This window comes from Amycolatopsis sp. NPDC006131 (assembly GCF_040614175.1).
In the GTDB taxonomy this organism is placed as follows: Bacteria; Actinomycetota; Actinomycetes; order Mycobacteriales; family Pseudonocardiaceae; genus Amycolatopsis_E; species Amycolatopsis_E tucumanensis.
The window spans coordinates 1-55,151 of sequence record NZ_JBEXTX010000042.1; the positions used below are offsets into that span (position 1 = coordinate 1).

60 protein-coding genes, 2 tRNA genes and 1 pseudogene (1 of these 63 running past the window's edge) are annotated in these 55,151 nt (G+C 69.2%); 36 read left to right on the top strand and 27 right to left on the bottom strand.

Translation table 11 applies throughout. From position 1 onward, the window contains the following. The first annotated feature begins 1,025 nt into the window (after positions 1 to 1,025). From ABZ215_RS21770 to ABZ215_RS21875, 22 genes are all read left to right on the top strand, one after another. Positions 1,026 to 1,547, top strand: coding sequence for a hypothetical protein (locus ABZ215_RS21770; RefSeq protein ID WP_354951137.1), 522 nt, complete (start codon positions 1,026 to 1,028; stop codon positions 1,545 to 1,547). Between the two features lie 231 nt (positions 1,548 to 1,778). Further along, positions 1,779 to 2,552, top strand: coding sequence for a hypothetical protein (locus ABZ215_RS21775; RefSeq protein WP_354951139.1), 774 nt, complete (start codon positions 1,779 to 1,781; stop codon positions 2,550 to 2,552). A 23-nt stretch (positions 2,553 to 2,575) separates the two neighbouring features. Continuing rightward, on the top strand, positions 2,576 to 2,875 hold the full coding sequence (locus ABZ215_RS21780) for a hypothetical protein (protein WP_354951141.1): 300 nt from the start codon (positions 2,576 to 2,578) through the stop codon (positions 2,873 to 2,875). A gap of 50 nt (positions 2,876 to 2,925) precedes the next feature. After that, positions 2,926 to 3,234, top strand: coding sequence for a hypothetical protein (locus ABZ215_RS21785; RefSeq protein ID WP_354951143.1), 309 nt, complete (start codon positions 2,926 to 2,928; stop codon positions 3,232 to 3,234). Positions 3,235 to 3,427: 193 nt separating this feature from the next. After that, positions 3,428 to 3,997: a hypothetical protein gene (locus tag ABZ215_RS21790; RefSeq protein ID WP_354951145.1), complete on the top strand. Its 570-nt coding sequence runs from the start codon at positions 3,428 to 3,430 to the stop codon at positions 3,995 to 3,997. Positions 3,998 to 4,057: 60 nt separating this feature from the next. After that, complete coding sequence (locus tag ABZ215_RS21795) at positions 4,058 to 4,933, top strand: hypothetical protein (protein WP_354951147.1); 876 nt, start codon at positions 4,058 to 4,060, stop codon at positions 4,931 to 4,933. 143 nt (positions 4,934 to 5,076) lie between these two features. After that, positions 5,077 to 5,661 (top strand): hypothetical protein, encoded by a 585-nt coding sequence (locus ABZ215_RS21800; RefSeq protein ID WP_354951149.1) that lies wholly within the window; start codon positions 5,077 to 5,079, stop codon positions 5,659 to 5,661. A 97-nt stretch (positions 5,662 to 5,758) separates the two neighbouring features. Next, complete coding sequence (locus ABZ215_RS21805) at positions 5,759 to 6,349, top strand: hypothetical protein (RefSeq protein WP_354951151.1); 591 nt, start codon at positions 5,759 to 5,761, stop codon at positions 6,347 to 6,349. A gap of 31 nt (positions 6,350 to 6,380) precedes the next feature. After that, positions 6,381 to 6,938 carry a hypothetical protein gene (locus tag ABZ215_RS21810; protein ID WP_354951153.1) on the top strand — a complete coding sequence of 186 codons (558 nt, stop codon included), beginning with the start codon at positions 6,381 to 6,383 and terminating at the stop codon, positions 6,936 to 6,938. A gap of 5 nt (positions 6,939 to 6,943) precedes the next feature. Then, on the top strand, positions 6,944 to 7,750 hold the full coding sequence (locus tag ABZ215_RS21815) for a hypothetical protein (protein ID WP_354951155.1): 807 nt from the start codon (positions 6,944 to 6,946) through the stop codon (positions 7,748 to 7,750). A gap of 81 nt (positions 7,751 to 7,831) precedes the next feature. Then, entirely contained in the window at positions 7,832 to 8,215 is a 384-nt protein-coding gene (locus ABZ215_RS21820) for a hypothetical protein (RefSeq protein WP_354951157.1), read from the top strand. 115 nt (positions 8,216 to 8,330) lie between these two features. Next, positions 8,331 to 8,762 carry a hypothetical protein gene (locus ABZ215_RS21825; protein ID WP_354951159.1) on the top strand — a complete coding sequence of 144 codons (432 nt, stop codon included), beginning with the start codon at positions 8,331 to 8,333 and terminating at the stop codon, positions 8,760 to 8,762. Between the two features lie 121 nt (positions 8,763 to 8,883). Continuing rightward, positions 8,884 to 9,150, top strand: coding sequence for a hypothetical protein (locus tag ABZ215_RS21830; protein WP_354951161.1), 267 nt, complete (start codon positions 8,884 to 8,886; stop codon positions 9,148 to 9,150). 116 nt (positions 9,151 to 9,266) lie between these two features. Then, positions 9,267 to 10,517: a phosphoadenosine phosphosulfate reductase family protein gene (locus ABZ215_RS21835; protein WP_354951163.1), complete on the top strand. Its 1,251-nt coding sequence runs from the start codon at positions 9,267 to 9,269 to the stop codon at positions 10,515 to 10,517. 122 nt (positions 10,518 to 10,639) lie between these two features. Next, positions 10,640 to 11,167, top strand: a complete 528-nt coding sequence (locus ABZ215_RS21840; RefSeq protein WP_354951165.1) for a hypothetical protein — start codon at positions 10,640 to 10,642, stop codon at positions 11,165 to 11,167. A 160-nt stretch (positions 11,168 to 11,327) separates the two neighbouring features. After that, positions 11,328 to 12,536, top strand: coding sequence for a hypothetical protein (locus tag ABZ215_RS21845; RefSeq protein ID WP_354951167.1), 1,209 nt, complete (start codon positions 11,328 to 11,330; stop codon positions 12,534 to 12,536). 41 nt (positions 12,537 to 12,577) lie between these two features. Next, positions 12,578 to 13,378: a hypothetical protein gene (locus ABZ215_RS21850; RefSeq protein ID WP_354951169.1), complete on the top strand. Its 801-nt coding sequence runs from the start codon at positions 12,578 to 12,580 to the stop codon at positions 13,376 to 13,378. A 52-nt stretch (positions 13,379 to 13,430) separates the two neighbouring features. Further along, a complete protein-coding gene (gene dprA, locus ABZ215_RS21855) occupies positions 13,431 to 14,309 on the top strand; it encodes a DNA-processing protein DprA (RefSeq protein WP_354951171.1) in 879 nt (292 codons plus the stop codon). Then, complete coding sequence (locus tag ABZ215_RS21860; RefSeq protein ID WP_354951173.1) at positions 14,306 to 15,091, top strand: YgjP-like metallopeptidase domain-containing protein; 786 nt, start codon at positions 14,306 to 14,308, stop codon at positions 15,089 to 15,091. Before dprA ends, ABZ215_RS21860 begins: the two co-directional genes overlap by 4 nt. 180 nt (positions 15,092 to 15,271) lie before the next feature. Further along, entirely contained in the window at positions 15,272 to 15,550 is a 279-nt protein-coding gene (locus tag ABZ215_RS21865; protein ID WP_354951175.1) for a hypothetical protein, read from the top strand. A gap of 631 nt (positions 15,551 to 16,181) precedes the next feature. After that, positions 16,182 to 16,580, top strand: a complete 399-nt coding sequence (locus ABZ215_RS21870; RefSeq protein ID WP_354951178.1) for an SLATT domain-containing protein — start codon at positions 16,182 to 16,184, stop codon at positions 16,578 to 16,580. Positions 16,581 to 16,582: 2 nt separating this feature from the next. Beyond that, entirely contained in the window at positions 16,583 to 17,212 is a 630-nt protein-coding gene (locus tag ABZ215_RS21875) for a hypothetical protein (RefSeq protein WP_354951180.1), read from the top strand. 16 nt (positions 17,213 to 17,228) lie between these two features. Here the strand turns inward: ABZ215_RS21875 and ABZ215_RS21880 are convergent, their stop codons facing one another. The 9 genes from ABZ215_RS21880 to ABZ215_RS21920 all read right to left on the bottom strand — a co-directional run bounded on the left by ABZ215_RS21880 (position 17,229) and on the right by ABZ215_RS21920 (position 29,365). Then, a complete protein-coding gene (locus ABZ215_RS21880; RefSeq protein WP_354951182.1) occupies positions 17,229 to 18,185 on the bottom strand; it encodes a bifunctional lytic transglycosylase/C40 family peptidase in 957 nt (318 codons plus the stop codon). Between the two features lie 3 nt (positions 18,186 to 18,188). Continuing rightward, on the bottom strand, positions 18,189 to 19,232 hold the full coding sequence (locus ABZ215_RS21885; protein ID WP_354951184.1) for a replication-relaxation family protein: 1,044 nt from the start codon (positions 19,230 to 19,232) through the stop codon (positions 18,189 to 18,191). A 127-nt stretch (positions 19,233 to 19,359) separates the two neighbouring features. Continuing rightward, on the bottom strand, positions 19,360 to 21,903 hold the full coding sequence (locus ABZ215_RS21890; protein ID WP_354951186.1) for a DUF87 domain-containing protein: 2,544 nt from the start codon (positions 21,901 to 21,903) through the stop codon (positions 19,360 to 19,362). Positions 21,904 to 21,951: 48 nt separating this feature from the next. Continuing rightward, on the bottom strand, positions 21,952 to 22,797 hold the full coding sequence (locus ABZ215_RS21895; protein WP_354951188.1) for a hypothetical protein: 846 nt from the start codon (positions 22,795 to 22,797) through the stop codon (positions 21,952 to 21,954). 55 nt (positions 22,798 to 22,852) lie between these two features. Next, on the bottom strand, positions 22,853 to 24,763 hold the full coding sequence (locus tag ABZ215_RS21900) for a DUF87 domain-containing protein (protein ID WP_354951190.1): 1,911 nt from the start codon (positions 24,761 to 24,763) through the stop codon (positions 22,853 to 22,855). Beyond that, positions 24,763 to 25,986 (bottom strand): PrgI family protein, encoded by a 1,224-nt coding sequence (locus ABZ215_RS21905; RefSeq protein WP_354951192.1) that lies wholly within the window; start codon positions 25,984 to 25,986, stop codon positions 24,763 to 24,765. Before ABZ215_RS21905 ends, ABZ215_RS21900 begins: the two co-directional genes overlap by 1 nt. Next, a complete protein-coding gene (locus ABZ215_RS21910) occupies positions 25,983 to 27,875 on the bottom strand; it encodes a hypothetical protein (protein ID WP_354951194.1) in 1,893 nt (630 codons plus the stop codon). The genes ABZ215_RS21905 and ABZ215_RS21910 overlap by 4 nt, the downstream gene beginning before the upstream one ends. A 99-nt stretch (positions 27,876 to 27,974) precedes the next feature. After that, on the bottom strand, positions 27,975 to 28,292 hold the full coding sequence (locus ABZ215_RS21915; protein WP_354951234.1) for a pilin: 318 nt from the start codon (positions 28,290 to 28,292) through the stop codon (positions 27,975 to 27,977). A 182-nt stretch (positions 28,293 to 28,474) separates the two neighbouring features. Continuing rightward, complete coding sequence (locus ABZ215_RS21920) at positions 28,475 to 29,365, bottom strand: hypothetical protein (RefSeq protein ID WP_354951196.1); 891 nt, start codon at positions 29,363 to 29,365, stop codon at positions 28,475 to 28,477. A 630-nt stretch (positions 29,366 to 29,995) separates the two neighbouring features. Between ABZ215_RS21920 and ABZ215_RS21925 the strand changes: the two genes are divergently transcribed. From ABZ215_RS21925 to ABZ215_RS21945, 5 genes are read left to right on the top strand one after another with little or no spacing between them, the layout of a single operon-like run. Further along, a complete protein-coding gene (locus ABZ215_RS21925) occupies positions 29,996 to 30,988 on the top strand; it encodes a hypothetical protein (protein ID WP_354951198.1) in 993 nt (330 codons plus the stop codon). Continuing rightward, positions 30,981 to 31,934, top strand: coding sequence for a DNA methyltransferase (locus ABZ215_RS21930; RefSeq protein ID WP_354951200.1), 954 nt, complete (start codon positions 30,981 to 30,983; stop codon positions 31,932 to 31,934). The genes ABZ215_RS21925 and ABZ215_RS21930 overlap by 8 nt, the downstream gene beginning before the upstream one ends. Further along, positions 31,931 to 32,725, top strand: coding sequence for a recombinase family protein (locus ABZ215_RS21935; RefSeq protein ID WP_354951202.1), 795 nt, complete (start codon positions 31,931 to 31,933; stop codon positions 32,723 to 32,725). The genes ABZ215_RS21930 and ABZ215_RS21935 overlap by 4 nt, the downstream gene beginning before the upstream one ends. After that, complete coding sequence (locus tag ABZ215_RS21940; protein WP_354951204.1) at positions 32,722 to 33,243, top strand: VUT family protein; 522 nt, start codon at positions 32,722 to 32,724, stop codon at positions 33,241 to 33,243. The genes ABZ215_RS21935 and ABZ215_RS21940 overlap by 4 nt, the downstream gene beginning before the upstream one ends. Further along, positions 33,240 to 34,025 carry a hypothetical protein gene (locus ABZ215_RS21945; protein WP_354951206.1) on the top strand — a complete coding sequence of 262 codons (786 nt, stop codon included), beginning with the start codon at positions 33,240 to 33,242 and terminating at the stop codon, positions 34,023 to 34,025. The genes ABZ215_RS21940 and ABZ215_RS21945 overlap by 4 nt, the downstream gene beginning before the upstream one ends. 26 nt (positions 34,026 to 34,051) lie before the next feature. Here ABZ215_RS21945 and ABZ215_RS21950 read toward each other — a convergent pair whose 3' ends face one another. Continuing rightward, a complete protein-coding gene (locus ABZ215_RS21950; RefSeq protein WP_354951208.1) occupies positions 34,052 to 34,354 on the bottom strand; it encodes a helix-turn-helix transcriptional regulator in 303 nt (100 codons plus the stop codon). A gap of 774 nt (positions 34,355 to 35,128) precedes the next feature. Between ABZ215_RS21950 and ABZ215_RS21955 the strand changes: the two genes are divergently transcribed. From ABZ215_RS21955 to ABZ215_RS21970, 4 genes and pseudogenes are all read left to right on the top strand, one after another. Continuing rightward, a complete protein-coding gene (locus ABZ215_RS21955; protein ID WP_354951210.1) occupies positions 35,129 to 35,299 on the top strand; it encodes a hypothetical protein in 171 nt (56 codons plus the stop codon). Continuing rightward, positions 35,268 to 35,885: a recombinase family protein gene (locus tag ABZ215_RS21960; RefSeq protein ID WP_354951212.1), complete on the top strand. Its 618-nt coding sequence runs from the start codon at positions 35,268 to 35,270 to the stop codon at positions 35,883 to 35,885. Before ABZ215_RS21955 ends, ABZ215_RS21960 begins: the two co-directional genes overlap by 32 nt. A gap of 70 nt (positions 35,886 to 35,955) precedes the next feature. Then, positions 35,956 to 36,228 (top strand): hypothetical protein, encoded by a 273-nt coding sequence (locus ABZ215_RS21965; protein ID WP_354951214.1) that lies wholly within the window; start codon positions 35,956 to 35,958, stop codon positions 36,226 to 36,228. Positions 36,229 to 36,412: 184 nt separating this feature from the next. Next, a pseudogene (locus ABZ215_RS21970) lies at positions 36,413 to 37,204 on the top strand (recombinase family protein); the annotation flags it as partial. An 883-nt stretch (positions 37,205 to 38,087) separates the two neighbouring features. Here ABZ215_RS21970 and ABZ215_RS21975 read toward each other — a convergent pair. The 5 genes from ABZ215_RS21975 to ABZ215_RS21995 form a co-directional block, all read right to left on the bottom strand. Further along, positions 38,088 to 38,160, bottom strand: a tRNA-Ala gene (locus ABZ215_RS21975). Between the two features lie 66 nt (positions 38,161 to 38,226). Next, positions 38,227 to 38,985 (bottom strand): gephyrin-like molybdotransferase receptor GlpR, encoded by a 759-nt coding sequence (glpR, locus tag ABZ215_RS21980; RefSeq protein ID WP_020421601.1) that lies wholly within the window; start codon positions 38,983 to 38,985, stop codon positions 38,227 to 38,229. Between the two features lie 142 nt (positions 38,986 to 39,127). Further along, positions 39,128 to 39,787, bottom strand: a complete 660-nt coding sequence (locus tag ABZ215_RS21985; protein WP_027936383.1) for a GNAT family protein — start codon at positions 39,785 to 39,787, stop codon at positions 39,128 to 39,130. Between the two features lie 9 nt (positions 39,788 to 39,796). Beyond that, positions 39,797 to 41,062: a gephyrin-like molybdotransferase Glp gene (glp, locus tag ABZ215_RS21990; protein WP_017984982.1), complete on the bottom strand. Its 1,266-nt coding sequence runs from the start codon at positions 41,060 to 41,062 to the stop codon at positions 39,797 to 39,799. Beyond that, on the bottom strand, positions 41,062 to 41,964 hold the full coding sequence (locus ABZ215_RS21995) for a UTP--glucose-1-phosphate uridylyltransferase (RefSeq protein ID WP_020421603.1): 903 nt from the start codon (positions 41,962 to 41,964) through the stop codon (positions 41,062 to 41,064). Before ABZ215_RS21995 ends, glp begins: the two co-directional genes overlap by 1 nt. A 24-nt stretch (positions 41,965 to 41,988) precedes the next feature. Here ABZ215_RS21995 and ABZ215_RS22000 point away from each other — a divergent pair, with 24 nt between their 5' ends. From ABZ215_RS22000 to mscL, 4 genes are all read left to right on the top strand, one after another. Then, positions 41,989 to 42,582 carry a 5-formyltetrahydrofolate cyclo-ligase gene (locus ABZ215_RS22000; RefSeq protein ID WP_027936384.1) on the top strand — a complete coding sequence of 198 codons (594 nt, stop codon included), beginning with the start codon at positions 41,989 to 41,991 and terminating at the stop codon, positions 42,580 to 42,582. 89 nt (positions 42,583 to 42,671) lie between these two features. Beyond that, positions 42,672 to 42,980, top strand: coding sequence for an FmdB family zinc ribbon protein (locus tag ABZ215_RS22005; protein WP_354951216.1), 309 nt, complete (start codon positions 42,672 to 42,674; stop codon positions 42,978 to 42,980). A 136-nt stretch (positions 42,981 to 43,116) separates the two neighbouring features. Beyond that, on the top strand, positions 43,117 to 43,593 hold the full coding sequence (locus ABZ215_RS22010; protein ID WP_354951218.1) for a hypothetical protein: 477 nt from the start codon (positions 43,117 to 43,119) through the stop codon (positions 43,591 to 43,593). A gap of 25 nt (positions 43,594 to 43,618) precedes the next feature. Next, the gene (mscL, locus tag ABZ215_RS22015; protein ID WP_017984987.1) at positions 43,619 to 44,053 is read left to right on the top strand and encodes a large-conductance mechanosensitive channel protein MscL; all 435 of its coding nucleotides are present in this window, start codon (positions 43,619 to 43,621) and stop codon (positions 44,051 to 44,053) included. Between the two features lie 346 nt (positions 44,054 to 44,399). On the opposite strand, the gene ABZ215_RS22020 is transcribed toward mscL, so the two are convergent. From ABZ215_RS22020 to ABZ215_RS22055, 8 genes are all read right to left on the bottom strand, one after another. Next, positions 44,400 to 44,570 (bottom strand): hypothetical protein, encoded by a 171-nt coding sequence (locus tag ABZ215_RS22020; protein ID WP_020421608.1) that lies wholly within the window; start codon positions 44,568 to 44,570, stop codon positions 44,400 to 44,402. After that, a complete protein-coding gene (locus ABZ215_RS22025; protein ID WP_017984989.1) occupies positions 44,570 to 45,070 on the bottom strand; it encodes a molybdenum cofactor biosynthesis protein B in 501 nt (166 codons plus the stop codon). Before ABZ215_RS22025 ends, ABZ215_RS22020 begins: the two co-directional genes overlap by 1 nt. Before the next feature lie 616 nt (positions 45,071 to 45,686). Then, positions 45,687 to 47,141, bottom strand: a complete 1,455-nt coding sequence (locus tag ABZ215_RS22030; RefSeq protein ID WP_020421609.1) for a trypsin-like peptidase domain-containing protein — start codon at positions 47,139 to 47,141, stop codon at positions 45,687 to 45,689. A 75-nt stretch (positions 47,142 to 47,216) separates the two neighbouring features. After that, complete coding sequence (gene galT / locus ABZ215_RS22035; RefSeq protein ID WP_354951221.1) at positions 47,217 to 48,302, bottom strand: galactose-1-phosphate uridylyltransferase; 1,086 nt, start codon at positions 48,300 to 48,302, stop codon at positions 47,217 to 47,219. Next, positions 48,299 to 49,096 (bottom strand): DeoR/GlpR family DNA-binding transcription regulator, encoded by a 798-nt coding sequence (locus ABZ215_RS22040; protein ID WP_020421611.1) that lies wholly within the window; start codon positions 49,094 to 49,096, stop codon positions 48,299 to 48,301. Before ABZ215_RS22040 ends, galT begins: the two co-directional genes overlap by 4 nt. Before the next feature lie 64 nt (positions 49,097 to 49,160). Then, complete coding sequence (locus tag ABZ215_RS22045; protein WP_354951236.1) at positions 49,161 to 50,579, bottom strand: HAMP domain-containing sensor histidine kinase; 1,419 nt, start codon at positions 50,577 to 50,579, stop codon at positions 49,161 to 49,163. Positions 50,580 to 50,587: 8 nt separating this feature from the next. After that, positions 50,588 to 51,280, bottom strand: coding sequence for a response regulator transcription factor (locus tag ABZ215_RS22050; RefSeq protein ID WP_020421613.1), 693 nt, complete (start codon positions 51,278 to 51,280; stop codon positions 50,588 to 50,590). A 41-nt stretch (positions 51,281 to 51,321) separates the two neighbouring features. Further along, positions 51,322 to 51,975: a response regulator transcription factor gene (locus tag ABZ215_RS22055; protein ID WP_017984995.1), complete on the bottom strand. Its 654-nt coding sequence runs from the start codon at positions 51,973 to 51,975 to the stop codon at positions 51,322 to 51,324. A gap of 197 nt (positions 51,976 to 52,172) precedes the next feature. On the opposite strand from ABZ215_RS22055, the gene ABZ215_RS22060 reads away from it, so the two are divergent. After that, positions 52,173 to 52,245, top strand: a tRNA-Arg gene (locus tag ABZ215_RS22060). Positions 52,246 to 52,299: 54 nt separating this feature from the next. On the opposite strand, the gene ABZ215_RS22065 is transcribed toward ABZ215_RS22060, so the two are convergent. The 4 genes from ABZ215_RS22065 to ABZ215_RS22080 form a co-directional block, all read right to left on the bottom strand. Further along, a complete protein-coding gene (locus ABZ215_RS22065) occupies positions 52,300 to 53,460 on the bottom strand; it encodes a tyrosine-type recombinase/integrase (RefSeq protein WP_354951223.1) in 1,161 nt (386 codons plus the stop codon). Next, the gene (locus ABZ215_RS22070; protein ID WP_020416502.1) at positions 53,460 to 53,636 is read right to left on the bottom strand and encodes a helix-turn-helix domain-containing protein; all 177 of its coding nucleotides are present in this window, start codon (positions 53,634 to 53,636) and stop codon (positions 53,460 to 53,462) included. The genes ABZ215_RS22065 and ABZ215_RS22070 overlap by 1 nt, the downstream gene beginning before the upstream one ends. Further along, on the bottom strand, positions 53,633 to 54,979 hold the full coding sequence (locus ABZ215_RS22075) for a replication initiator (protein WP_354951225.1): 1,347 nt from the start codon (positions 54,977 to 54,979) through the stop codon (positions 53,633 to 53,635). The genes ABZ215_RS22070 and ABZ215_RS22075 overlap by 4 nt, the downstream gene beginning before the upstream one ends. Positions 54,980 to 55,145: 166 nt before the next feature. Then, a protein-coding gene (locus ABZ215_RS22080) for a DUF2637 domain-containing protein (RefSeq protein ID WP_354951227.1) crosses the window boundary here: on the bottom strand, positions 55,146 to 55,151 show its final stretch. Its footprint extends 666 nt past the window's final position; only the last 6 of its 672 coding nucleotides appear in the window; the start codon falls outside the window, past its right edge — the gene reads right to left on this strand; the stop codon is at positions 55,146 to 55,148.

A 55,151-nucleotide genomic window follows, 5' to 3' on the forward strand; every position in this document is an offset into this window, starting at 1 on the left:
CTGTCGACCAGCTTCCACGCGGTCACGCCGAGCGGGATGCCCAGCGCCGCCGCGGTCACCGCGACGGCGAGCAGGATGGCGAGCAGGATCCGGCGCTCCGCCATGCCGGCCGCCGGTCGCGTCCGCTGGGCTCCGCCATGCCGGCCGCCGGTCGCGTCCGCTGGGCTCCGCCATGCCGGTTGTTGGCTTCCTATGCAGTCCCTCCCTGGACCAAGGGATGCAGGTGTTGCCCACGCGTGCGCACACGCTTGACCTGGACAATTCCAAGATCATGTAACGGCAAGGTCACGACAAGGGGCCACCCTCTTGCAGAGTGTCCTACTTGGGTGTCTAATAGACATGTCAGCAGGACAGTCACTCAGGAGGCGACGAGGACCAGGGCACGGCGTCCCTGCGAGTCGATCACCAAGGTGACTTTCCCAACGACAACAACCTTAAGTCCCGTATAGCGCGGGCAGCGGCTTGGGCCGTGCGGTCAGCAGCGAATCCGTGCAGAGCGGAATGGTGAACGACGCGTAGCCAAACGCTCATTTCCAAGAGGGAATGTGTAGTAACTGCGCTTGCAGCACCATTTGTATAGCTCTTGCTATAGAGCGGAGTAGCGCGCATAAATGGCATGCCTGCCACAGGTGTGTCCCCAAGATAAGTCAATGGTGGTCTAGCACCGAAAAACGTCGCAATGTGTAGGCGTTCGGGGTTGTTTTAGGCGGTTGCCGACATTGGGTTTCTCTGGCTTGAGAGCGTCGCTCTCGCCTGCCCATAGCACGCCAAACCCTTACGAGCATGGTTCCTTGCATTGCGCGCTAGTCATAACGGCTTATCCCAACAGTGTTTTAGAGATTCAGGGAATGTGCCATCGAAACGCGCAACCCTCACCAGTGAGCAGTGCCGTATTGCCCGGATACGGGATGTGTCCCCTTTGCGAAGATCTCACAGCGGCGAGCGTTGCGCGTTTCGGTGCCAGTTCACAACTGGCCTGAATCGCTGCCAGTCAACCACTTTCGTACACGAAATGGAGTACCGCCATGACTATGTCCCTGATCGATTGGTCCGCCCGGATTAGCGCCATGGCGGACGCTCTGTCCGTTCCGGACGGCGGATTTTCGGTCAACCCGAGCGACGGTTCCGACGTCGGCACGGGCTATGCGGTTGCCGTACACCCGGAACACGAACGCGTTTTCGACGGTCCCGTGACCAGCCATGATCTTCATGAATACATCACCCAAGCGAAAGACGCTCTTTCGCTGCCCGGTCGCGTTCTCGGCGGGTGGCGCGACCCTGCGACCGGTCGCGTCTACCTCGACGTGTCCGTCGTGACAGCGAACCTGTCCGAGGCAATGACACTCGCGCGGGAAACCGCCCAGCTCGCCATTTTTGATTTTCCGTTATGGAATCCATTCCGGTCACGGTCGCGGCATGAATCAGGGGCAAACCATGAGTGTAGTCATCGTCATGATCAGCGACGGACAAGCGCGACGTATCGCGTCCGATTGGCACGGCGGTATGTCGTCCGCTCTGTATTCCCTCGCGTCATCGGGTGCAATTGACCTTGACCATGTGCGGGATGAGATCTTCCGTGAACTGTGGCAATTGGACGTCGGAGAAGTGCGACGCGAATTGCTCGCGTTGGACAAATACGTACGAACGGCCGGCGCGCGTCTCGCGCAATCGGGATGGTCCCGCTTGTGGGACGACTCGCCGGTAAGCGTGAATCACACCTAGAGGACTGAATTGTCATGCCTGTCCCCAGCGATCACCCATGGTTCCGGGCGCACCCTGTGAGCCACGAAAACATCGTGTGGCACTGGGAACAGGCCACACCCGACGAAATCACGCAAGGAATGCGCTGGTATGCCGATGCTCACCACGTCGCAACCGCCATCGCGAACGGTGACGCTCATCTCGGCGCCGGAATGCTCGCAATTTACTCACCACAGCAAGGATGGATCGGCAACGTCCTTAATGCCGCTCGCGTACTGCGCGAGGGTAAGGGAATCGGTGGGCCCGGTTCCGGAATGTTCGCCACGGCCGGTCAGAAACGCGCTGCTGACCGGTTGCTCGCTGGTGAGAGGTATGAGGACATCCTGAACGGTCCCAAGATTCGCGACTTTGCCCACCTGATCGAGTTCGGCGGAGATCAAGACCCGGATGACCCGCATGTGGTGATCGATCGACACGCGCTCTCGGTGGCGCACGGTCGCGCGCTCACCTCCGAGGAGTACGACTCCGCGCCGGTCAACGGGTTCCGCCGCAAGGACGGAACGGTTTCCCGTCGGCAGTACGACCACGTGGTCAGCCTGTACCGCCGTGCCGCGGAGCTGATCTCCACACGCACGGGAGAAGGGATCTCGGCGCACCAGGTTCAGGCCGTGACCTGGTTGGTCCGTCAACGGCTCAACCAGGAAGCCGAACAACGGCGCGGCCCCAACCGGCTGGACAAGGGACGCAACCACGCTCGCGCGAATTCCGAACGCGCATGGAACGAATTCCGAACTGTCTACCTGCCCCATCTGGCCAATTGCCCCGGTACGGGCTACCAGTCAGCCGCCTAAAGCATCCCGAGTGAGGTCTCACGATGACTGACACACAACACCGTTCGATTCCGACAACCGTGATTCGGATCGGTGATCTCATATTCCTGGACAGTTTCGCCGGACTCGTACCGGCCAAAGTGACCGGGTACACCGCGCGCGGCGAAATCGCCGTTTTGGTCACCGCCACGCGCGGCGCCTACCGCCGTGGCGAACACACCACATTCACCCCGAGTGGCTGCGTCCCCCGCGCACACGTCCGCGTGCGTTGCGGACAGTTCCGCGTCTTCGGTGCGTGGACCTTTGACGGACTGCGCGACGAATTTCAACCGCGCTGGGCCTGAAACCCAGGCACGTAACCGACCCGATCGGCCAACGCCAAAGGGGAGATCACATGTCCACCGACACAGACAACGTCGTAGAGCTTCACTTTCAGTACGCCCAAAACGGTTACCTCATGACAGACGACACGTACGGCGAACAGGACGCCGATAGCGCGGTCGCGTTCACGCGCGATGGGTGCGCGTTTGTCGCCTGCGAGCGCGCACCGCGCGGACGTTGGCGTATCGAGTCCACCGATGGCGCGGCTGGTCCGGTGCCGCTGTCCGCCTACCGGTACCGATTTTCGGACCTGTCGGACGCTGCGGAGTACGTCGCCAAGAAGTGCGGCGCCACGGTCCGCCGAGTCGATTCCTGGATCTAGCGCAATTGTCCGGCGCATCCCCGGAAATTCACTGATTGTCAGCCGCGTGTCTCGGCGCCCGTTCATTCGGGTGCCGCGCAGCTCTCACCCGCGCGCAACGGTTGCAACGGCTCGGCTTTCCGTTGCGGATTGTTCGACTCATCCGCGCGCACGTCATCACCACCGTTTCCCGAATCAGCAAAGGAGTTCAACCATGTTCGTGTACGGCGTGTCCCTCTCCGATATTCACAGCGTCGTACGCGACGTGTCCGGCGCGCTTTACGACGGAAACATCACCGTGCGCACGGGCGAGGATCGCAACAACCGCGCCGGTCCCCGCGCCACGTTCACCCTTCGCGCCACCGACACAGCGGGTTCCGGCGCCAAGGGAAGCGCGTCCGCGTTCGGCAAGGGCACCGGACCGAACGGTAGGCGCCGCACCATTTCCGCGTGCTGGCACGCCCACTACGACGTGTTGGCCGAGTTGTTCGCCCGGTTCCCGGCCGCCCGCGTGGTCACCGCGATCGCCACCTACACCGCGCCCACGTTCCGTGACCGCGCGCTGGCTACCGCGTCCCGGAACGTCGGAAGCCAGTTGTACCCGGTCACCGCGCCGGACTGCTGCGAATGCGACCACACCGACTACGCCAACACCTTCGACCACGCCGACCGCGCCGGCTACGTCGACGACTTCGACTGGATGCCCTCCGGCGACGCGATGCGCCCGAACACCGACGTCGACTACTTCCTTGATCAGCTCGACCGCGTGCTCGCCGAACAGTGACCCCCTTTCCCAGCACCTCAGCACATTCACGCAATTCGACCGACGAAAGCGAGCACCACGATGACCGCTGACCACCCGACCACGCTGGACGCACTACACGCGGAACTCGACCGGGAACGCGCACGGGCCGAGTCTCTGGAGACGGTGAACCGTGTGCAGGCCGCGAGCCTCACCAGCCTGGCCAGGCTCGCGGAGGAACTCCGCTGCCAGGTGGCCGACCTGCACGACGACGCGCTGAGCTCGCGCCCAATGCCAGTGCAGGGCCTGCGCAACGTCACCGGCCGCATGGACGGCTTGGCGACGACCTTGAGCCGAGCGGCACGCGGCTACTCCGGCGCCCGAACCACGGACATGATCTACCCGACCGTGGACGACGACCTCCGCGCACACGGATGGACGCCCCGACCGGACCGGGGCCTGGACGGCGTGTTGCCGCCGATCCCGATCACCGAGCTGGGCGACCGGCGCGGCTATGCGCGCGGCTGGCACCGGGGCCCGCAGTGGATCACATTGTGGTTCACCGGGCCGTGCGCACTGGCCTACGCGAACAGCAGCGACCACGGCCGGCTCACCGACGTCGACGCCGTACGCGCTGTGATCACCTCCCGCCGGCCGTTGTCCGCGGGCGCACTGGCCGAGTGGGTCGCGACCCGGCAGAGGGCGCACACGGTGCCGTTCGATGCCTCGTACGTCCGGGTGTTCGCGCACCTGCGGTCGTCCTGGGGAGGTGGCCTGGTCGTCGATGATCGGTGCGACGAACACGGCGCCCCTGCGCCCGACGGGCCCGGTAAGCGCTCCGTGTGGGCCTGCCCGAGCGACCCAGATTTCCGGCTCTACGTCTGGGGCATCGGCGACCAACCGGCCCATGTCCGCTACTGGGCCGGGCCTGTGGTCGACATGGCCCATCTCGTCCAGATCACCGGCCACGGCCGCTGACCTCAGCACGCCACCGCCGGTCGGCCGTCCCCGTTGACGGTCGGCCGGCGCCTCGCCGTGCGCCGGTTACCGCCACACCTCACCACCAGGTCGGCCGGCTCCGGTCGGGCTGGCCGTTGACCAGCAACCACGGGAGAAACCCCATGACCATCCTCGACTTCGCGCACGCTGTCGCCGAGCACCTCGGGACCGGGTGGCGTGCCTACACCGGTAAGGCCGCTGACAGCTCGGAAGCCCATCTCGCCGGACCGAACGATCAGGTCCTCGACCTGTTCGACGGCACCACCACCGGCCGCAAGTCCGACCAGGGCCGGTTGATCATCGCCGGTCACCTTGGCTTCCTGCGCAACCACGTCCCGCAGAACCACGAGCAGGACCACAAGATCACCGTGGACCAGCGCAAACCGCCCGACGTGATCGCCCACGAGATCCGGCGCCGACTGCTGCCGAACTATGAGGCCGCGCTGCACGCGGCCTGGGACGAGAAGCACGCCCGCGACGGCATCGCCGCCGCCCGTGAGCAACTCGCGGCGACCGTCGCGGCCCGCATGGGCGTGCAGCGCCAAGACCAGGCGACCGACTTCCACTTCGGCACGGTCGACGCAGGAGTCCACGGACGCGTCTGCGTGCGGCCTGGCGCTTCCGACTCGGTGTTCACCGTCCGCGTCCCGCACGACCGGGTGACCGAGTTCGCCCGGCTGCTGGCCACGTTCGGACACCTTCCTTGATCACCTTCGGCCGTTCGGTCCACCCCCGGTGGCCGAACGGCCGGCCTGCGCCCTTGCCGACTCCGCTCACTTCCGGCCCGAAGGGACCGATACCGCCATGACCACCTCCTCCACCACCGCCCCCGTGGCGGACGTTCTCGACTGCGGCCACCCGCCCACTCCGGACCCCACCGGGATCGGCACCGGCCGAGCGATCGACCCGACCACCGGCGCCACGAGCTGCTACCCGTGCTCGGACGAACGCGAACGCGAGGCGATGACCCGCGCGAACACGTTCGTCGGCTACGTGTCCTCGGCCGGTGACGCGCTGACCACCTGGCCCGGCGGACACCTCGCCACGATCGACCCCACCGACGCCCACCAGGTCGGCCGGCGCACCTACACCCCCTCCGGCGGACGGTGGACCCGCTACGTCTGGCACGCCACCGACGTCGACGGAGGCCGCTGGGCAGGCGTCAACGGCGGCCCGGGCCTCGTCATCCGCGTCCACCGGCTGCGCGTGTGCACCTGGCAAACCGAGTTCGGCAACGGCCGCGCCCCGCGCTACTGCCACCGCCGCGCCACCCACGCCGGCCAGGGCGGCGCCTTCGACCTCTACTGCCGCACCCACGCCCGCCAGGTCTTCGACCTCTACGGCTGGACCACCACCGCCCTGCCACCCCGCGCGCTCGCCCAGACCGGCGCGTGACACCGCGCCACCACAAGGAAAGGAGCCCCTCGTGTTCGTGAAGTTCTACGACCGCCTCGACCTGTCACGGGCGCGGCTGGACGACGTGCTCACCGTGCCCGCGAACCGCGCCAAAGCGCTCGACGCGGCGCGAGACCGCCACCTACCGCGCCAGTCGCTCACCCGCGCGACCACCCGCATGGGCTTCTGGGTCTACGTCTTCCAACTCGGCGCCGACGTCCAGCTCGGCACGGTCACCCTGGCCGGCGCCGAGCCCGGACCCGAGAACGTGGTCACGCTGCCGGTCCGCCAGCTCGACCACTACACCACTCCTGGCATGCCGTTGACCGAGATGGCCGGCCTGCTGGCCGCGGTCGCCGAGGACTACCCGCCCACCGCGCTGACCGCGCTGCTGGCCGACAGCCTCACGAAGGTCCTCGACCTGTGGGCCGACGCCCGCCGCCACGGCCGGTCCACGATCGACATCCGCGACCTCGACCGCGCCATCACCAGCGAATTCGCTCCCGCCGTCCGCGCCTGGCGCACCGGCGACGCCTTCCCACGCCCCCGCCTGGCCGACACGGCCTGGCCCGAACTCGTTCCGAGGTGAACACCATGCCTATCGACGACCCCACGACCGCAACCCCGTCCGAGATCGACGAAGAGCTCGCCCGGCTCGGTATCGAGCATGCCAAGGCCACCGACACCGTCAACGGGCTCACCGCCCGCGTCAGGCGCCTGGTGAACGACGGCATGGCTGAGTACGCGACCGAGTTGCGGCCCCGGATCGAGCAGGCTCGCCAGACCATCGCCGAGTGCGAGGCCACCGCGCGCCCCCTCGATGCGGAGTTCGAGCGTCGGGGCGGCTGGACCCGCGCCTGGCTGGTCCTCAACACCGGTGGCCACGTGCACCGCACCATGGCGTGCCGCACCTGCTTCCCCTCCACCCGGTTCGCCTGGCTCACCCAGCTCTCCGGGCACGACGAGACCGAGATCGTCGAGCAGGCCGGCAAGGCCGCGTGCACCGAGTGCTACCCCAGCGCGCCGGTCGACGTCCGCAACCGGCCCAGCCGGATCAAGACCCCCGAGCAACTCGCGAGGGAAGCGGAGAAAGTCGAACGCGCGAAGGCCAAAGCCGCCAAAGCGATCACCGCACCGGATGGAACACCCTTGCGCACCAAGGGGTATGGGCAGATCGACACCGAGTTCACCGCCCGTCGCTCCTACGCGGACGCCTTGGCCTACGCCCGGTATCTGACCAGGGCAAGCATCGCTCACCACCGAGACACCATCGCCGAGTACCAGGAGGACGCTCGGCTCATCCTCGCTGCGCTGGCCGCGAAGCACGGCCGCACTGAGGACGACCTGCGCGCCGAACTGGCGCCCAAGGTCGAAGCCAGGTGGAAGCGCGAATACAAGTAGCGGCGCCAACTGTCGCCTGTGTCTGGCTGGCACGCGTCCCTGCCTACGCACCTATCCGCGTCCCACGAGAGGACCCTCCCGATGATTCTGGTCGAAACGCTGGAAGACCTGGTTTACAACTACCTCGAAGATCCCGTCCGGCCCGGCTCGGCCGTCGGCAAGGTCAACGCGCAAGACCTCGTCAGCCACGTCGTGCAGCACCTCGCCGAGCGCGGGGTCGACGTGGGTTTTCAGGACGGCTCGCGCCTCACCACATCAGGCAGCACGCCCCGGCGGCCCGAGCCCGAGCGGCACCGTCTTCCCTTGGTACTCCAGGAAAACGACGACGGGCACGTCCGCATCTACTGCGACGGCCGCGACTGCGTCTGGTCCTGGCCGCTCTACCAGCACGCGAGCGCGCAGACCAACGGCGACACGATCACCAACGCCGTCGAGCATGCCATCCGGCGGCACCGCCACGCCTGACCACTCCGGCGACCAGCTACGCACATCGGCGCGATGCCCTCCCCAGCACCAACTCGCCACGGGGAGGGCATCGCGCTGCATGGACTGCTAAACATCCGAAGGAGCTCGAACCGCCATGACTACCAACGACATTTGCGATGCCCGGCAACTGATCGCCGAGATCAACGTCCCCGCGGAACGGCCGCGCTGGGCTTGGTGGGCCCCCGGTGACGCCACCCGCTACCACGCCACGCTGATCAACGCAGCACCCAGCGCCACCATAGTCGGCACCGCGTCCGGCGGCACCTTCCGCGCTCTCGTGATCACGATCGACATGTTCACCTTACGTCCCACCTCGATCGTGATCCCGCGGCCCACTGCCGACCTAGACCGTTACACCGCCGAGGAATGGCTCTTCCGGCGGTTTCCTGGTGGCTGGTGGGCCGGTATCCGGCCGCTGCTGGCCGCACTGGGCTGGACGCCCACGACCGACCGCGACACCAGCTACCGCAACAACGACCACCGCGACATCACCACGGCACAGCGCAACCCAGACGCCGACCGCTAGCACCAGGCGCCGCAGTTGCCACCGGCCACACGGCCGGACCACCCCACCCGCACCCACGTCACACCGGCCCGCGTCCGCGCGGGCCGGCGATGACGGCCGCCCGCCGTCCGAGGAGATCATCATGAACAGCACCGGCAACACCGATCTGTCCACCGTCGCCGATACGGCCAACCGTGCCGCCACCTTCGAACCGATGACGAACGAGGACGAACGGCCGACGATCACCGTCGCCGGAGTCCACGTCGCGCTCTACGTCGACCCGACCAGCCGTCAGGTCCGAGTTTCGATCGATCTCGACGACACCGAGTCGTGGCTGCTGCGCAACGACAAGGACAGCACGGTTCCACTGCGCATCTGCGTCCAGGGCGACCTCACGTTCGAGGGCTGACAAAACCGATCGCGCGAGCGTCGGCCCGCGCTCGCGCCATTCGCGCATCGCCGAACGACTCCACTGATCGTCCACTCAGGACATCTCATCGCGTCACGTTGATGAAGAGGTGACTCATGCACGCGTCAACCACCGACATGCCGGACCTCGCCGCCTATGACGTCATCCTCGTCAACAGCAGCGGCGGAAAGGACTCACAAGCAATGCTCGACGAGGTCTGTACCCTCGCCGAGGCCGCGGGAGTCCTCGATCACATCACGGTCCTGCACTGCGCGCTCGGCCACGTCGAGTGGCCCGGCACCAGCGAACTCGCCCGCAAACAGGCCGAGCACTACGGGGTGCGCTACGAACAACGCCACCGCGAGCAAGGACTACTCCTCGACCAAGTTCGCCGCCGCGGTCGCTGGCCTTCGGCCTCGGCTCGCTACTGCACTTCGGATCAGAAGCGAGGCCCAGCAAGGAAACTCATCACGCAACTGGTCACCGAGCTCGGCGATCTAGGCCGTCCGGCCCGCGTGCTGAACTGCATGGGCCTGCGCGCCGAGGAGTCCCGCGCTCGGCTGAAGAAGGCACGCCTGAGCCGTGACGAGGCCGCCAGCAGCGGCCGGCGCACTGTAGACACCTGGCTTCCAATCCACGACTGGACCGAAAGTCAAGTGTGGCAACGCATCCGGGCGTCCGGCGTGCCGTACCACCCGGCCTACGACCAGGGCATGACCCGCCTGTCGTGCTCGCTCTGTGTGCTCGGCAGCCGCGCGGATCTCGTGCGCGCAGCACAACACCGTCCGTCACTGGCCGCCGAGTATGCCGAACTGGAAGCCGAGATCGGGCACCGATTCCGCAACGACCTGTCCATGGCCGAGATCATCACCGCCGCCGAGCAAGCCACAACCGCGGAACACAGCGAGGAGACAGCCACGATCGAGCTCGGCCAGGGCCAACTGTGGTGGCCGAGGTTCGAGCGCCAGTCCGACCGTTACGGCACCGTGTTCCTGCTCACCGGCCCGGACGCCGAGGACTACGTCTCCTTCGAGAACGCACCCGTCGGCCAATCTGGGCAACTGGTCGCCGTCGTGGTCGAGACCCGTCGCTCTGGCCACTGTGGCGACATCGCGCGGGCCTTGGCGCCCACCACGCCGACGGTTGGCGAGGAGATCACGCTCGGCGTCGGCACGTTGTTCACCGACACCGATGCCGATCTCGGCGTTCCCACTGCGGTCGGCCTCGCGCCGGCCGACCACCGGGACATCGACTGGCTCGACCCGCGCGCCTTGTACCGCTGCCACAACCAAACCGTGCGGCTCGAATTCCGCACCGGCAGCCACGCCAACAGGCACGCACGCGAAACCAGGCCACGCGCAGCCTGACAGCCCGCAGTCGGGCCCGACGCGGGCATCCGCCTCACCGCCATTCCCCACCTTCAGCGTCGCGCACGGCCTTCGCGTGCGTGCGCGACGCGACCACCCCCATGGAGACAGGAGAAAGGATCATGACCGACGTCACCGTGCCCCCGATTCCGTTGTCGCTACAGCACCTCCCGACCGTGGGCGGATTGGTCGTGCCCTGGATCACGCCTCGCACGGCCGACGGTCGCTACCTCTACGGCTCGGTCGACCGCGATCGAGTGGGCCGCGCCTTGGTCAACCGGTGGTGCGGAGTGTGCGGCCGTCCGCTGGAGCACCGCGCCGTGCTGATGATGCGGCTGTCCGACCTGCCACGGCAGTGCACGAGCGAGCCAGCGCTACACCCCTGGTGCGCCGCGTACACCAGAGAGTCCTGCCCGATGATCGGCGGACGACTGGAGCACTACCGCTCGTCCCTGCCGCGGCTGGACACGAACATGCTGCCGGCGCCGGATGCGGCGGCTCGCCAAGGCGCTGCTGCCGAACCGTGGTTCGCCGTGTGGCTCGCCGGCTATCGAGTCATCACCGACCACGGCAATCTCGCCGCCTCCTACGCCGGTACGCGGCCCCTGCGTATCCGGCCCATCACCTGGCGCCTGCCGAACATCTTCTAACCACCGCAGCCGACCCCGCGCGGATCGACTGCACCGCAACGACATCAGCACGGAGGACGAAATGCAAAGGAGGACACGAACAACCGCCGAACCTCGCGACTTGATGCCCTACGTTTGGTCGTACGGCATGGGCGCGGAATCAACAGCCGGAATTCTCCGCATGCTCACCGACCCGACCGCCCGACCCGACACGATCGCGCCGGACTTCTCCAACCTGGTCATCGTCATCGCCCAGACCGGAGACGAGTGGAGCACCACCGGAAGGCTCGTCCAGCACTACATTCTTCCCTTGCTCCGCAAGCACAACGTCAGACTGGTCGAAGTCGCCCGGAGGGGTCTGACCAAAAAGGACGGTGTCGCCGTACTCCAGGACACCCGGCAACCGTACCGGCTGCACCTCGACGGCGTGTACAAGCTCTCCCGCGAGAACCGCGTCACCGGCACCATGCCGCAGCTCGGCGGAGTCCGGAAGTGCAGCCAGAAAGCCAAGGGAGCGCCACAGGATTCCTGGCGTGCCAACGAGTTCGGCGACCAACCCTATATCCACGCGCTCGGGTTCAACGTCCACGAGTACACCAGGATCACGCGCGATGCCGCGTATTCCATGGGCGGACAACGCATCCCAACGTACCCGATTTACGAATGGGGATGGAGCCGACAGGACTGCCTCGACTACCTCTACCGCAAACTCGGCGTGGCGTGGCCGAAAAGTTGCTGCCGACACTGTCCCTACGCTGGCAACAAGTCCGGCTGGCCTGAGCAACTCGCACGGTTCGCCGCGCTGCCAACCGAAGCGGCACAGCACATCATCGACGAGTACGTCTGCCTGGCGCTCAACCCTCGATCAGGGCTGTTCGGGCCCGGCAAGTCGCTCATCACGCGACTGCACCGTGACCAGGTGACCGAGCCCATCACGCTCGCCGTCGCCCGCATGAAGACGATGCCGTGGGCGATCTACCGCGTGCGCCGGCTCTACTACGCGCCGGCCAACGCGATCCGATCCGTGGACAGCGTCCTGCTCGGTGGACACCGCACCGTCCACACCGCACTGACCGAACTCAGCCGCCTCGTCGACATCCCGCTGACGAAGAACGAGGAGATCGCCGGAGCACCCGCCCGCGACGGTGACCGAGATACCCACCGCCGGCTGTGGCTCCGCAAGCGCAGCGAAGGGACCTATCCGACCCAGGAGGAGTTCTACACGGTCGCGCCCGCCCAGGCACAGGACAAGGAACTCGACAGCTTCGCCGGTGCCTGGGCCGACCACACCGACGAGGCGCTGGTCCGGCTGGAGTGCCGCGTCGACACGGCCATCACCGTCGTGCAGCAAGCCCTCATCGACAGCCAAGGCCCTAGCAACGCGGCCTGAACCACTCACCGAAATCTCTGTTCTCTTGAAGGGATACCGCCATGTCTCGGTTCGACCTGCACCCCGCGCACATCGACGGACTCGTCAACGCCGGACTGCAATTCGGCCTGATCGGCATCTTCGACGATCTCACCCCGGTCGGCCAGATGCTGCTTCAGCAGCACCGACCCCACCGCGACGTCGAGCAGGAGGATGGCAAACCGCCGGACTACGTCGCGACGGTGACCGACCGCGCGTTGCATCCGATCGCCGTGCTGTGCCTGCTGGAGTGCTACGAGTACCAGACCAGCGGCACCATCGGCTGGCACACCAGCGAGGCGCACGACTGGACACGTCGCTTGCGCGAGACGGTGCTGACCCGGCTGCCCGCCGAGGCCACAGCGACCGTGCGCCATGGAGCGAACTACGTCCCGGCCTACCGGCTTCTGGCTGCCTACGCCGAAACACCGTGGGGCATCACGGAACTCGACCAGATCCCCGAAGTAGTGGACGGCGTCATCAAGGTTCCGGTCGTCCGGAAAGGACTGCGCGCGGAGATCCTGACCGGCCCGATCCACTGCCCCAACAAGGGCCTGTCCTCCCGCGTGCGCTACGTGACGATCCTCGGCGTCGGGGAAGACCGGACGCTGCCGGCCTTCGCCCGGATCTCCGAACCCTCCAACGACGCGCCGGGTGTCTACCTGCTGTTCCAGTACGGACGCTACGTCGCACGCCCAGCCGACGCTCCGCCCGGCAAGTGGTTCATGGCCTCCGGCGCGCACCTCCACACCAGTGATGGGCGCTGGCGCGAGCTGATCGGGCACAGCCTGCCCATCCCGCTGCACGACCGCACCGAGCCCTAGGCGTGCCCCGTCAACCGCACCTGCGAAGCCCTACCCATCGAGGAGTTGCACCATGCCTTCACACGACGAATTGCACGCCCGGCTGTTTCTCCTGCGCGCGGCCGAACCACCGGCGCCCGCCATTCACCACTACGTCGCCGTCCACGGGCCGGTTGACGCCGTCGCGCAGATCCGGCACGGCACCGCCCCCGCCGCTGTGCTCAGCGAGGTCACCCGGCCTGATCCCCGGATCGACGACGACCTGCGGGCCCTCGACAGCGGCACGGCGCGCCTGCTCACGCCCGAAGACCACGACTGGCCGCTCGGCCGGCTGACCGCCCTGGCCGGCCTCGGCGCCCCGCTCGCGCTGTGGGTGCGCGGAAGCGGCTCGATGGCCGAGCTCACCAACCTCGCCGCCACCGTCACGGGCGCCCGCGCGTCGACGGAGCACGGAAACACAGTCGCGGGGGACGTCAGTTACGAGCTCGCCCGTGCCGGGGTGACCGTGCTCAGCGGCGGCAGCCTCGGCGTGGACGAAGCAGCGCACCGCGGCGCACTGGCCGCAGACGGCAGGACGATCGTCGTGCTCGCCAACGGGGTCGACCGTACCCATCCGCACCAGCACGCCCAGCTCTACCAGGCGGTGATCGAGCAGGGCGGGTTGCTGGTCAGCGAGTACCCGATCGGCACACGACCGACCCGCATCCGGTTCCACGCGCGGTGCCGGCTGCTGGCTGCTCTCGCCGCGGCGACCCTGATCGTCGAGGCCGGGCAGCGCAGCGGCGCCCTCGCCGTCGCCCGAGCCGCTGCCGAGCTCGGCCGGCGGGTCTACGGCGTACCGGGACCGAGCCACTCCGTGACGTCGAAGGGCGTCAACGAGCTGCTGCGCACCGGCGCCGCCACCGTGGCCAGCTCAGTCGAGCACATCAACTACCAGGAGGGAGTGCGATGAACGGCCCCGACCGCTACCAGGCTGATCTGGCCAATCTACAGCTCCCGGACGAGTGGCAGGTCGACGTAGCGATCCGTCCGCGGCGCCGCAGCGTCGGCATCGAGGTAAAGCCCGGCGGCGCCGTAACCATCCTGGTCCCGCCCACGGCAGACCCGGACCAGGTCATGCGGTTCGTCCGCAGCCGGCGTCGCTGGATCACCGAGAAGGTCGTAACAGCCGCGCGACTGGCTCCCGACCACCCGGTCAAAGCACTGGTCGACGGCGACGAGTTCGACCTACTCGGTCAGCGCTACCGGCTCCAGCTCGTCGCTGCCCCGCCCGTGGACATCGGGCAGCTGCCGGCGGCAACGGCGGATCGGATTCTGTACGCACGTGCAGATCCACCGGAACACATTCGCCGGGCGATCATCGGCTGGTACCGGGAGGTCGGACTCTCCTGGGTGAAGCGAGAGGGCCGCCACTACGAGCTGGACGGCCGGATCGAGGGCCTACGCTACGAGGTCCGAGATCTCGGCAGACGCCGCTGGGGGCTTTACCGCGGCAAACCCAAGCACATCACAGCTCTGCACTGGGCGGTCTTCGGCCTGCCCGTGCACCTCGTCGAGTACGTGCTCGTACACGAGCAGGCCCACGCGACGAGACCAGGCGGTCGCCCCCATGGACCCGCCTGGCGACGACGCATGAACCTGTGGATGCCCGACTGGCAGCAGCGCCAGGCCGAACTCGCCGAAGTCGGCCGTCACTGCTGGCTCGGGGACCACAAGGAGCGCGCCGGTAGCTAGCCGACCGCTCCCTGATATCGAACCCAGCCGCAAGCATCGGCGAGGGCGACGTCAGCATCACCCGACGTCGCCCTCGCCGTGTCCTCACAACCGGAATGATAGACATGTGTGATAGACATCCCCAGACCACGTTGTGTCGGCGCGTACGACCCAACGACGCCACGCGAGAGAGGCTCCCTGATGAGCGACCCCGCGGAAGTCCTTCAGCTTCGGGCCAGCCGGGCCGAGGTCGAGGGGATCAAAAAGGAACTGGAAGCCGCCCGTACTCAGCAGGCCGAACTCGAAGAGAAGATCAACGGGCTGCTCGCAAAGCAGCGAGAGGCCCGTAAGAAGCGCCGCAAGGCTGTGCTCGCCGCAGACGCTGCCGGAGTGCCGCGGTTGAGGATCTCCAAGGAAGTCGGCATGCAGCGCAGCAACGTGTACAAACTCCTCGAAGGCGACGACAGCGACGAATCCTAGGCACCGTGGTAGCCGTCGAAACCCTGGGTAAGTCGAGAGAGCGGCAGCACCGTCGTCCAGCAGGAGCAACATCATGAGCAACGACCAGTGGCCGACACCCGGCCAGTGGGCGGAGCTGTTGGATCAGCCCTCCACCGATGACGAAACCCGCGGATCGGTCAGCTCCACCCGGCTACCGACGGTGTGGCTCGAAGCTCATACCCGCCGAGCCCGAGGCGGGGATGATCACGGAGCTCTACCGCCGTGTCCTGCAGGACGGCGGCCTCCCGTCCGACTGACGACGCGAATGCCGGTTCGACAACCACGATGACAATGGCCGGTCGAGATGAGGAGTGAGCACGCTGAATCCGTGGCTCCAAGCGGCACGCAGCTCGCTGACGGCTTTGGTCGCCGCGGCCGGCGCGTTCCTGGGTGTACGCCTGTCTGTGCGTGGCGGCGACCGAGCCACGGTGCAACGAGAAGGAGCCGCCCGCCGCGAGGAGTGGTGGCGCCGCTTCACTTGGGCTGCTGAGCTTGCCCTTGACGAGTCACCTACCAAGCGGGCAACCGGACTGCGAACGCTGACACAGCTCGCTCAATCGGAGCTCGCCCAGCGCGACGAGTCCTCATTCTGGATGCGTTTCCTGGGCGCGTGCTGGACGAGGCGGCGAGTAGGCCCGATGGGGAATCGACGGAGGAACAGATCGCGGCGGCGCAATTGCGACTGGTTCTTGATCGAAAGCTAGGTCACGACACGCCGGACTATGTCCGGCGCATGGCTGGCGAAAGTCGCTCTTATCGGACTGCGGCAAGGCGAAACCGGCGCATAAATACCACTCTTCAAGCGAGTGCCCTCACTGGCTCGATTATTGCAGCGAGTCTTGCCGGTGCCGGAGCGGGCGATTCAACGCTACTCCAGGTTGCTGCGGTCACGATGACACTGACTGCCGCCATCCTCGGGCTCCTGATCTATTTCAAGTTCAAAGACCGAGCAATGAATCTCGCACGCACTGCCGATGACTTGGATCCCGATGCTGCCTCTGCTGGTTGAGGATGACTATCGAACAGATGCTGCGGAACGATGTCGAGGTGCATGTGATTCTCGTTGTTGACCCGACGGTGCTTGTTACGAAGCGCGGACATGCCTGGGCCGACGACGCAGGTCGCGGTACTGACACGTCCGTATTGACCTCGAACACCTTTCTCCAGTGCGTCACCGACAACGACGAGCGAGGGCTCGGCGTGTACCGCCCGCGCGCACTCTTCGGCTACAGCTCACTCCCCCTAGCTCCGCTGTGGCTCCAGGGTGTAACTGCTGAGCAGGGCTCGCAGGTCGACGATGTCAGCACGCGCCTCGCCGAGATGGGACCAGGCGGACACATCGCAGCCGATCTCTGGTATGTCCTCAAGCTGGCGGCAGGGCGGAACGTCTGGCTCATTGCTCAACGACTGACCACGCGCGACCAATTCGTGCAAGCTGGCGTTCGACTCATCGTCGAAGGCGGCGACGGATACGTGGCCGCAACTCGCGAAATCGAACCGGGACTCGGCGCCGAGTTGACAAAGGGAATGGCTCGCAGTGCTCGCTTCTTAGCGTTGCCAGCCGATCGGCACCCGGAGTTTGCTTGGTCGCCACGTCCGACTCTAATCGTCTACGATCGCGGAGCAGCCCGTAAGACTTAAAGTGTGCATTGCAACGTCATACCCGAGAATCGACAGCCGGACGCGACGCCGCTAGGTAGTCGTCTCCGTTCCAGCGGTAGTTGCTGACCTGGACCGGCTCGCCGAAGGTCGGCGCGTGCACCATCTTTCCCGCGCCGATGTACAGGCCCACGTGGTGGACATTGCCGGGTGTTCCGTAGAAGACCAGGTCGCCAGGAAGCAGCGGTTGGCCAGCGGGTACCAGTGGTCCCGCGTTGTACTGGGTTTGCGCGGTGCGGGGCAGGTTGATGCCGGCGGCGTTGTAGGCGGCTTTGGTGAGGCCGGAGCAGTCGAAGCCGGCGTGGCCGCCGGCTGGTCCGTTGCCGCCCCAGACGTAGGGCAGGCCGAGTTGGCCGCAGGCGAAGTTGATCGCCATGATCGCGGCCGGGTTGGGTGCCTGGATCTTGTTGCAGTCGCCGGTTCCGACGGTGGCGGTGCCGTACCGTTTTGCTTGTGCCAGCACGCCATTGACGTAATCCTGGTCATGGTTGTAGGCGAACAGGGCCTTGCGGATGTCCTTCTGCGCCCCGGAATCGCACAGGTAGAACGCGGCGGCGTAGATGGCGTCGTGCGGGTTGTAGCGTGACGGCGGGTTCGAGCCACCGGGCGGGATCGTATGCCGCGCGATCACGCCGTCGAAGGTGGGCTTGAGGAACTGCATGGGTCCGCCAGCCCCCATGTAGTTCTCGCCTTCCTTGATGCCTTCGCCGGAGCCGCGGCCGTGCTTGGATTCGGCGTCGCCGATGGCGGCGAGGATTGTCCAGTCCAGTCCTGGACACACGGAGGCTGCGGCTCGGTAGAGCGACAGGTAGTCGTTGGGGATCTCGGCGATCGCGGCCTGGCTCGGCTCGGTGCCACCGGTGCCGAACAGGGCACTGACGATGGCTTTGCCGATACCTCCGATGAGGATGGGGATGGCGATGATGGCCGCGACAGCGGCAACGGCGATCTTCATGGGTCACCTCCGGAAGCGGCTGGTGGGGAGGGGTGGCGGGAGCGGGTCCGGCGCAGTGAGTTCTGCGGGCGCCTGCTGCGCCTGCGCCGATGTCGAGGACGGCGCCGCGGTGGGCGGGTCGACGTGGGGCCAGAGCCGCGCGAGGTCGACAAGGCGCAGCCGGCCCGGCCGTCGTGATGCCGGGCCGGAGATCGGCAGCCAGCGCGCGGCGGCGGGGTTGTCTTCGCCGGCCACGCCCGCGACATCTGCGGCGCTGGTGGCTACGGGCACGAGCGCGGGGCGGTCCAACTGGGACAGTGCGTCGGCGAGCGCCCTGCGCGCGGTGGTTTCGCGGCGGTTGGTGGGCAGCCACACCAGGACGGGGGTGGTGATTCCCGTTGCGGTGGCGAGTTTTTCGTAGCCGTGCAGCTTGCGGCCGAGCTTGCCGAGGTCCTCGGTGCCGAAGTCGAATTCGAGGAAGAACTCGATCTGGTGGCCGTCTTCGCGCCAGCGGCCGTAGGCGTCGGGTCGGACCATGTCGCCGAAGAGCCGGCCGCAGCGCAGCTCGGACCACCACGCGGTGAGGCGTCCGCGGGCGCCGGGCCGTCGGCTGAGTGCGACGAGGGTGGTGAAGAAGCCGTTGACGCCCACGGTGTGCGCGAGGCGCAGGGAGTGGGCGATGCCGATAGCGTCTTCGTGGCGGTAGCCGAGTTGCTTGGGGTCGAGACCGTCCTCGTACGCGAGCGCGACCGCTCCGGCAATGTCGAGCACGTAATGCATCGGGGCGGTGCCGGAGCTGACGAAGGGCTGGAAGCGGTCGACAACGCGCCACTTGAACAGGTCGAGCAGGCGGTGGTTGGCCGCGCGCATGGTCGGGTAGCAGAGTTCGACGATCTGCTGGGTGGTGAAGACCTTGTGCTCGTGTAGCATCCGGGCCAGCCAGCGGTCCCGGAGGGTGAGCCGTCCGGCGAGCTGGGCGTGGTGCTCCCCGGTGGTGGCCGCCCGTGGCGTGGGGCGTTGGGGCATGTGCCCGCGCAATGCCCTCTGAGGCGTGGGATTCGAAATCATGGGTAGGCACCTCCCAGGCGTTGGCCGGAATGGGGGAAGGTGAAGGCAACGCATGCGGGATCACCGGGGGCGGACCGTGCGCGATGGGTGAGGCCGCATGCGTTGCGGGAGAACGAGATTCGACGGGTCAGGCCGCGCGGCGTGGGTCCACAGTGGGCTGCCCGGATCCGCCTACGGCGGTGTCGGCGTCAGTGACGGGCGGGCGGGTGTTGACCCTGGCTGCTTTGCGGATTGCCTTGGCGCGTCCGGGAATCGCGGGCGGGAGCTTCTCGGTGACCGCGGTGAACGGCGGTGCTTCCTCCCCGCCCAGGACGAGCCGGGCGGCGACGTGGTACACGCCGAGATTGGACAGGTCGTGATCGCTCAGCCTCGGCATGGTGTGCCGGGCCAGCCGCTTGGCGTCCTCGGGCGAGGCGTTGAAGAAGATCTTGTTGCGGGCGTTGGTGCTGATGCCCTCTTCGAGCTCTTTCGGTAGCTGCCCGAGGTACTGGTGCGCCAACGCCATGGAGAGCCGGTAACCGCGGGCCTCGGCGAGCATGTCCTCCAACGGATAGGCCAAGTTCAAGAAGTTGTGGCACTCGTCCACGTACAGCCCGCAGTCGCGACGTTGGCGCTGCGGGACGCGGGCCCGTCGGGTGGCGGCCTGCCAGGTGCGGGCCACGACGATGGAGCCGACCAGCCGCGCGGTTTCCATCCCCAGCGCGTCGCGGGCGATGCGCACCAGGCAGATCCCGCCGGTGTTGAGCACCTCGTCCATGTCCACAGTGGACGTGCCGCCTGCGATGGCGGCACGGACGAACGGGCGCAGCAGGAAGCCGCGGATTTTGTTCATCAGCGGCGCGATCACTTGTGCGCGGCTGGCTTCGGACAGGTCGTCGTACCAGGACCAGAAGCCCTTGAGGACCTCGTCGTCGATCTGGTCGCAGGCCCGTTGCCGGAACGCCGGCACAGTCAACAGCTTGGGCAGGTCGACCAGCGTCGGGGTACCGGGCATCGCGGTCAGGGTGAGCAGCCCAGCCCGCAGGATGTCGTCGGTGCGCGGCCCCCACGAGGAGGCGTAGATCCGGGAGAAGATCGACACCAGGTTGTCGACCGCGCGGGCCTTGTCCGCTCCCTCCAGCGGGTTGAGCACCGGCGGGCGGGCGCGGGAGTCGGCGTCGAACAGCACGACCTTCTCGCCGAGCTCCTCGGGCAGGCGCATCAGGATGTCCGACACGAGGTCGCCCTTGGGATCGACCACGACCACACCGCGGCCGGCCTCGGCGTCGGCCAGGATCATCCGGGCCATCAGCTCCGACTTGCCGCTACCGGTGGCGCCGAGGATGTGCAGGTGGTGGCGGGCGTCGGCGACGTGCAGCCCGACCGGGCGGGAATGCCCGGAGTCCGACAGCCCGAGCGGCTTGATCTGCTCGCCGACCGTGGCGATACCTGGCGGGGGCGGCACGGCCTTCGCGCCGGCCCGCTGCAGGCCGGGAGTGGACTCGTCGATCGGCAGGTGCGCGATCGCGGCCAGCTCCGGGATCGAGAGCAGGTCGCCCTTGCCGAGCCGGCGTTCGGCCAACACGCCGACCGGGTCGCGGCGGATCCGAACTCGGCGGTAGTAGTTGTGCTCGGAGTAGGCAGCGAACGCCGAGGCGATCGCGTGCCCGCGGCCCCGCAGCACCTCCCGCACCGCCTGGACCTCGCCCGAGGTGGCGTCCTCGGGAACGGTGGTGGCCACGGCGTAGCGGATGCGGGTCTCGAACTGGTTCGCCCGCAGCTTCTCGACCACGGCGCGGTCCTGGGCGGCGTACTCCAGGCTGGTCTGGCGATCCAGTCCCGGCGTCCGTGTGCTGGTCGACGGCTTCGGGGTCTTGCCCGGTGTGATGGCGTCGAGCAGCCGGCCGACCAGGTGGACCGACCCGCCCGCGTGCACCCGCCGGGCGGCGCGGCGGGCTTTGGTCACGCGGTGGCCGGCGACCGGACGGGCGAGGATCTGCACGCAGGCCCGTTCGTGCGGGCCGAGCCCGACCGGTGCGCCGAGCATCGCTCGGATCGGGTCGGCCGGGTGCTCGGTGCGGATCGGCAGCGCTTCCGAGCGCGCCAGCCGCAGCTCGCCACCAACAGCCTCGACCCGCCGACCCGCCGCTGCGGTGGTCGGGATCGGGGGCTTGGCGGGGGTGGTGCGGGTGTGCGCACCGGGCCAGGCGGCCTCGATCGCGCGCTCGACCATGCCCGGCGGCACCAGGCCGGGCACCCACAGGCGGATCTGCACGCCGTCGTCGGTGAAGGTCAGCTCGAAGGCCAGGTGCGGCTGCCCGCCGAAGCGGCGCAGCCACCCCGGCCGCAGCAAGCCGACCAGGTTGGACCACACGGTGATCGCGCCGGACGGGTCGACCGTCGGTGGCGCGAGCACGGTGACCACTCGGGCATCGGTGGCCAGGCGCTGGTGGTAGCGGCGGCGCCACCGGCGGCGCGCGATGACCGCGGCGGTGACGGCGACCGCGAGCACCGGCCCGACGATCGGGCCCCACGTGAGGGCGAGGTCGCGCAGGTGCGCCAGCACGTTCTGGAACGCGCCGAGCGGGTCACGCAGGTAGTCGCCGACCGGTGAGGCAAGCACGGCTGCGGTCTGCTCGACCCGCGGAGGGACGAGGGCAGACAGGGGTGTGGCAGTGATTGGCCAGGACATCGGGAACCTCCCCACGAAAGCGGTCGACGAGACGGGCGCGAGTTGCGGTCACGCAGCGCGTGGCTGGTCGGCCTGCGCCGGGCTGGCCTCGGCCGTGGGCTGCTGGCTGTGGCCGGGGCGGGTGTTGTCGACGACGAGCCGCAGGTGCCGGCGGCCTCGGCGCGCGGCGCGTTCGGCGTCGACCTCGGCTTGCCACTCGGAGAACCGGCGCCCGGCCAGCCGCTTGAGGTAGGCGGGAATGCGGTTGGCCGGCACACCGACCAGCCGAGGGCCCAGGACCGCGAGCAGATCGCTGGCTTCCTGCGAGGCCCAGCCCGCCTCGGCGATCGCGGACTCGTCGGGAAACACATCCGCGATCCGGTCGACGGCGGGATTCAGCGCGGCATCCTGTGTCCCGCCATACGAGTAGACCCACAGGAAATTCGGCGGCGGATCAGGCTCAACAAGCGTCCGGAACCGGGACACCTCTTTGGTGTAGGCGTAGAAATTCGTGTCGGGTCGAGCCCGGCAAATATCCAGCCATGCCTGAAGGTAGGCGTCGGAAAAGAAATCACCGCTGTCGTGAATTCTGATCCAGGCGCCGCGGAACTTGGTCGCGCCGAGTTCGGCGACCATCGCGGCCTGCCAGCCGGCCAGGTCGTCGAGGACGTACATGAGGTTCGCCTGGTGCTTGGCGCGGACGACCGGCCAGGTGTAGGTGCCGTGCCGCGCGTAGCACGCCTGCGCGCAGATTCCGGCGCTGGGACAGGTGTTGTAGGTACGGCCGTCGGCCAAGCGGCCGGCCCAGGCCGGCAGCGACCAGTTCCACACGCCGATCTGGCGCATCTCGCTGTTTTGCGTCAGCAGCCGAGCGGGCCGGCGAACAGTGGCGGAAGTGGGCAGTGACGTAGACATAGGTATCCCCTTGGGGCGATTCGGTGTGAACGGATTGGCGCCTGCCGCGAGGTGGTCAGGCGGCGTCGAGCTCGATCTGCGAAGCGTCGCCGTCGTCGAACGAGTCCGCGATTCCTGCGGTGTCGTCTGCACCGAGTTCGACGAAGGAGTTCTCGATTCCCGACGAGGCGTCGGAATATTCGGCGATTTCTGCGGGGTTGGACGTGACCAACTCGTGCTCGACCGGGGAGGCGATGGACTGGAACGCCACCCGCTGCGTCCCGGTCGACAAGAGCCCCTGGCCACGGTCCGCGGAGAGCAGGAACTGGCGCTCACCCATGGACAAGTCGAAGGTGCGGGTGATCTCGTCGATCGCCTGGGAGGCTTGCCGCAGCAGGATCTGCGTCGCGGCGTTAGCTACGACGGCCTTGCCGAGGTCCGAACCCAGCACGTCCGCGGTGTCCTGGGTGGCGACCGTGAGGCCCGCCCACTGCTTGCGGCTCGCCTTGGCCATCCGGAACAGGAACTCGGCACCGGCGGGTTCCTTCATCAGCAGCCACGCCTCGTCGACCACGACCAGCCGGGGCTTGCGGATGGCCGGGTTGGAGACCTGCCGCCAGATCGCGTCGAGCGTCAGCAGCGTGCCGATCGGCTTGAGCTCGTCGGCGAGATCCCGCAGCGAGAACACCACCAGGTGCCCCTCCGGGCGGGTCGAGGTCGGACCGGAGAACAGGCCGGAGAACGCGCCGGTGACGTACGGGTGCAGCCGGGCCGCGAGCTCGACCCCGGCGGGGTCACCGGTCTCGGCGAGGACCTCGGCGAGATCGGCCAGTAGCGGCGCCGGGCGGGTCCAGGTCCGCGGATCCGACGTGATCCCCACGCGCTGGTAGGTCGCGGTGATCGCCCGGTCCAGCGCCGCCCGTTCGGTCGCTTCGAGCTCACTGCCCAGCAGCACCGAGATCACGGTGTGCAGGAACAGCGACCGCCGGATCAGCGCGTCGCGGGGCGCGGTGCGACGTCCGTCCGGGCGAGTGTGGATTGGCAAGTCCATCGGGTTGAGCCGGACCTGCTCGGCGCCCAGGTGGACGTAGGTCCCGCCGACCGCGGTGGCCAGCCGGGCGTACTCGTCCTCGGGGTCGATGACGTGGATCTCGATCCCGCGGTACAGCGACCGCAACAACTCCAGCTTGACCAAGTACGACTTGCCCGCGCCGGAGCGGCCGAGAATCACGCTGTTGTGGTTGTCCAGGGCGAACCGGTCATGGTGCACGAGGCCCTGGCTTCCGACGTTGAAGCCGTAGAGCACCCCACTCGGTGCACCGACCGAGGTCGGGTCCGGCGGTGGCAGGTCCGGTGAGGTGAACGGGAACGCCGCGGACAGCGCCGAGGTGTCGAACGTCCTCCTCATGCCCACGAGATCGAGGCCCATGGGCAGGCTGGTGATCCAGCCCTGCAGGCTGCGGTACGTGGTCGGTTTGCAGTCCAGCAGCAGCGATGCCGCCAGCGATCGGATGGCGGCGACCTCGTCGCTGAGGGCTTCCTCGGTGGGGGCGTGCACGGTCAGGTACAGCCCGAGCCGGTAGAGCTTGCCTTCGCCGCGGGCGACGCGTGCGGACAAGTCGTAGGCGTCCTCGGTAGCTGCTTCGACGTGCGGGTCGATCAACCGTCCTTTCTCGCTCGTGTGCCGCCTGCCGGACTCCAGTTTCGACAACTGCTTCTTGAGCCGGTTCGCCGCGGTGACCGGGTCGATCGGCTCGATGTGCAGCGAGACGTCGACCCTGCCGGGGTAGGTCAGCAGCGGCTGCAGCCAACCGGGATGGACCTCGCGGGGGTAGCCGACGACGGCGAAGGATGCGACCCATTCGCCGCCGACTTCCAGCGCGCGGGGGCGCACGGAGATGGCGTCGGGGGTGAACGCGCTGGCCCGCCCGAGCGGCGGCTGTACGGCCTGGGTCTTCCGACCGCGGCGCTTGGCTTTGGTCTTCATCAGCGGTACCTCCCCACGGAGTTGGCGTAGTCGTCGGGGTCCTCGGCGGTGTCGTCGAAGCCGTCGTCCCAGGCGTCCTCGGCCTCGCCGAAAGCGTCGTCGGCGGGGAACGCGGCACGGCCGAACGCGCCTGCGTCCCAGCCCTCGTCCGGAGCGGTGGTGATGACCTCGTCCGAGCCGGCGAGACCGGAGTTCGGCGGGATCACGCTGTCGGGATTGCAGGCCGCGGCGAGCACCGCGGTGGCCTGTCCGGCGTCCAGCGGGGTGACCACGATCCCCGACGGGGACAGCAGCTCGACCGCCTCGCCGAGCCGGCGCACCAACCGGGCCTCGGCGGCCCGCCGGGTGGCGTCGTCGACCAAAGCGGCCTGCTTGGCGGCCCGGCGTTTCGCCGTCAACGCCGCCAGCGGCGAGGCACCGCCGAGCCCGTCGGTCGGCCCCGTGGTGAGCAACGGCTCGCGCAGGATCAGCAGCACCTGGCGGCGCAGCAGGTCAGTGGCGCGGCCGAGCTGGTCGAGGTACTCGGCGTGCTCGCGCGCCGCCCGTTCCAGCGCCGGGTGCGGCAGACCGCCGGCCTGGTCACGGAGCTCGGCGATCTGCCCGGACAGGTCCAGTCGCTCCGCACGCACGAGCACCTGCACCGGCGCGGTCAACGAGTGCAGATACCGCCCGAACGAGGCCACGAGGGACTCCTGCTCGGCCGGAGTGCGCAGCCCGAAGTTGATCGTGGAGCAGACCGCGACCACGGCCACGCCGTCCTTGCCGAGGTCGATGACGCCGGTGTCGGTGACCGCCTCGGCGGGCAGCCGCAGCGCGGCCGGCGAGACCGCCGACGCCGCGGCAGCCGCGCCGTCCTTTCCCTTGGCGCGGCCCTTGCTGCTGGTGTTCGTGACCTGGCTGCCCAGCCACTCGGGGGCGGGGCGGATGCCTTCCGGCGCGGCCACTCGGTGCTGCGGGCTCAGCCGCTGCCGCAGCGCCGCCAACACCAACCGGTCGAGGGTGATGCCGTCGCGCTGACCCAGTGCGAGGAACGCGGCGGTCACCCCGATCGGGATGGCGACGATGAGGAACGCCACCAGCGGCACGAACTCGCGGGTGATCGTGTACGTCCCGTACAGCACGATCCCAGTGACGGCGAGGATGAGCAGCTGCCGCGCGGTCAGCGGACCGATCACCCGGTCCTCGCGGTCGACGTCGGCGGGAATCCTTACCGGCTGACTCATTTCCCTTCACCTCCTGGAGCGGGTTTCGGTGCGCGGAACACCGGCGGCGGAACGGACTGGGTGCGCCGGTAGGCGTCGCCGATGCGCGGCTCGGGCTGCGCCTGCCGGAACACCGGCGCGGCAGGAGCGGAGGCCGGCCTGGGTGGCGACGACGGCTGTGGTGCGGGCGGTGTGGCGGGCCGGAACTGCAACTGCGGCGGCACCGACGCGGTGCGGATCGGGCGAGCTGGCGGCGGGGTGGCGCCGCGTCGACGCGGCCCTCCGGCGGCTTGGAACTGCGGCGCCGATCCCGGCCGCGGCCCCCGCCGCGGCGGGGAGATCGGCGTGGCGGGCGTGGGTGCGGAACTGAACTCAGGAGGCATGGCTGGTCCCTGGTTCGCCGGGGTGACGGCGGGGTCGTGGGTGGTGTCTTGGGGTGAGGGCTGCAGGAACTGCGGCGCCTGCGAGGGCAGCCGCGACCGGCGGGCCGCGCGAGCGCGCTCGGCGTCATGGGCCGCCTTGAGCCGCTTGTTGACCATCTCCGGGGTGGGCGCGAGGCGCGGCTGAGCGGGCCACGGCGGATCCGCCGACCCGCCCCCGCGGCCACCCCCGCCTCCGCCGCCGCTCTTCGCGCCGACGGCGCCGCCGACCTTGCCGAGCGCACCGGTCTTGCCGGCGACCATGCCGAAGGTCTTCGCCGCGATGTACGCGCGGGCCAAGCCGCCGAGGAACGAGCGGCCCGAGCTGACCTTGACCGCCTTCAAGAGCCAGAACGGGATCTTGAACAGGATGAAGAACAGGGCGATCGCGGCGACCAGCGTGCCGAGCGCGGACAGCGTCGAGCCGAACAGATTCACGCCACCGGACAGGAACGTGCGCACCGCGGTGATCAGCACCAGCGCCTGAGCGACCTGGATCGACAGCGTCGCGGTGAGCGCCTTCCACCACCAGCGAGCCAGCGGGTCGGTGTGCGGCAGCGCGTGGAACATCAGGAACAAGGGGCCCGAAATGATCAGGACGAGGGTGATGACGATCCGGACCACGTAGACGACCAGCAGGCCCAGGCCGACCACGACGAGCACCAGGCCGACCAGGATGATGAACAGTCCGCCGGTCTGGATGCCGGCGACGGCGTCCTTGAGGGTGTTGCCCAGCGAGGGCGCGTTGACTCCGTCGCCGAGGATGCCCAGGGTCAGGCCGTTGGCCAGTCGGATGAGCTTGTCGGTGAAGAACAGCGACAGCGCCGAGGCCATGAACGCGATCGGGATCCGGGGCCCGATCTCCTTGATCGAGTAGCGCGCCTGGACGCTCTCGTGGCCCATCACGACGATGCCGCCGAGGAGGATGAGCAGGCCGTAGGCGGCGACCACGAGCTCCCACGAGTTGTTCCACAACTCGCCGATGCCGGGCAGGTCGCTGATCGTCGGCGTGGACAGTGCGGTGTGCCCGATCAGCTCCAGGATCGGCGAGAGCGCGGCGTCGACGATGCTGCGGAACGCGCCGTTGATGGCCTCGGTAATGCAGGCGCCGATGTCGGTGATCCCGCAGTCCGAGTCGCCATCGCCGCTGCCCGTGCCCGGCTGCTGCGGACCAGTGCCCGGTGGTGGCGTGGTCGGCTGCGGGATGCAGTCCTCGCCCGTGCACGGCGTGCTCGGTGGCGGCGTGGGCTGGCTCGGCGTGGTAGGTGCCGGCTGCGTCGGTGTGGGAGCCGGCGCGCAGGGGATCGGCCGCGGCTCGGGCCACGAGCACGGGTCGGGGTTCGGCGTGGTCGGCTGCGCCGAGGCGCTGACCGCGAGGACGCCGACCAGGAGCACGACGATGCTCAGCGCCAGCATCCAGCCCGCGCGCCAGCGCCGCGGCCGACCGGCCGGCGGCCGGTCGGCGCTGGCGTCGGAGACCGGCGAGAGCATCGCTCGGTCCCCGCCGATCAATCCGGCGGCAGCGGTCGCGACCGGGCCGCCGGACCGGCGGTACGGACGAACCGTGGGCGGGGTGCTGACGGCCATCGGTCAGGCCCCCACGATCCCTTTGAGGATCTCCACGACCAGCGGCGCGAGCGCCGCCAGGCCGTAGCCCCACCCGGCGGACTTGAAAGCCGTCTTGGCCTTCTCGACCTCACCGGGGTCGCCGCCGCCCATCACGTAGCGGACGCCGCCGATGGACAGGAACACCGTGGCCAGACCGGCCAAGATGCCCATGATCCAGTTGCGGACGTTGTTCAGAACCGTGGTCACCGAGTCCGCGAGGGCGACGACCATCGTGTCGGCGTGCGCCGCCGACGCCGACGCCAGCAGCGCGAGGATCGCCAGTTCGACGATCAGTGCCACGTGCGACCAGCGGCGGGGGCGGACCGGAGTCCAGTCCTCCGGCGTAATGATCGGAGCACTGGTCGGCTCGCTGCCGGTGACCTCGTCCGGCGTGCTCGACGCTGGGGCCTCGGCCGGCGGCTGCGGATTGCCGTCGAGGCGGGCGCTGCGCGGTCCGCTCGCGGCGGGGAAGAATCGATCGATCAGGCGCATTGGGGCACCTCCGAAGGTCGGGCTGAGCGCGGGTGTGTCCCGCAGCCCTGAACTCCGGATTTCGCGTCCGTTTTGGACACGCGACCCTGAACTTTCTGCTCCGATTCCGCGTCAACGACGGACACGGACAGTGATGACCGTGGCAAGTCGCGGACCGGTGAGGCCGGGCGCGCGAGGGCCACCGCGGTGGCCACCTGGTCGGTCAGCGGGTCGGTCGGATCGGTCTCGGCGGCACCGTCGCGCAGGTACGCGGCGAGCCGGAGCTCGGCGCGTTTGCGCGTCTTGTAGACCGCCCACTCGCCGGTCTGGTGCGCCGCGGCCCAGTCCGCGACGGGCACCTCTTCCAACCGGGTCGCACCGATCAGTGCGGCCTCGGTCTGGGTCAGGACTCCGTCCGCGACCGCGCGAGCGAGGACTAGATCCGGGTGTCCCCACGGCGTGTGCGGCGGGGTGGATCGGAAGCCCGGCGCGACCGGAGTCGGACCCGCCAGCGCCTCGGCGAGCGCGTCATAACCGGACCGGTACGCGGCCCACCGCAGTCGCAGCATGATCCGCGGCGGACGCAGATCGATGTCCGACAACGCGGTCAGGAAGCCGCGCAACACCTCGGCGTGAACATCGGCCGGATCACCCGCGAACCGATCGGACAGTGTGGCCGCGACCGAGGTCAGCGCGGGCAGCGCGACCCCGACCGCGGCGACCGTCCAGGTCGCTCCTTCAGTACGGGAGCGCAGCACCAGATGCGCCCACACCGCGTCCCGCGTCGCCTGCGGGCACCGGCGCGCCAGCAGCCGGTCGCGGACCTCGTCCAGCGGGATGTACCGGTCGGGCAGACCGGGGAAGAGCCGGCCGTTCAGCGACACCGGATGCGGCCCGGTCACCAGCCAGGTAAATGTGTCCCGCGCGATATCCAACGAGTTCGGGACAGCCTCGTCGCCACCGCGACGAAAAACAGATTGTGCTGCCATGTCGTGACTCCCACGGCGTCGATGCGAACAACAACGACGTCAGGAAGCCACGACCGATACCACGGAAATACCACGCCATTACTAGGCGCCAACTAGCGAACCGCATCAGGACTACTAGCGACCTACTATTTCGCCCCGCGAACGCGTCGAGCCAAGATCAAAAAAGCGCTTGGTCAACTACAAGTGTTGATCAACTCTAGTAGCCGCTGAGCTGCGGATATAGTTGATCGCTAGTACAGCGCTAGTAGTCACGGCGGTCTCCGATGCGGACCGGCGGCAAGATCCACATGTCGCCGCCGGAAAAATCTTGAAAAATCTGGCCGCGACTGGTCCAGGAAGCGGGTCGCGGCGGCATGGGATGACCGAACAAGCGGTTCCTTCCTCACGGCTTTGGCAGAACTGCGCGAATCGCGTCGAGCCCACGATTTGACCCGAGTTGGCGCGGTGCAAGGAAATTTGGCGGGGCGTGTCCAAAACGGGGTCGAAATACGGAGTTAAGGGGCGTCAGAACGCACGGCACCCATCCGTCGGAGGAGACCCGCGATGACCCCGACACACGGCCACGACTCACCGGGAGACGGCTCCCAGGAGCACGGCCCGACCGACCCCCCGACCGTCCCGATCCCGCTACCGCAGCGGCGGCGAACACCGCGCCTGCGCACCCTGCGACTCAACCTGCGTCACCCGCGTCCCGCCCGGCCGAGCACCGTCTGGCCGTGTGCTCAAGACGACCTCCGCGAGGGCACCGGACTGCTCGCCAACTGGCTGCTGACCGCGGTCATCAAGCTCGTCACCACCTACACCCAGCCCGGCCAGCGGGTGCTCCTGCTCGACCCCGCGCCTTACCTCGCCCCACCCTCATCGTGGTCACCAACCGGGGGCCGCAACCAGTCCCGGCCCGGCCCGTACGCCGGACTACACGAAGCGGGCTGGACCGTGGTCCGACTCGGCCGCGGCGTCCAAACCCAGACCGCCATCGCGAGCCTCGACCCGGTCGACGAACACTCCGGTGACGCGGCAGTCGAGTCCGAGTCCGGACCCCGACCGCGCACCGACAGTCCGACCACCGACCAGCCCGCCGGGCCGTCGACACACCGCCGTCCCGGACCGGACTCGACCGCGACCGGCGCCAGTCCGGACCGCTACGACCTCGTCATCACCGCGGCCGACCCACGCACTCTCGACTGGTTCCGCCCCGCCGACTGGGCCGGGCTGCTCACCCCGACCGGCACCCTCGCTGTCATCACTCACGGTGACCGCTCCCGTGATCGGCTCACCGACCCCGCCGGCTCGCTGGTGCGCGCCGCGCAGCACGCCGGGATGCGCTACCTCGATCGCATCGCCCTGCTGCGCGTCCCCATCCGGGACGGCGCGCTCGCGGTCGCGACCCCGGCCCCGCACCCCCGACCGCAGGGTCCAGCGCGCCCGCTCGCGACGGCCGCTCGGCACACCCAGGTGCATGACGACCTCTTGGTGTTCACCCGCCAGCCGGCCCTGACCGACGCCGCCGACAGGGAGGAGACCTCCGATGACTGACCATCCCACGTCGTCCTGGCCACTCCCCCTGCCGCCGGGGGAGGAGCCGCCGATGCCGCCGCTGTCGGTCTGGCCGACCGGTCAGCGTGACCCGCTCGCGCAGCTGCGCGACGCCGGCTGTGTGCCCGGCACCGAGACCGACACCGACCGGATTCCGCCCGCCGTCGCCGCCCACTCGATCGCCGCCTACACCCGTCCCGGCGACCTCGTTCTCGACCCGGATTGCGGCGCGGGTACCGCCCTTGTCGAGGCGCTGCGCGCTGGCCGACACGCGCTCGGACTGACCGCCCGCAGCCGGTGGTGGACGCTCGCTCGCGCCAACGTCACCGCCGCCAAGACCGCGGGCGCCTGGCGCGACGGATCGGTCCTCGACGCCCGGCCGAAAGTCCTCGCGACCGTCCGGGCCGCCGGGCTGATCGGGCGAGTCGGACTCGTCCTGACCGCCCTGCGCACCGCGCCAGCCGGCCCCAACAACCAGGCGAGCGGTCCGGACCGCGACCCGGTCGAGTCCGCCCTCGCCGACCTCGCCACGACACTGCTCTACTGCGAGCCGCTGCTGCGTTCCGGCGGGCACGTCGCCGTCATCGCGCGACCTCTCCGGCACCCGGACGGTTCGCTGGTTGACCTGACCAGTCCGCTCATCGCCGCCGCCACCTCGGCCGGGCTGGCGCCGGTCGAGCGGTGCATCGCGCTGACCGCCGGACTGCGCGGCAGCCGACTGGTCACCCGCGCCTCGCTGGCCGAGCGTCGCGCCGCTGCCCGAGTCCGCGCTGCCGGTGCGCCGACCGCGCTGACCGCGCACCACGAGGTGCTCGTCTTCCAACTCGCCCACGACGCCGAACTCGCTGCCGCGACGGCAGCCGGCATCCCGTGGCCGACCGAGGACGACGTCATCCGGCCCGCCGTCAACGGCGTCGAGTACCCCGGCTGGAGGCGAGCGGCATGACCACCCGCCTGTACTGCCGCGAGTGCGGCTGGCACCCCGAGTTCCGACGCAAGCGCGCCGCCCTCCGCGCCGCCGCCCGGCACCAGTGCACCGGCACACCGGTGGCCGAGATCCGTCCACCGCTGCGGTCCCGCCTGTGGACAAACCTGTGGACAACTAGGTCGGGTGCCTCCGTCGTCGACACTGAAGACGGGGCGGTCGACCAGACCGGTGACGACGTACTGGTCGACGCTCACGGCAACCGGATCCAGTGGGCCGCGCTCGCCGCGCACCACGCCGAGACCACTCGTCGCGCCCGCGCCGCGATGGTCGAACTCGTCCGGGCCGGCTACCAGATCGGGCCGCCGCCCTACGGCTACCGTGCCCTGCGCATCCGGGTCACGGACCCCAGCGGCCACAGCAAGCTGCGGGCGGTCCTCGTCCCGGACTGGCAGACCGCCGCGGTCGTCAAGCAGATCTTCATCTGGCGCGCCGACCACGGCCTGACGTTCGCCGTCATCGCCGCACGGCTCAACAGCGACCCACGCCAGTACCCGGCACCGGCGCCCAACGGTCGGTGGACCCCCAAGGCCGTCCGGCGGATCGTCACCAACGTCAAGTACACCGGGCGCCAGGTCTGGGCCCGCACCGTTGCCGGCCGCCCGGCACCGGTCGACCAGTGGGTCACCTCGGCGCCGAAGGTGCACGAGCCACTGGTTGACGAACGCACGTTCCACCGCGCCCAGCCCGGCGCCGCCGAAGGTCCGCCCGACGCGGAGGTCTCGGCCGATACCCGGCCGAGTGCGGCATGACCACCCGCCGGTGGAGCATCGCCGCCGTGGTCCTGTTCGCCGGGTACGCGGCGACGATCGCCGGGGCGAACTGGGCCACCACGCTCTGGCCGGCGGTGGCGGTCGCGGGCCTGCACATTCCCGCGGGCGCGCTCTTCGCCGGGCTCGCATTCACCGTCCGGGACCTACTGCAGGACGCTGTCGGCACCCGGACAACGCTGCTCGCGGTCGCCCTCGGCGCGGCGTTGTCCGGGCTGGTCGCCGAGCCGCGCATCGCGCTCGCCAGCGCCACGGCCTTCGCCGTCTCCGAACTGGTCGACCTCGGCATCTACACCCCGCTGCACGACCGGAGTCACCTCGCCGCCGTGAGTGCGTCGAACGCGGTTGGGCTGCTCGTCGACAGCCTGCTGTTCCTGCCGCTGGCCTTCGGCTCGTTGACCTACCTCGCCGGCCAACTCGTCGGGAAGACCGCCACCACGGCCCTGGCGGTCGCTGTGCTTGCTGGTGTCCGCGCTCGCCGAAGGGCGGTGCCAGCGTGAAGTTCTACCTAGGCGTCCACCAGCCGATCTGGTTGACCCGCGTGCCGGACGTCCCGCTGCTGGTGTCGCACCGGCGGCTCGGCCACCGCCGAACCCTGCCCCGTGCGATCACGGAATGGGCGCTCGACTCCGGCGGCTTCACCGAGCTGCAGCTTCACGGGCGTTGGCAGGTCTCCGAGAAGGACTACGTCCGGGCGGTCCGGCGCTACGCCGACGAGATCGGCAACCTCGCCTGGGCGGCGCCGCAGGACTGGATGTGCGAACAACGCATCCTGAAACGCACTGGCTTGACGGTCCGCGAACATCAACGGCGGACCGTGCGCAACCTGGTCCGTCTCCGGGAACTCGCGCCTGAGCTCCCTTGGGTGCCGACGCTGCAGGGTTGGACTCTGTCGGACTACGAACGTTGCTTCGACCTCTACGAGCGGGCCGGGATCGACCTGGCCGCCGAGCAGCTCGTCGGGATCGGCACGGTGTGCCGTCGCCAGAACAGTGCCGACGTCGAGCGCATCATGCGCGCCTTCGCCACGCGCGAGTTGAACCTGCACGGCTTCGGCATCAAGATCACCGGTCTCAACCGGTACGCCGAAGCTCTCTCCAGTTCGGACTCGATGTCCTGGAGCATGCGCGGCCGATACGTGCCCGGATGCGGTCCGAGCCACCGCACCGAGTCGAACTGTCTGCGCTTCGCGCTCAGCTGGTATCGGCAGATCCGTACCACGCTGGGTGCGGCAGGACTGTCTGCGGACAGCGTGTCCCCGCAGGTATTGGGGGCCGCGTGATGACCGCCGCGTTCCCCGCTGCGGGCTCACTGCTCGCCGCGGGACTCCGTGGTGTCCGGTTCAAGGAGCGAGACATCGCGTGGCGTGTCGATTCCGAACAGCTCGTTGGGCGTGCACCGAAGCGTCGTGCACAGCGCCTGCAAGGTCGCCACCTTCACCTGGACCGGCGGCTTCTTAATCAACACGTCAACCGACTGGAGGGACAGTTCGAACCCGGCGCGCTGGATGAGGAGCTCGCGCAGCTGGGTCGCGTTCCAGACGTCACGGGAGGCCATGACCTTCCGCAGCCGCCACTCGATCTGCACCCGCTGCCATCCCGTGTTCGTCACTCCGCGGCGCTTCGCGCCGTCGCCAACCGACGCTCAGTGTCCCCGATGACGACGAAGGCCAGCCGCCGCACGTCCGGCGTGTTCAGCAGGCACACACTCGCCAACAGGCATAACCTGAGATACTCAGGTGTCCCTAGATCCACTCAGGTGTTACCTTAGTTGAATGGCAGACCTGTCCCCGGTTCAAGAGAGAGGAGGTGGTGCTTCGGCGCCCATCACGTTCATCGCCATGCCGACGCGCCGCAGTCCGCGGCCAGCGCCGGTAGAAATCCTCTGGACTCGCGTCGACCGCCCACCTCGCGCTGACGAGGTGATCCAGCACCAGTTCGGCAAGGCACACGGCCCTGCCGAACGGCATGAGTCCAGCACGGCCACGAGCGCCGGCCCCGTCCACGTGCACTCGGGGAGTTGAGGCCCGTTGGCCGTGACAGCTTCGGCGGTCCCAGCTCATTCAACGCACGTCATGGTGCGTGCCCGCGTCGCCGCGAAACCCGCCTCGCGCGGACCGGCGACCGCAGGTGTCGACGGCTGGGAGTGCCCGCTGTGTCGACGGTTCCTGTCGCCGACCAGCAGTCCCGTGAACCTCCGCCAGCCGCGGGCTTCATGGGCACGAAGGGGGCGCTCATGTGCGCTCAACCTCGCAACCCTGACCAATCCACCGACAACCGCGCCGACGTTCCTGCTGCGGCCGACCAGGAGCAGCAGAGAAGCCCCGTCAACGCGCCGAACAGGCAACCCCGACGGCGCGTTGGGGCGCACAGAACTGTGCGCCACGTGGTGGTGCGCGGCGTTCGCCGCGATCCCCCCGACATCCACAAGCTCGCGCGGGTGGTCGCAAGCCTCGCGGCAGACATCGTCGCGGCCGAATCCGGCGAGCGACCGCCAACCGCCAAGCCGGACACCGCGGACGCCAGTGACCGCGATCAACGCCGCGATGCCGCATGACACAGCACCTCCGCGCTCGCTCAACGAACGCAGCAGAGCGAAGCCGCTCGTCAATGACTCGACAGGAAGGTTCAGCACAATGCCGCTTGCCAATCGCAATCCCCGCAGCGGTCAGGACGCAGGCCAGCGAGCTCGACGCTTCGTGCGCGTCGGCCTTTACCAGCGATGGCCCACCCTCCTCGAAAACGACCACCTGCGCTCCTACGTCGAGGCCGAACCTGGTTGGCGCATCACCCTTCGCAGCAGCGACTACGCATCAGGCGGCACGCTGAAACGTCCTGGGCTGCAACGGGTATTGGCGGCAGCCCGATCCGGAGTCATCGACGTACTCGTCGTCAACCACCTGTACAACCTGTCGCGCAAGACGCAGCACCTCGCCTTCGTGCTCGACGAGCTGACGTCCCGAGGCGTCCGGGTCGTCTCGGCCGCTGATCCCGCCTTCGACACGGAGACCGCGCACGGCCTCTTCCTCGTACGCGTCGTGAGTGCCGTCGCGGAGATCGAGCAGACCGGCGCACTCGCAGATCGTCGCGACCGGCGTCGCCACGACCAGCAATCCGCCGACGAGTCGCCGCTCGCCGGCTAACGGCAGATCCCGCCGGGCCCACCACGCCCGCCAACACATCCCCATCCAGACCGACTCGTAACGAGGTGTCATGTCCACCGCCTACGCCAACTCGGACAACGAACTCCAGCCGTCGGATGCCCCTGCGCCCACCACCCGCGCGGTGATCTACACGCGCGTGGCCTCGCCCGGACGGGCCGAGACCGAGCACAGCGTCACGGCCCAGCGTGAGGCATGTCTGCGCAAGGCGCAGGAACTGGGTTTCTCGCTCATCGACGAGCACGTCGACCCACACGCTCGACTCTGGCGACGGCCGAAACGCCAGCTGTTCCGACGCATGCTCGCGCGGTTCCGCAGCCGTTGAGAAACAGCAACCCGGCCACGAATTCGCCGCTCGCCGGGAGCGCGCGATCCAGTCGCCAGGACCCACTCGCCGGCTGCACGGTCCTCCGTCCAGGCCGCCCTCAGAAGGAGGTGTCATGACCAGCGCTTATGCCGACTTCATCGATGAACTGCAGCAGGATGTCACCATCCCCATCCAGCCGCCGATGGACGACCTTGCCCCCGGCACTCGCGCAGTGATCTACCTGCGCGTGTCCTCGACCGGGCAAGTCCGGACCGACTACAACCCGGAAGGCATCTCCATTCCGGCCCAACGGGAAGCGTGTCTTCGCAAGGCGCGGGAACTGGGCGTCACGGTCATCGACGAGTACGTCGAACCCGGACGCTCGGGAACGGAGATGACCAAACGCGAAGCATTCCAACAGATGCTCGCGCGGGTGCGCAGCCAGGGCGACGTCGACGTCATCATCATCTACCAGCTCTCGCGCATGGCGCGGAACCGCTACGACGACGCGATCGTCATGGCGGACCTGCGCAAGCGCGGCGTCACACTGGTCTCGGCCACCGAGGCCATCGACGACACCCCGGTCGGCCAATTGATGCACGGCATCCTGGCCACTTTCAACGAGTACCAATCCCGCCAGTCCGGTGCCGACATCGCCTACAAGATGGGCCAGAAGGCGCGCAACGGCGGCACACTCGGACGCGCGAAGCTCGGCTACCTTAACCACATCGACCACTCCGACGGCCGCGTGATCCGCACGATCATCGTCGATCCCGAACGAGCGCCCTTTGTCCAGCTGGGCTTCGAACTGTTCTCCACCGGCGACTACACGCAAGAAGAGTTGGCTGACGAACTGTACGACCGCGGCCTACGCACCAGGGCCACCCGGCGACACCCAGCTAAGAAGGTGTCCGAGAACAAGATTTCGCAAATGCTGCGGGATCGCTACTACCTCGGATACGTCGAGTACGACGGCGAAGAAATCCAGGGGCGGCACGAGCCGCTCATCGACGAGGACCTCTTCGACATAGTCCAGGAGATTCTCGACTCGCGCATGACGGCACAAGAACGCCGTCGCGTGCATCACCACTTCCTCAAGGGATCGCTCTTCTGTGGACGCTGCCAACGCGACGGCATCAAGCGGCGGATGATCATTCAACGGACCATCAACTCGAAGGGCGCGGAGTACCTGTACTTCTTCTGCCGCGGCAGGCAGAAGGGGCTGTGCCAAGCACCTCACGTCAACGTCACGCTCGTCGAGGACGCGGTTGAGCGCCACTACTCCGCGATTCGCTTCAGCCAGCCGTTCATCGCTGACATGCGCGACCAGATCGATGCTGTGCTCGGCGAGCAGGAAAAGTCCGCCCGCCTGCTGCGCAAGCAGATCACCGCACAGCTCAAGGAACTCGACACGAAGGAGGAGAACTTGATCGACCTCGCTGCCGACAGCACGCTGCCTCGGACCAAGGTCAAGGAGAAGCTGCGCGACATCGCACGCGAGCGCCGCCGGCTGGAGGAGCGCCTGGAAACAGCCAACGCCGACCTCACCGACAGCGCCCAGCTCGTCAACGCTGGCCTTGCCCTCCTCGAACAGCCCGACCAGCTGTACCGACGCTGCAACGACCAACAGCGGCGCCTACTCAACCAGGCGATCTTCCACGCCCTCTACATCGAGGACGACAAGATCACAGACGGTGAGCTCCGTGAGCCCTTCGGCGAGCTGCACGCCATCCAAGATCAGCGGACCGCAGCAACCAGCGCGGAGAACACAAACGAAAGGACCACCCGCATTGCGGGTGGTCCTTGCTCGCCTTCAGGCGTCGCGGTCCTACTTCGTGGCCTTCATTCAGGCACTTGTTCTAGTAAGACCCCTAGGGTGGAGCTGAGGGGAATCGAACCCCTGACCTTCTCGATGCGAACGAGACGCGCTACCAACTGCGCTACAGCCCCTTACTGGACTTCCCGAAGGAAGCTCCAGAAGCATAGCAAGTGCCCGGAGGCGGTCGGCGAGGGGGTCTACTCTCCGACCGCGCGCCGGAACGGGAGCTGGTCCGGGTCGTCCAGGTCGTGGAACGCGGGGTCTTCGTCCTCGAGGTCGACGACCACCGCGCGGCCGCGGAGGCGCGACGCGGGCGAGGGGCGGCGCTCGACGCCGGGCACCTCGCGCGGCGGCTCGACGACGTCGAACTCCTCGGCGGGGCGCTCGCGGCGGGCGGGGCGCGCCGCGGGGCGGGAGCCGAGCCGGGCCATGCGGCGCTGGCGGATCTCGGCCTCGATGCGCACCTGCCGGCGCAGGTAGGCGAGGTAGCCCACCAGGACGAGGTCGACCGCGCCGTGCAGCCACCACAGCGACGAGGTCAGGAACCCGGCTCCGGCGGCCGTGACGACCGCGAGCAGGAACAGGCAGAGGACGACCCGCTGGCGGAACGCGTACTTGGCGCGCGCGGCGATCTCCGCGGCCTCCGGGTCGAACCCGCCGCGACCGGGGCGGTAGCGGCGGTCGGACACCGGCTCGTACCGGCGCGCCGGCTCCTCTTCGTACTCTTCGACGTCGTCGTAGTCGACGCGGTCGTCGGCCTCAGCGACCTGCTGGGTGGTTTCGGACATCGCGAACTCCTCCTCCACGTCGTCTGCGCCGCCGCCACTGCGGACCACGCGGGCGGCCAGTTCGGCGTCGGCCGTCTGCGTGACCGCCTGGCGCTTGCGGGCGACCATGGGCACGAGCACGACGAGCCAGGCCGCGGCCAAGGCGACGATGATCAGCGAGCTGGGCAATCCCCTCTCACCTCCCCCGTTCACTGCTACATGTCGTCACGCTAGTCACAGGAGTAACAGATGGGACGGAGCCACGCCGCTCGGAAGCAGAAAAAGGGTCACGCCATCCGGTGAAAAACTCGCCGTTAGGTAACGGACCCGGTCACAGGTATTCGGCGCGTCCGGCGGCGACCAGGCGCGCCACCAGCCCCGGTCCGCTCTCCTCGACCGTCATCGCGTAGCAGTAGTGGTCCCGCCAGTCGCCCGCCACGTCCAGGTACCGCTTGAACAGGCCTTCCTGCCGGAACCCCGCCTTGGTCAGCACTTTGATGCTCGCGGTGTTCTCCGGCCGCACGGTCGCCTCGATGCGGTGCAGGCCGGCGGAGCTGAACGCGTGGTCCACGACCAGCGCGACTGCCGCCGTGGCGACCCCACCCTTCACCACGGAGGAGGACACCCAGTAGCCGACCCACGCCGAGCGCAGTGAGGCCCGGATCACGTTACCGACAGTGATCTGGCCGGCGAACTCACCGTCCAGGGTGATCGTGTACGGCAGGCACTGGCCACGCCGGGCGAGCGACCGCAGCGCCGTCCACTGCGCGGGCCAGGACCAGTAGCTGTTCCGGTCGCGCCACGGCCCCGGCCCGGTCGGCTCCCACGGCTCGAGGTGCTCCTGGTCGCGCAGCCGGATCCGGCTCCAGTCGCCCGCGTCGCGCAGGCGGATCGGCCGCACCGCGACGTCACCGGCCGCCACCCGGATCGGGCCCAGCCGGGCCGGCCACCCTGGGTGGCGGGACTCCAGGTCATACGCTGCTGGCTGCACCGGACAGTTCTAACCCCGCTGCGCCAGGAAGGTCACCTTGACCTGCTCGCCCGCGGGCACCTCGGTGAGGTCCTCGTCCACGTTGACCAGGCAGTTCGCCTCGGCCAGTGACGCGAGCAGGTGCGCGCCGGACGTGCCGAGCGGCTGCACCAGGTACTCGCCGGTGCTCTCATCACGCAGCAGCTGCCCGCGCAGATAACCGCGCCGGCCCTTGGTCGAGGACACCGGCGACAGCAGCCGCGCGCTCACCGTGCGGCGGTGCGGGTTGCGGGTGCCGCGGGCGGCGCGGATCAGCGGCCGGATCAGCACCTCGAACACGACCAGCGCGCTCATCGGGTTCGCCGGGATCAGGAAGGTCGGCACCGAGTCCGGGCCGAGCCGCCCGAAGCCCTGCGCGGACCCCGGGTGCATGCCGACGCGGGTCATGTCGATCTCACCGAGGTCGGACAGGGCCGCCTGCACCTCGTCGCCGGCGGTGCCGCCCGCGCCGCCCGCGACCACGACGACCTCGGACATCAGCAGCCTGCCCTCGACGACCTCACGCAACCGTTTCGGGTCGCTCGGCACGATCCCGACGCGGCTGACCTCGGCGCCCGCGTCGCGCGCGGCGGCCGCCAGCGCGTAGGAGTTGACGTCGTAGACCTGGCCGGTCGTCGGGGTGCGGTCGATGTCGACCAGCTCGTCGCCCACCGACACGATCGACACCCGCGGCCGCGGGTAGACCAGCACTTTCGAGCGGCCGACCGCCGCGAGCAGGCCCACCTGCGCCGCGCCGATCGTGTCGCCCTGGCGGACGGCCACGTCGCCGATCTGCACGTCCTCGCCGGTCCGCCGGACGTAGGCCGCGGACGGCACCGAGCGGTGGATCGTCACCTTGGCGGGGTGGCCGTCGGTGAAGGCGGTCGGCACGACGGCGTCGGCGAGGGTCGGCAGCGGCGCCCCGGTGGCGACCCGGACGGCCTGCCCGGGCTGCAGCCGCCGGGGCTGCCGTGAGCCGGCCGGGATCTCCCCCACCACCGGGAGCTGGACGGGCTCCTCGCCGTCGGCGCGCACGTCCACGCTGCGCACCGCGTAACCGTCGACGGCGGCCTGGTCGAAGCCGGGCAGCGCGTGCTCGGCCACGACCTCCTCGGCGCAGAGCAGGCCCTGCGCTTCGGAGATCGCGACGCGGACGGGTCGCGGGCGCACCGCGGCCTGCAGGACGCGGGCGATCTGCTCGTCGACCGAGCGGAGGTCCTGCTCGGCCTGGTCGGGCTCCGGGGTGGGGTCGGTCATCAGCGATCGGTCCCGAGTCGTTCGGTCAGCCAGTTGCGCAGCTCGGGCCCGTAGTCCGGGTCGTCGAGGGCGAAGTCGACGGCGGCCTTGAGGAAGCCGCCCGGGTTGCCGAGGTCGTGCCGCCCGCCCCGGTGGACCACGATGTGCACGGGGTGGCCCTCCTCGATCAGCAGCGCGACGGCATCGGTGAGCTGCAGTTCACCACCCGCGCCCGGCTCGATGCGACGCAGGGCGTCGAAGATCGCCCGGTCGAGGAGGTAGCGGCCGGCCGCGGCGTAGGTGGACGGCGCTTCCTCCGGCGAGGGCTTCTCGACCATGCCGTGCACCCGCTTGACGTCGGCGTCGCCGGTGTCCGTGACGTCGAACACGCCGTAGGGCGAGATCTGCTCCTTCGGGATGTCGAACGCGCACAGCACGCTGCCGCCGTGCTTGGCGCGCACCTCGGACATCTTCGAGAGCACGCCGGCAGGCAGCACCAGGTCGTCGGGCAGCAGCACCGCGACGGCCTCGTCCTCGTCGGTCAGGTTCGGCTCGGCCTGGGCCACCGCGTGCCCGAGGCCCAGCGCCTCCTCCTGGATCGCGACCTCGACGTCGATCAGCTCCGGCCCGCGGCGGACCTTCTCCAGCAGCGCGGACTTGCCCTTGCGCTCGAGGTTGGCCTCCAGCTCGGGCGACGGCCGGAAGTAGCTGACCACGGACTCCTTGCCCGGCGAGGTGACGATCACCAGGCGTTTCGCCCCGGCCTGTGCGGCTTCGCTCGCGACGATCTCGATCCCCGGGGTGTCCACCACCGGGAGCAGCTCCTTGGGTACCGCTTTCGTCGTCGGCAGGAACCGGGTGCCCAGGCCCGCGGCCGGGACGATTGCGGTTCGGAACGAGTGGTTGTCGAAGGCGCCCGTCATAGGCGCCAAGCCTAACCTGCGTACATGGGTGCGCAGCGCAATGACGAGGTGACGAAGGCCGAGTGGCGCGCGAAGCTGTCGGCCGCCCGCGCGGCCGTCTCCGTGCAGCAACGGGTCGCCGAGGCCGCCGCGCTGGTCCGCGCGGTGTCCGCGATGTCACTCCCGGACACCGTGTGCTGCTACGTCCCGTTCGGCTCCGAGCCGGGCTCGATCGGCCTGCTCGACGTGCTGCGCGAGCGCGGCGCGCGGGTGCTGCTCCCGGCGATTCCCGCCGAGCCCGGGCCGCTGGACTGGGCCGAGTACACGGGCACCGGGAGCCTGCGCGCGGGACGGCTGCGGCGCATCCTCGAGCCGACCGGCCGGCTCCTCGGCCCGGACGCGCTGGCCGGCGCCGGGCTGGTCCTGCTGCCCGCTCTGGCCGTCGACCACCGCGGCGTGCGGCTCGGGCGGGGCGCCGGGTTCTACGACCGGTCCCTCGCGCACGCCGCGCCCGGCGCCGACCTGGTGGCCGTCGTCCGGGACGCTGAGCTGGTCGAACAGCTGCCCGCGGAGGACCACGACGTGCTCATGACCGGGGCGCTCACCCCCGGTCGCGGGCACGTCCGGCTGCCACTGTGACCAACCCTTGTTTGCGCTGGGGGAATGGTCTCCAGCACAATTGCGTTAGCACTCTTGCGGATCGAGTGCCAATGCGCGAAGGAGCACCTGTGCCCACGTACCAGTACGCCTGCAAGGAGTGCGGCCACCGTTTCGAGGCCGTGCAGTCGTTCTCCGAAGCCAGCCTGACCGAGTGCCCGGAGTGCACCGGCCCGCTGCGCAAGCTCTACGGAGCGGTCGGCGTGATCTTCAAGGGCTCCGGCTTCTACCGGACCGACTCGCGCTCGTCGTCTTCGTCCTCGTCGTCGAAGTCGTCCACCTCCTCCTCGTCGAGCTCTTCCAGCGAGAGCAAGAGCAGCTCCGCCTCTTCGTCATCCTCGTCGAGCGGTACGACGACAACCGCGGCCGCGGCTTCCTGACGGCCGAGTTATCCACAAGTACCCAGTTATCCACAGCTGCCAGATCCGCGTCTTTTCCGCCGGGTGTCAGCACCCCTAGCGTCGATCTCGTCGACGGCACTCCGCCGTCGCGCTCGACGACTGGGGGTGCTTCGCCATGCGCTTCGATCCGCGTGCCCGTTGGAACCGGCTCCGGCCCCGCTTCGGCGGCCGCCGATGGCACCGGCTGCGCAAGCTGGTCGCCGCCGGCCTGCTGATCACCGCGGCCGTGCTGGCCGCACGCCCGGACGCGGCCCAGCCGCGGGCCGCGCCGCCGCCACCCTCCGCACCCGTCCCCTTCACGGGTGATCTTGCCCTTGCCGCGGTCCCGGTCCGCCTCGCGGACACCGGTGTGGCCGAGTTGCTGACCCCCGGAATGCGGGTCGACGTGATCACCTTCGACGAGTCCGTGGCAGGCAGGAAAGTGCTGGCCAGCATGGCGAGCGTGGTGTCGGTGCGGCCGCCGCCCGCCGCGGCCGGACGTCTCGCGAGCGCGCGGGACGGGCCGCTCGTCGTCCTCTCGTTGCCCGAGGAGACGGCCAGGGAGGTGGCCGCGATGTCACTCCGGAACCCGGTAGCCGTTACCCTCCGTTAGCCGTTTCCGGACGAGAGGAGTGCACATGCTGAAGGGCTTCAAAGACTTCCTGATGCGCGGCAACGTCATCGAGCTGGCGGTCGCGGTCGTCATCGGGACGGCGTTCACCGCGATCGTCACGGCCTTCACCAACGGGCTGATCAAGCCGCTGATCAACGCGATCGGCGGTTCGGACGCCGCGAAGGGCCTGGGGTTCAACGTCCTGCGCGACAACGACTCCACGTTCCTCGACTTCGGAGGCGTGATCAACGCGGCGATCAACTTCGTGATCGTGGCCGCGGTGGTCTACTTCCTGCTGGTCCTGCCGATGAAGAAGATCCAGGAGCGCCGCAAGCGCGGCCAGGAGGAGGGCCCGTCCGAGCCGACGGACGTCGAGCTGCTGACGGAGATCCGCGACCTGCTGCGCCAGCAGAGCGGCTCCAACGGCCAGGTCGGCAGCCGCGCCGAAAGCCGCGACTGAGGCTCGCTCGTGCTCCGGGGCTCCGGTCCCGGAGCAGGCAGTGAGCCGAAGCCCGCCGAGCCGGCGTCGGGCACGTGCAGCCCGTCGCCGCGAGCCCGACCCGCTGGCCAGGCTCCAGGCCCAACCCGATGCGCGCACGCCCGACGCAAGCGCAGGCACGAGCCGACACCCAGGTGGCCCCTGGGGCAACAGCACACGGCCCCACAAGGCACCTACCGGCGCCTTAGTACGGCACCGCGGGCAGCCTGGTTCTGACCGGTAGCCGGTCAAGGCCGCACATCGTCGGCAACCAGCTGCCGCCGCCCGCTGGGCTGACCACTGCCCCTTGGAGAACCCTCTCCCCGGCCTAACCGCCGTGGTGGGGCGGCCGGTTCTCGCGGTACCAGGCGTCCTCGTCGCGGGCCGGGCGTTCCGGCTCGCGCTCGTCGGACGTTGTTTCCGGGAGGACCTCCCCGAAGATCTCGTCCAGCTTGCGCCGGTCGCGGGGAGGCTTGCGCTCCCGGTCCTCCCCGGGCATCAGGACTCGTCGAGCCCGGAGAGCTGGTCGATCACGTACGGCACGAGCGAGGACAACGTCGCCATGCCGTCGCGCACCGCGGCGCGGGAGCCGGCGAGGTTGACCACCAGGGTGCTGCCGGACACGCCGACCAGGCCACGCGAGATGCCGGCGTCGACCGCGCCTGCGGCGAGCCCGGAGGAGCGCAGGGCCTCGCCGATGCCGGGGATGGGCCGGTCGAGCACGCCGATCGTCGCGTCCGGGGTGACGTCGCGCGGCGACACCCCGGTGCCGCCGACGGTGATGACGAGGTCCACACCACCGATGACGGCGGTGTTGAGCGCGTTGCGGATCGCCACGGTGTCGGCGTGCACCAGCACCACGCCGTCCACGATGAAGCCGGCTTCCTCCAGCAGCTCCTGAACCAGGGGGCCCGAGGTGTCCTCATGCTCGCCGTGCGCCGCGCGGTCGTCCACGATCACCACGAGCGCGCGGCCCAGCCGCTGTGCACTGCGTTCCATGAGCACACGGTATCCGGTTGTTACCGACCTTCGACGAGCACGTCGCCACTACTGAGAGGTAGGCCGGGCACGCACGACCGCGCCGTCCCGCCCGAACGCCTCCGACGCAGCCGCGACGCTCCCCGACCCGGCCCGCGGCCGGTTGCCTTCCGCACCAAGCCGCCGTCCGAAGTAGACAATTTCCCGCGACTGGTCGCCGCAGCCCCCAGGGCGACCCCGGCTTGGTCAGCTTCTGCGCCCCATCCCGCGACAAGCGCAAAGAGAAACCGCGCGCGACCGGAAAACATCCAGTCGCACGCGGCTTGGATACCGGCTCAACCCCGTGAGAGCCGGTCAAGTGGTCTCGGCCGCCCCGAGCGGCCGAGCGCCTGTTCATTCCCTCCGACCGCCCCGAGCGGCCGAAACCCATCAACCCCAGCCGCCCGAGCAGCCGATCCCAAAAGCCCCACCACGCGCGCCGTCCGAGCCGGCCACCTCGGGTTGGCCACCACCCCGGCCCGCCCAACCTCCGGCCACCTGGCCGACCGAGCCCTCGTCCGCCCGCTCGCGCGGGAGCGGCCAACTCCTCAGCCCAGCCACCCGAGTCGCCGAGCGCCCCTCAAGCAGCCGGCAGCACTCAGTTCGTCGGCACCGGTTGGCCGCCCAGCGTGACCTGCACCGTGCGGCCATCGCTCAGCGTGAAGGTCACCTTGTCACCCGGAGCGCGGGTTCGCACGGCCGCGATGAGGCCGTCCGCGTCGTTGATGACCAGGTCTTCGACCTTCGTCACGACGTCGCCCTGCTTCAGACCCGCCTGCTCGGCCGGGCTGCCGGACTGCACGCCGGCGATCTGCGCGCCACCCTGCTGCGCGTCGCTGACGTTCGCCCCGATGAACGTCTGCGTCGCCTTTCCGGTGTCGATGATCTCCTGGGCCGTGCGCCGCGCCTGGTTGATCGGGATCGCGAAACCGATGCCGGCGTTCGTGGCCTCCGTCTGGCCCATTCCGCTCGACTGCGGGCTGTAGATGGCCGAGTTGATGCCAATCACCTGGCCCGACAGGTTCGCCAGCGGGCCACCCGAGTTGCCCGGGTTGATCGCCGCGTCGGTTTGGATCGCGCTCATCACGGTCGTCTGGTCGCCCTCGCTGCCACCGGCCCGCACCGGGCGGTGCAGCGCGCTCACGATGCCTGAGGTGACCGTCCCGGCCAGCTCGAACGGCGACCCGATCGCCACCACCGACTGGCCCACGTTCAGGTCGTCGGAGTTGCCGAGCGCCACCGGCGTCAGGTTCTTCACCCCGTCGACCTTCACGACCGCGATGTCCGTCGTCGGGTCGCGGCCGACGATCGACGCGGCCGCCTTGGTGCCGTCCTGGAACACCGCCTGGATCGACCCGCCCTCCGCGGCGACCTCGACGACGTGGTTGTTGGTCAGGATGTAGCCGTCCGTGGACAACACGAACCCGGAGCCCTCACCCTGCCCGCTCCGGCCGGACACCTGCAGCTCCACCACGCTCGGCGACAGCTTCTGCGCCACCGCCTCGACCGAACCCTCCGGCGCGGTCGCCGTCTGCTGCGCCGGCACCGGCTGGTCGAGCGCGTTGTACGACGCGCCGCTCCCGCTGTTCTGCGCGGTCAGGTACCCCCCGGCGGCACCCGCTCCGCCCCCGACGATCAACGCCAGCACGGCGACCCCGGCCACGAGCTTGCCCGGGCCACGACGCTGCTGCGGCACGGCCGGCGCGGGCATCGTCGCGGTCGCGTACGGCGACTGCTGCTGCGCGCCCGGCGGCGTCCACGGGTACCCGCCGGCGGACTGCCCCGCCTGCTGCGGCCCGGTCCCCTGCCCGGCCGGCTGCTGCCCCGTCTGCGCGTACGCGCTCTGCTCGTGCCCCCCGGCCTGCCCCGGCTGGGCGGCGTGCGACTGCTGCTGCGCGGCTCCCTGCGCCGACCACGGACTCGGCTGCTGCTGCGGCCCCGAGCCGAGCGGCGTTCCGCGCGGTGGCGTCTTCGCGTCCTCCGGCGACTGCTGCGCGCCGGGCTCCCGCTGGGCACCGCCGTCGTGCGGTGCGCTGGGGTCGTTCTCGGTCATGTCCCTACCATGCGTGTCGGTCCTGAGAGCGGGCTGAGCCCAGCCTGAGGGTCACGCATGAGTATGCCGCCGGACTCAGCCCACCGCGCGGAGACGTTCCGCGATCTGCTCCGGCGTGGCGTCGTTGATCCACACCGCCTCGCCCGATTCAGACCCGGCCAGGTACTTCAGCTTGTCCGGCGCGCGCAGGATCGAGAACAGTTCGAGGTGCAGCCAGCCCAGCTCGCGGTCGATCCGGACGGGCGCCTGGTGCCAGCCGGCGATGTAGGGCAGCGGCCGGTTGTAGAGCCCGTCGCAGCGGCGCAGCACGTCGAGGTAGACCTCGGCGAAGTCGTCCCGCTCGGCGGCGGTCAGCGCCGGGATGTCGGGCACCTGGCGGTGCGGCACGACCTGCACGTGCACCGGCCACCGCGCCGCGGGCGGGACGAACGCGGTCCAGTACTGCCCCTCCGCGATCACGCGCGTCCCGGCCTTGCGCTCGGCGGCCAGCACGTCGCCGAGCACCGGGCGGCCGTGCTCCTCCTGGTATGCGCGGGCCACGTCGAGCATGCGACGCGTCTTCGGCGTGACGAACGGGTAGCCGTAGATCTGGCCGTGCGGGTGGTGCAGCGTCACGCCGATCTCCTCGCCCCGGTTCTCGAACGGGAAGACCTGCTCCAGCCCGTCGATCTCGGACAGCGCGGCCGTCCGGTCCGCCCAGGCGTCGACGACCGTGCGCACGCGGGACGGGCTCAGCCCCGCGAAGGATCCGTTGTGGTCACTGGTGAAGCAGACGACCTCGCAGCGTCCCTTGCCCGGCGCGGTCCGCACGAGACCCAGACCGTCCAGTGTGGACGACTCGCCGGTGGCGCCCTCCTCGAAGGAGGGGAAGCGGTTCTCGAACACGACGACGTCGTAGTCGGCCTCGGGGATCTCGCTCGGCTTGCCCGGCTTGCTCGGGCACAGCGGGCACAGGTCGGCAGGCGGCTTGTAGGTGCGGGTCTGCCGGTGCGCGGCCATCGCGACCCACTCGCCGGTCAGCGGGTCGAGGCGGATCTCCGAGCTGGCGGCCACCGCCGGCAGGTCGCGCGTGTCCTCCGCCGTGCGGGGCGGCGTGTTCTCGCCCTCGTCGAAGTAGATGATCTCCCTGCCGTCGGCAAGGTGGCGAAGGGTCCGCCTCACTCTTCCTCCGTGTCGTCGTTGACGGGTGCGACCTCGAGGTCACCCACATGCTCTGCCAAGACGGTGCGCGCCGCCTCGCCAAGGCCGTCGTCGGTCACCACGACGTGCGCCTCGTCCAGTTCGGCGATGGTGGAGATGCCGACGACGCCCCACTTGGACGAGTCGGCGAGCACGACCAGCCGCCGCCCGGACTCGACCAGCGCGCGGTCGGTCTCGCTCTCGGTCAGGTTCGGCGTGGTGAAGCCCGCCCCCTCGGCCATCCCGTGCACGCCGAGGAACACCTGGTCGAGGTGCAGGCGGCGCAGGCTGTGCACGGCGACGGGGCCGACCAGCGCGTCGGACGGCGTGCGGACGCCGCCGGTGAGCACGACCGTGCGGTCCGGCGCGGACGACGCGCGCAGCACATCGGCGACCTGGATCGAGTTGGTGACGATCGTCAGCCCCGGCACTCCGTCCAGCGCGCGGGCGAGCGTCCACGTGGTGGTGCCCGCGGACAGGCCGATCGCGGTGCCCGGCTGGACCAGCTCGGCCGCGCGGCTCGCGATGGCCTCCTTCTGCGCCCGCTGCCGCACCGACTTGGCCTCGAACCCGGGCTCCTCGGTGCTGGGGCCGAGGACGGCGGTCGCGCCGCCGTACACCTTCTCCACCAGACCGCGGCCGGCGAGCACGTCCAGGTCGCGGCGGATGGTCATGTCGGACACGCCGAGCCTGCCGACCAGGTCGCTCACGCGCACCGCGCCGTTCCGCCGCGCCTCTTCGAGGATCATCGCCTGCCGCTGACGCGCCAGCACCATCGCTCCTATCGCCCACCAACTACACAAAATCCTACACGAATCAACACGCACAGGAGGTTGTGGTTCAGCCGGGCATCCCGGGCAGGCGCAGGCTCAGCAGGGCGCCGCCCTCCGGGGCGCGGCCGGCGTACGCGGTGCCGCCGTGGCGTTCGGCGGCCTGTTTGACGATCGCCAGCCCGAGGCCGGAGCCGGGCAGGGTGCGGGCCTCGGACGAGCGGTAGAAGCGGTCGAACACGCGCGGCAGGTCCTCGTCGGCGATGCCCGGCCCGGAGTCGGCCACCTCGATGACCGCGGTGCCGTCGCCGAGCGGGTACATCCGCACGCCGACGCGCGAGTGCGGCGGCGAGAACTTGACCGCGTTGTCCAGCAGGTTCAGCACCGCGCGTTCGAGGGCGCCGGCGTCGCCGATGACGTGCCACGGCTGGAGCGCGACGTCGAACTCGATCTCCCCGGCCCGGCGGCGGGCGCGGTCGAGCGCGCGTTCCACGACCTCGACCATCTCGACGCGTTCGAACGCGGTGCGCGGCTCGTCCTGGCGGGCCAGCTCGACGAGGTCGCCGATGAGCTGGGTCAGCTCGTCCAGCTGCGCCTTGATGTCGGTCTCGATCTCCGCGCGGTCCTTCTCCGACAGCGTCGGTGCCCCGGAGCGGCTGGCGGACAGCAGCAGCTCCAGGTTGGTGCGCAAGGAGGTCAGCGGCGTGCGCAGCTCGTGGCCTGCGTCGGCGACGAGCTGCCGCTGCCGGTCCTGCGACTCGGCTACGGCGCCGAGCATCGTGTTGAAGCTGTGCGTCAGCCGGGCCAGCTCGTCGTCGCCGCTGATCGGGATCGGGCGCAGGTCGCCGGTCCGGGCGATGTGCTCGGTCGCCGACGTCAGCCGTTCCACCGGCCGCAGCCCCGTGCGGGCCACGGCCGTGCCGGCGAGCGCGGCTACCACGATCCCGCCACCGCCGATCAGCGCGAGGACCACTGCCAGCTCACGCAGGGTCTGTTTGGTCGCGTCGAGTGGTTGTGACAGGACGAGCGCCACGCCCGGCTGGTAGCGGTAGGGCACGGCGAGCACGCGCGAGTCGGTGTTCTGGTCGGTGCGGATCGACGACGGCTTCTGGCCGCTGGCGACCTCGCGCTCGTCCAGCCCGATCGGCGGCCGCATCGACGGCTCCGACTCGAACGCGGACGAGCCGTCGGCGACGATCAGGTCGAACCGCACGTCGACCAGCCGCGTGATGTAGGTGGGGATGCGCAGGCCACCGGTCTGCACGACCTGCGGGTCGTTGATCACGCTGTTCGCCTGCTGGATCAGCTCGTCGTCGACCTGCTGGTACAGGTTGTTGTAGACCGTGATGTAGGCGCCGAGCGAGACCAGCGCCAGCACCCCCGCCACGCACGCCGCGGCCAGCAGCGTGACGCGTGCCCGCAGCGACACCCTCCGGGGGGCGGGGCCGCCTCCGTTGTCGACGCGGATCACGGGCACCGGTTCGGTCACGACATGGCTCACGGCGGGGTTTCCCGGAGGACGTACCCGACGCCGCGGACGGTGTGGATCAGGCGCGGCTCGCCACCGGCCTCGGTTTTGCGGCGCAGGTAGCCGACGTAGACCTCCAGCGCGTTGCCCGAGGTCGGGAAGTCGTAGCCCCACACCTCCTCGAGGATGCGGCCGCGAGTCAGCACGTGCTTCGGGTACGACATGAACAGTTCGAGCAGCGCGAACTCGGTGCGGGTGAGGCTGATGTCGCGCTCGCCGCGGCGGACCTCGCGGGTGCCCGGGTCGAGGGTCAGGTCGGCGAAGGTGAGTTTCTCGGCGTCCGGCGGCGTCTGGGCCTCGCGGGAGGCGCGGCGCAGGAGCGCGCGGAGGCGGGCGAGGAGCTCCTCCAGCGCGAAGGGCTTCGGGAGGTAGTCGTCGGCGCCCGCGTCCAGGCCGGAGACGCGGTCGGAGACCGTGTCCCGGGCGGTGAGCACGAGGATCGGCAGGTCGTCGCCGGTGCTGCGCAGGCGGCGGGCCACCTCCAGCCCGTCGAGTCTGGGCATCATGACGTCGAGGATCATGGCGTCCGGCCGGTCGGCGATGACGCGCTCCAGCGCCTGGGCGCCATCGCCGGCGAGCTCCACCTGGTAGCCGTTGAACTCCAGCGACCGGCGGAGCGACTCCCGGACGGCCCGATCGTCGTCGACAACGAGAATGCGCATGTAGACAGTGTTGCGGACGGTGCTGAGACCCGCCTAAGAAGTCACTGGTCCAGCAGCCCGCCGCGGTAGGCGAGCAGGGCGGCCTGGACGCGGTTCGCGGCGCCGATCTTGGACAGGACCGCGGAGACGTAGCCCTTGACGGTGGCCTCGGACAGGTGGAGTTTGCCGCCGATCTCGGCGTTGGACAGGCCCTGACCGATGAGACCGACCACTTCGCGCTCGCGGTCGGAAAGTGAGGCGAGCAACTTGCGCGCGGGCTGCGCGGCGCGTTGCCCTTCGCGGTGGGCGCGCACCATCCGCGCCGCGACGCCCGGATCGAGGACGGCGCCACCACGCGCGAGGTCGCGGACCGCGCGCAGCAGAGCGGCGGGCTCGATGTCCTTGAGCAGGAAGCCGTTCGCGCCGAGCCGGAGGGCCAGGCTGACGTACTCGTCCATGTCGAAGGTGGTCAGCATCGCGGCGGCGGGCGGGCTGGGCAGTTCGAGGATCGCGCGGAGGGCGCGGATGCCGTCGTCGGGGGCGCGCATCTTGATGTCGAGCAGGACGACGTCCGGGTGCAACCGACGGGCGGTTTCCACTGCCGAGCGCCCGTCGTTCGCCTCACCGACCACCTCGATGTCCGGCGCGCCCGCCATCATGCCGCGCAGGCTGGAGCGCACGAGATCCTCGTCGTCAGCGAACATGAGCTTGATCAACCTAAGCCCTCCGAACGGTCGGTGGAGCGGGGTTTCCGCGTCCCGGTCACGGAAGGTTACCCACTGGTAGCGCCGACGTCGATACGCTGATCACCCGGGGCGGTTGCGCCTTTCGTCGGTTGATCGGTGCCCGCTCCAGTGCGAGGCATAGGTCACGCTCATGGCCGACTGACGAACCCGCTAGTCTGGGACCGCCAGCCCTCGTAGCTCAGGGGATAGAGCACCGCTCTCCTAAAGCGGGTGTCGCAGGTTCGAATCCTGCCGGGGGCACAAAGCCCCTGGTAGAGCCATTGACCAGGGGCTTTGTGCTGCGCCTCCCCATGCTTAACCCTCGTTTTTGGGCTTCTCGGCAGGGGGACGAACCGCCAAGGCGGGGCCAGCGCTCTCCCCCACGACCCCGCGCTCCATGTAGTCCTCCTGGGTCGTGCTGATCCGCTCATGGCCCAGGTAGTCGGCGATCTCTCGCGCGGTCAGGCCCGCTGAGTCGAGCACGCCCGCCACGTAGTGCCGGAAGTCGTGCGGGTGCAGCCCCTTGAACGGCGTCCCCGCTACTACGGCACGGATCCGAGATCGGGTGTTGTCCGGGTCCCGCAGTGTGCCGGTCGCCGAGGGAAACACCCACGGCGAATCCGACTCCGCGTAACGCCGCTTGAGGATGTCGAAGACCCAAGTAGGCGGGCGGACGGTCCGCATGCCTGCCCGGCTCTTGGTGTGGTCCTGGACGAACAACCCCTTGCCGGTCACGCGGATGACCGTGCCGTGGAAGCGAACGGTGCCGGCCTCGAAGTCGATCGACGTCCTCCAGTCGAGCGCCAGCAGCTCGCCTATCCGGCAACCGAGACCGGACAGGACGTCGACGATGTCCACGAGATCCCAGCGTTGCGCCTCCTCGGAAACGTGGAAGACGCCGAGAACGCGGCTGATGGTCTTGTCGTTGACCAGGCGTTCCTTCTTGCGGTTCTTCTTGCCCAGGCTCTCGATCTCCCGCACGGGGTTCTTGTCCAGGGCGTCGTGTCGGACCACGAGCGCGAAGATCCCCGACAAGACGACCTTGGTGTGGGATGCCGCTCCCCTGCCGTGCCGGTCGCGGACCGTCGTGATTACCCGGTTGACGGTCGAGACACGCACGTCCCCGACCCGCAGCTCGCCGATGGCATCCCGGAGGTAGCGGTTCCATGTATCGCGATACTCGCGCTTCGTCCGAGCCGCCTTGTCCGACTCGTCGACGTCCCGGAGCCACATCTCCGCGGCAACGTGCACCTTCGTCTCACGCTTGATCTCGCCGTCCGATGAGCGCCGTGCGCGGTCCCGCAACGCTTCCAGCAGGTTGTTCGCCGCCTTGGCCTTGGTCTCGCCGACTCGTTCGACCGGCCGGGTCACGCCGTCGAAGTCCTTGTAGTTGGCGATGGCGCGCCAGGTGCGGTCGCCGATCTTGTAGGTCCGAATTTTGCCCCAAGTGCCGAGCGGCAGCGGTGGCCGGCCCATCACGCGGCTCCCTGCTGCTCGATCCAGGCGTCCACGTCCTCCTGGCGGTAGCGGACGTACTTGCCCATGCGGATGCCATCCGGGCCGTAGCCCTTGCTGCGCCACTGGTAGAGGGTGCCTTTGGGGATGCCGAGGTAGTCGGACAAGTCCTCGATGGACAGGAGCTTGCGGGTCATGGCTGGTCCTCCTTTTTGGTCGCACGGTTGTTGCGTTTGCGCTGGTAGATGGCTTCGGCGAGTTCGCGTTCTGCGTCGTCGGCGTGGCCGTTGCCGGTGTAATTCCAGTGGTTGATCACGACGACGGAGCCGGGTTCGACGCCGAGGGCTTCCAGCGCCGCGTGGTGCTGGAAGGTGCGGCGGTCGCCGCGGAGCTGGGTGAAGGTGAGCGAGTAGCGCTGGCTCTTGGTCAGGAAGTGGCCGCGGAAGCCGAGCATGTGTGCCCAGCGGCGCAGGAACGTGAGGGCTTCGTTGCCGCCGAGTTGCCAGGCTGCGCGGATCATCCGCTTGTGATGGGGGTGCACGTTGAGGTGCTCGATGTGGCGTTCGGAATGCACCCGCCGGTCGGGGGTCTCGCTGGTGGAGGTGCCCTTGGTGGCGTACTTAGCGATGTAGCCGGCCAGCGCCTGATCGCTGAGGTTGCCGTGCCCGTCCTCGACCTCACCGGGCCGGTGGATCACCCGGACGTCGAGTTGCTGGCCCCAGGTGAAGGTGTGCTCTTCGGTTCGGCCGTCGAGGTCGAGGGTCTTGGTGACCTGCGCGGTCTGGGCGGCGGCGCGGACGGCGTGCTCGAGCAGGTCGGTGTCGGCCCAGTCCGGGGCCGGGTCGTGCGGTCCCTCGGGGCCGTCGAGGCGGATGACGGCGTGGAAGTGGACGAGCCCGCGGCGCTGGTATTCGGCGACCTTGGCGTAGGACAGCCGGGCGTGCTGCGGGAAGTCCTTGACCCGGAGCCCGGCGGCGGTGGCGAGTTCGCGGCGCAGCCGGATGGTGAAGCGGTGCCACAGTTCCCCGGCGTGGCCCTGCCAGAGCACCGCGCCGCGGTAGTCGTAGGCGTCGGGGTCGATCGCGGTGCCCAGGCGCGGGTCGTCGGGGTGGTGGAAGGTGCCGCACGAGCACGGCCGCGGCTTGCCGTGCCGGGTTGTCGGCCGGGTGTGCACCGCGCCGAAACTGGGAGCGGTCAGGGTGACGAACAGGCGCGGCTTGTCGGCCACGGCGGCGGGAATGGTCTTGCCTCCGGCGACTCCGGCGCGGATGAGCTGGAAGGCGTCTCCGGCGTAGCAGTCGGAGCAGGCCGGGCAGACCGAGGCGCGGCGGTTGCCGCAGGGGGCGTAGATCGTCCCGGCGTGCCGGTCGAGCACGGTGCCGGTGGCGCGGTCGATGAGCTTGCGGTAGCCGGAGAGGTGGACAGGTTTGAGGCATCCGCCGGTGGCCTCGACCCGTGCCCGCCAGCGCCGGTAGTCGGGGGCGGTGAGCCGCTGCTGGATGCGGGCGGCGAGGTCGAGGTTGAGGGATGCGAGGGGCATGGACAGCCTCCAAGGGGACGTGCAGGCGTGAGAAAGGGCGGGCCAGCGCGGCGGTTGGTGCCGGTGGCCCGCCCTTCGTGGTGCGTGGCGCGGTTAGCGCCGAGCGGGTGGGGTAGTGATCTTGTGGCTTTCGGGGGCCAAACAGTGCGCCCCCGGAAGCCCCTGGTCATGT

What these genes read in the sequence shown, in the direction of transcription:
- ABZ215_RS21770 (WP_354951137.1), top strand. Translation starts at nt 1,026, where the DNA reads ATGACTATGTCCCTGATCGATTGGTCCGCCCGGATTAGCGCCATGGCG.
- ABZ215_RS21780 (WP_354951141.1), top strand. Translation starts at nt 2,576, where the DNA reads ATGACTGACACACAACACCGTTCGATTCCGACAACCGTGATTCGGATC.
- ABZ215_RS21785 (WP_354951143.1), top strand. Translation starts at nt 2,926, where the DNA reads ATGTCCACCGACACAGACAACGTCGTAGAGCTTCACTTTCAGTACGCC.
- ABZ215_RS21790 (WP_354951145.1), top strand. Translation starts at nt 3,428, where the DNA reads ATGTTCGTGTACGGCGTGTCCCTCTCCGATATTCACAGCGTCGTACGC.
- ABZ215_RS21795 (WP_354951147.1), top strand. Translation starts at nt 4,058, where the DNA reads ATGACCGCTGACCACCCGACCACGCTGGACGCACTACACGCGGAACTC.
- ABZ215_RS21800 (WP_354951149.1), top strand. Translation starts at nt 5,077, where the DNA reads ATGACCATCCTCGACTTCGCGCACGCTGTCGCCGAGCACCTCGGGACC.
- ABZ215_RS21805 (WP_354951151.1), top strand. Translation starts at nt 5,759, where the DNA reads ATGACCACCTCCTCCACCACCGCCCCCGTGGCGGACGTTCTCGACTGC.
- ABZ215_RS21815 (WP_354951155.1), top strand. Translation starts at nt 6,944, where the DNA reads ATGCCTATCGACGACCCCACGACCGCAACCCCGTCCGAGATCGACGAA.
- ABZ215_RS21820 (WP_354951157.1), top strand. Translation starts at nt 7,832, where the DNA reads ATGATTCTGGTCGAAACGCTGGAAGACCTGGTTTACAACTACCTCGAA.
- ABZ215_RS21825 (WP_354951159.1), top strand. Translation starts at nt 8,331, where the DNA reads ATGACTACCAACGACATTTGCGATGCCCGGCAACTGATCGCCGAGATC.
- ABZ215_RS21830 (WP_354951161.1), top strand. Translation starts at nt 8,884, where the DNA reads ATGAACAGCACCGGCAACACCGATCTGTCCACCGTCGCCGATACGGCC.
- ABZ215_RS21835 (WP_354951163.1), top strand. Translation starts at nt 9,267, where the DNA reads ATGCACGCGTCAACCACCGACATGCCGGACCTCGCCGCCTATGACGTC.
- ABZ215_RS21840 (WP_354951165.1), top strand. Translation starts at nt 10,640, where the DNA reads ATGACCGACGTCACCGTGCCCCCGATTCCGTTGTCGCTACAGCACCTC.
- ABZ215_RS21845 (WP_354951167.1), top strand. Translation starts at nt 11,328, where the DNA reads ATGCTCACCGACCCGACCGCCCGACCCGACACGATCGCGCCGGACTTC.
- ABZ215_RS21850 (WP_354951169.1), top strand. Translation starts at nt 12,578, where the DNA reads ATGTCTCGGTTCGACCTGCACCCCGCGCACATCGACGGACTCGTCAAC.
- dprA (WP_354951171.1), top strand. Translation starts at nt 13,431, where the DNA reads ATGCCTTCACACGACGAATTGCACGCCCGGCTGTTTCTCCTGCGCGCG.
- ABZ215_RS21860 (WP_354951173.1), top strand. Translation starts at nt 14,306, where the DNA reads ATGAACGGCCCCGACCGCTACCAGGCTGATCTGGCCAATCTACAGCTC.
- ABZ215_RS21865 (WP_354951175.1), top strand. Translation starts at nt 15,272, where the DNA reads ATGAGCGACCCCGCGGAAGTCCTTCAGCTTCGGGCCAGCCGGGCCGAG.
- ABZ215_RS21875 (WP_354951180.1), top strand. Translation starts at nt 16,583, where the DNA reads ATGACTATCGAACAGATGCTGCGGAACGATGTCGAGGTGCATGTGATT.
- ABZ215_RS21880 (WP_354951182.1), bottom strand. Translation starts at nt 18,185, where the DNA reads ATGAAGATCGCCGTTGCCGCTGTCGCGGCCATCATCGCCATCCCCATC.
- ABZ215_RS21885 (WP_354951184.1), bottom strand. Translation starts at nt 19,232, where the DNA reads ATGATTTCGAATCCCACGCCTCAGAGGGCATTGCGCGGGCACATGCCC.
- ABZ215_RS21890 (WP_354951186.1), bottom strand. Translation starts at nt 21,903, where the DNA reads ATGTCCTGGCCAATCACTGCCACACCCCTGTCTGCCCTCGTCCCTCCG.
- ABZ215_RS21895 (WP_354951188.1), bottom strand. Translation starts at nt 22,797, where the DNA reads ATGTCTACGTCACTGCCCACTTCCGCCACTGTTCGCCGGCCCGCTCGG.
- ABZ215_RS21900 (WP_354951190.1), bottom strand. Translation starts at nt 24,763, where the DNA reads ATGAAGACCAAAGCCAAGCGCCGCGGTCGGAAGACCCAGGCCGTACAG.
- ABZ215_RS21905 (WP_354951192.1), bottom strand. Translation starts at nt 25,986, where the DNA reads ATGAGTCAGCCGGTAAGGATTCCCGCCGACGTCGACCGCGAGGACCGG.
- ABZ215_RS21910 (WP_354951194.1), bottom strand. Translation starts at nt 27,875, where the DNA reads ATGCTCTCGCCGGTCTCCGACGCCAGCGCCGACCGGCCGCCGGCCGGT.
- ABZ215_RS21925 (WP_354951198.1), top strand. Translation starts at nt 29,996, where the DNA reads ATGACCCCGACACACGGCCACGACTCACCGGGAGACGGCTCCCAGGAG.
- ABZ215_RS21930 (WP_354951200.1), top strand. Translation starts at nt 30,981, where the DNA reads ATGACTGACCATCCCACGTCGTCCTGGCCACTCCCCCTGCCGCCGGGG.
- ABZ215_RS21935 (WP_354951202.1), top strand. Translation starts at nt 31,931, where the DNA reads ATGACCACCCGCCTGTACTGCCGCGAGTGCGGCTGGCACCCCGAGTTC.
- ABZ215_RS21940 (WP_354951204.1), top strand. Translation starts at nt 32,722, where the DNA reads ATGACCACCCGCCGGTGGAGCATCGCCGCCGTGGTCCTGTTCGCCGGG.
- ABZ215_RS21965 (WP_354951214.1), top strand. Translation starts at nt 35,956, where the DNA reads ATGTCCACCGCCTACGCCAACTCGGACAACGAACTCCAGCCGTCGGAT.
- glp (WP_017984982.1), bottom strand. Translation starts at nt 41,062, where the DNA reads ATGACCGACCCCACCCCGGAGCCCGACCAGGCCGAGCAGGACCTCCGC.
- ABZ215_RS21995 (WP_020421603.1), bottom strand. Translation starts at nt 41,964, where the DNA reads ATGACGGGCGCCTTCGACAACCACTCGTTCCGAACCGCAATCGTCCCG.
- ABZ215_RS22000 (WP_027936384.1), top strand. Translation starts at nt 41,989, where the DNA reads ATGGGTGCGCAGCGCAATGACGAGGTGACGAAGGCCGAGTGGCGCGCG.
- ABZ215_RS22010 (WP_354951218.1), top strand. Translation starts at nt 43,117, where the DNA reads ATGCGCTTCGATCCGCGTGCCCGTTGGAACCGGCTCCGGCCCCGCTTC.
- mscL (WP_017984987.1), top strand. Translation starts at nt 43,619, where the DNA reads ATGCTGAAGGGCTTCAAAGACTTCCTGATGCGCGGCAACGTCATCGAG.
- ABZ215_RS22020 (WP_020421608.1), bottom strand. Translation starts at nt 44,570, where the DNA reads ATGCCCGGGGAGGACCGGGAGCGCAAGCCTCCCCGCGACCGGCGCAAG.
- ABZ215_RS22025 (WP_017984989.1), bottom strand. Translation starts at nt 45,070, where the DNA reads ATGGAACGCAGTGCACAGCGGCTGGGCCGCGCGCTCGTGGTGATCGTG.
- ABZ215_RS22030 (WP_020421609.1), bottom strand. Translation starts at nt 47,141, where the DNA reads ATGACCGAGAACGACCCCAGCGCACCGCACGACGGCGGTGCCCAGCGG.
- ABZ215_RS22040 (WP_020421611.1), bottom strand. Translation starts at nt 49,096, where the DNA reads ATGGTGCTGGCGCGTCAGCGGCAGGCGATGATCCTCGAAGAGGCGCGG.
- ABZ215_RS22050 (WP_020421613.1), bottom strand. Translation starts at nt 51,280, where the DNA reads ATGCGCATTCTCGTTGTCGACGACGATCGGGCCGTCCGGGAGTCGCTC.
- ABZ215_RS22065 (WP_354951223.1), bottom strand. Translation starts at nt 53,460, where the DNA reads ATGGGCCGGCCACCGCTGCCGCTCGGCACTTGGGGCAAAATTCGGACC.
- ABZ215_RS22070 (WP_020416502.1), bottom strand. Translation starts at nt 53,636, where the DNA reads ATGACCCGCAAGCTCCTGTCCATCGAGGACTTGTCCGACTACCTCGGC.
- ABZ215_RS22075 (WP_354951225.1), bottom strand. Translation starts at nt 54,979, where the DNA reads ATGCCCCTCGCATCCCTCAACCTCGACCTCGCCGCCCGCATCCAGCAG.